The organism is Mesorhizobium sp. Root554 (genome assembly GCF_001427025.1).
Lineage (GTDB): Bacteria > Pseudomonadota > Alphaproteobacteria > Rhizobiales > Rhizobiaceae > Mesorhizobium.
Map to the genome: position 1 here is coordinate 740212 of NZ_LMGA01000001.1, position 54655 is coordinate 794866.

61 protein-coding genes and 1 pseudogene (1 of these 62 cut by a window edge) are annotated in these 54655 nt (G+C 62.1%); 52 read left to right on the top strand and 10 right to left on the bottom strand.

The features are described 5' to 3' along the window. The 30 genes and pseudogenes from tuf to ASD44_RS03715 all read left to right on the top strand — a co-directional run. Positions 1-239, top strand: a pseudogene (tuf, locus tag ASD44_RS18700) (elongation factor Tu); the annotation flags it as partial. A gap of 94 nt (positions 240-333) precedes the next feature. Then, positions 334-642 (top strand): 30S ribosomal protein S10, encoded by a 309-nt coding sequence (gene rpsJ / locus ASD44_RS03575; protein WP_006205468.1) that lies wholly within the window; start codon positions 334-336, stop codon positions 640-642. Positions 643-727: 85 nt separating this feature from the next. Continuing rightward, the gene (rplC, locus tag ASD44_RS03580; protein WP_056115380.1) at positions 728-1465 is read left to right on the top strand and encodes a 50S ribosomal protein L3; all 738 of its coding nucleotides are present in this window, start codon (positions 728-730) and stop codon (positions 1463-1465) included. Next, positions 1465-2085, top strand: a complete 621-nt coding sequence (gene rplD, locus ASD44_RS03585) for a 50S ribosomal protein L4 (protein WP_056108874.1) — start codon at positions 1465-1467, stop codon at positions 2083-2085. The genes rplC and rplD overlap by 1 nt, the downstream gene beginning before the upstream one ends. After that, a complete protein-coding gene (locus ASD44_RS03590; protein WP_056108876.1) occupies positions 2082-2375 on the top strand; it encodes a 50S ribosomal protein L23 in 294 nt (97 codons plus the stop codon). Before rplD ends, ASD44_RS03590 begins: the two co-directional genes overlap by 4 nt. Positions 2376-2398: 23 nt before the next feature. Continuing rightward, entirely contained in the window at positions 2399-3232 is an 834-nt protein-coding gene (gene rplB, locus ASD44_RS03595; RefSeq protein WP_056108879.1) for a 50S ribosomal protein L2, read from the top strand. A gap of 16 nt (positions 3233-3248) precedes the next feature. Next, on the top strand, positions 3249-3527 hold the full coding sequence (rpsS, locus tag ASD44_RS03600) for a 30S ribosomal protein S19 (RefSeq protein WP_056108883.1): 279 nt from the start codon (positions 3249-3251) through the stop codon (positions 3525-3527). Between the two features lie 2 nt (positions 3528-3529). Next, positions 3530-3919 carry a 50S ribosomal protein L22 gene (rplV, locus tag ASD44_RS03605; protein ID WP_056108885.1) on the top strand — a complete coding sequence of 130 codons (390 nt, stop codon included), beginning with the start codon at positions 3530-3532 and terminating at the stop codon, positions 3917-3919. Further along, on the top strand, positions 3919-4632 hold the full coding sequence (gene rpsC / locus ASD44_RS03610) for a 30S ribosomal protein S3 (protein ID WP_056108888.1): 714 nt from the start codon (positions 3919-3921) through the stop codon (positions 4630-4632). The genes rplV and rpsC overlap by 1 nt, the downstream gene beginning before the upstream one ends. A gap of 62 nt (positions 4633-4694) precedes the next feature. Further along, a complete protein-coding gene (rplP, locus tag ASD44_RS03615) occupies positions 4695-5108 on the top strand; it encodes a 50S ribosomal protein L16 (protein ID WP_056108892.1) in 414 nt (137 codons plus the stop codon). A 12-nt stretch (positions 5109-5120) separates the two neighbouring features. Beyond that, entirely contained in the window at positions 5121-5321 is a 201-nt protein-coding gene (gene rpmC, locus ASD44_RS03620; RefSeq protein ID WP_056108894.1) for a 50S ribosomal protein L29, read from the top strand. Positions 5322-5331: 10 nt separating this feature from the next. Further along, positions 5332-5580: a 30S ribosomal protein S17 gene (gene rpsQ / locus ASD44_RS03625; protein WP_056108897.1), complete on the top strand. Its 249-nt coding sequence runs from the start codon at positions 5332-5334 to the stop codon at positions 5578-5580. 152 nt (positions 5581-5732) lie between these two features. Further along, complete coding sequence (gene rplN, locus ASD44_RS03630; RefSeq protein WP_024924768.1) at positions 5733-6101, top strand: 50S ribosomal protein L14; 369 nt, start codon at positions 5733-5735, stop codon at positions 6099-6101. Positions 6102-6113: 12 nt separating this feature from the next. After that, the gene (gene rplX, locus ASD44_RS03635; protein WP_056108900.1) at positions 6114-6428 is read left to right on the top strand and encodes a 50S ribosomal protein L24; all 315 of its coding nucleotides are present in this window, start codon (positions 6114-6116) and stop codon (positions 6426-6428) included. Beyond that, positions 6421-6999, top strand: coding sequence for a 50S ribosomal protein L5 (gene rplE / locus ASD44_RS03640; RefSeq protein ID WP_056108904.1), 579 nt, complete (start codon positions 6421-6423; stop codon positions 6997-6999). The genes rplX and rplE overlap by 8 nt, the downstream gene beginning before the upstream one ends. 26 nt (positions 7000-7025) lie before the next feature. Continuing rightward, complete coding sequence (gene rpsN / locus ASD44_RS03645; protein WP_056108906.1) at positions 7026-7331, top strand: 30S ribosomal protein S14; 306 nt, start codon at positions 7026-7028, stop codon at positions 7329-7331. A gap of 12 nt (positions 7332-7343) precedes the next feature. Continuing rightward, the gene (gene rpsH, locus ASD44_RS03650) at positions 7344-7742 is read left to right on the top strand and encodes a 30S ribosomal protein S8 (RefSeq protein WP_056108908.1); all 399 of its coding nucleotides are present in this window, start codon (positions 7344-7346) and stop codon (positions 7740-7742) included. 41 nt (positions 7743-7783) lie between these two features. Beyond that, the gene (gene rplF, locus ASD44_RS03655) at positions 7784-8317 is read left to right on the top strand and encodes a 50S ribosomal protein L6 (RefSeq protein WP_056108911.1); all 534 of its coding nucleotides are present in this window, start codon (positions 7784-7786) and stop codon (positions 8315-8317) included. 131 nt (positions 8318-8448) lie between these two features. Further along, a complete protein-coding gene (gene rplR / locus ASD44_RS03660) occupies positions 8449-8808 on the top strand; it encodes a 50S ribosomal protein L18 (protein ID WP_056108914.1) in 360 nt (119 codons plus the stop codon). 149 nt (positions 8809-8957) lie between these two features. Then, the gene (gene rpsE / locus ASD44_RS03665; protein ID WP_056115384.1) at positions 8958-9521 is read left to right on the top strand and encodes a 30S ribosomal protein S5; all 564 of its coding nucleotides are present in this window, start codon (positions 8958-8960) and stop codon (positions 9519-9521) included. 23 nt (positions 9522-9544) lie between these two features. Beyond that, positions 9545-9742: a 50S ribosomal protein L30 gene (gene rpmD, locus ASD44_RS03670; protein ID WP_056108917.1), complete on the top strand. Its 198-nt coding sequence runs from the start codon at positions 9545-9547 to the stop codon at positions 9740-9742. A 21-nt stretch (positions 9743-9763) separates the two neighbouring features. Then, positions 9764-10237, top strand: coding sequence for a 50S ribosomal protein L15 (rplO, locus tag ASD44_RS03675; protein WP_056108920.1), 474 nt, complete (start codon positions 9764-9766; stop codon positions 10235-10237). Between the two features lie 168 nt (positions 10238-10405). Next, positions 10406-11746: a preprotein translocase subunit SecY gene (secY, locus tag ASD44_RS03680; RefSeq protein ID WP_056108923.1), complete on the top strand. Its 1341-nt coding sequence runs from the start codon at positions 10406-10408 to the stop codon at positions 11744-11746. Then, entirely contained in the window at positions 11743-12336 is a 594-nt protein-coding gene (locus ASD44_RS03685; protein WP_056108925.1) for an adenylate kinase, read from the top strand. Before secY ends, ASD44_RS03685 begins: the two co-directional genes overlap by 4 nt. Positions 12337-12541: 205 nt before the next feature. Beyond that, positions 12542-12910, top strand: coding sequence for a 30S ribosomal protein S13 (gene rpsM / locus ASD44_RS03690; protein WP_056108929.1), 369 nt, complete (start codon positions 12542-12544; stop codon positions 12908-12910). A gap of 125 nt (positions 12911-13035) precedes the next feature. After that, positions 13036-13425 carry a 30S ribosomal protein S11 gene (gene rpsK / locus ASD44_RS03695; RefSeq protein WP_056108931.1) on the top strand — a complete coding sequence of 130 codons (390 nt, stop codon included), beginning with the start codon at positions 13036-13038 and terminating at the stop codon, positions 13423-13425. A gap of 106 nt (positions 13426-13531) precedes the next feature. Next, positions 13532-14542 (top strand): DNA-directed RNA polymerase subunit alpha, encoded by a 1011-nt coding sequence (locus ASD44_RS03700; protein ID WP_056115389.1) that lies wholly within the window; start codon positions 13532-13534, stop codon positions 14540-14542. A gap of 104 nt (positions 14543-14646) precedes the next feature. Continuing rightward, positions 14647-15078, top strand: coding sequence for a 50S ribosomal protein L17 (gene rplQ, locus ASD44_RS03705; protein WP_056108934.1), 432 nt, complete (start codon positions 14647-14649; stop codon positions 15076-15078). 161 nt (positions 15079-15239) lie between these two features. After that, a complete protein-coding gene (locus ASD44_RS03710; protein WP_156459763.1) occupies positions 15240-16988 on the top strand; it encodes a hypothetical protein in 1749 nt (582 codons plus the stop codon). 15 nt (positions 16989-17003) lie between these two features. Continuing rightward, the gene (locus ASD44_RS03715) at positions 17004-17999 is read left to right on the top strand and encodes a hypothetical protein (RefSeq protein WP_056108939.1); all 996 of its coding nucleotides are present in this window, start codon (positions 17004-17006) and stop codon (positions 17997-17999) included. A 203-nt stretch (positions 18000-18202) separates the two neighbouring features. On the opposite strand, the gene ASD44_RS03720 is transcribed toward ASD44_RS03715, so the two are convergent. Then, positions 18203-18706 carry a hypothetical protein gene (locus ASD44_RS03720; RefSeq protein ID WP_056108942.1) on the bottom strand — a complete coding sequence of 168 codons (504 nt, stop codon included), beginning with the start codon at positions 18704-18706 and terminating at the stop codon, positions 18203-18205. Positions 18707-18921: 215 nt separating this feature from the next. Between ASD44_RS03720 and ASD44_RS03725 the strand changes: the two genes are divergently transcribed. The 11 genes from ASD44_RS03725 (at position 18922) to ASD44_RS03770 (ending at position 30463) form a co-directional block, all read left to right on the top strand. After that, the gene (locus ASD44_RS03725; RefSeq protein ID WP_244478716.1) at positions 18922-19506 is read left to right on the top strand and encodes an ankyrin repeat domain-containing protein; all 585 of its coding nucleotides are present in this window, start codon (positions 18922-18924) and stop codon (positions 19504-19506) included. Between the two features lie 121 nt (positions 19507-19627). Beyond that, positions 19628-21625: a PhoX family phosphatase gene (locus ASD44_RS03730; protein ID WP_056108945.1), complete on the top strand. Its 1998-nt coding sequence runs from the start codon at positions 19628-19630 to the stop codon at positions 21623-21625. A gap of 158 nt (positions 21626-21783) precedes the next feature. Beyond that, complete coding sequence (locus tag ASD44_RS03735; protein WP_056108948.1) at positions 21784-23277, top strand: DegQ family serine endoprotease; 1494 nt, start codon at positions 21784-21786, stop codon at positions 23275-23277. Positions 23278-23327: 50 nt separating this feature from the next. Beyond that, complete coding sequence (locus ASD44_RS18090; protein WP_082542376.1) at positions 23328-23729, top strand: hypothetical protein; 402 nt, start codon at positions 23328-23330, stop codon at positions 23727-23729. 41 nt (positions 23730-23770) lie between these two features. Then, positions 23771-25084, top strand: coding sequence for a replication-associated recombination protein A (locus ASD44_RS03740; RefSeq protein WP_056108949.1), 1314 nt, complete (start codon positions 23771-23773; stop codon positions 25082-25084). A gap of 29 nt (positions 25085-25113) precedes the next feature. Then, positions 25114-25344 carry a hypothetical protein gene (locus ASD44_RS03745; protein WP_056108950.1) on the top strand — a complete coding sequence of 77 codons (231 nt, stop codon included), beginning with the start codon at positions 25114-25116 and terminating at the stop codon, positions 25342-25344. Positions 25345-25536: 192 nt separating this feature from the next. Next, complete coding sequence (locus tag ASD44_RS03750; protein ID WP_244478811.1) at positions 25537-26058, top strand: DUF930 domain-containing protein; 522 nt, start codon at positions 25537-25539, stop codon at positions 26056-26058. 59 nt (positions 26059-26117) lie between these two features. Further along, the gene (gene crcB, locus ASD44_RS03755; protein WP_056108952.1) at positions 26118-26495 is read left to right on the top strand and encodes a fluoride efflux transporter CrcB; all 378 of its coding nucleotides are present in this window, start codon (positions 26118-26120) and stop codon (positions 26493-26495) included. A 37-nt stretch (positions 26496-26532) separates the two neighbouring features. Next, positions 26533-27516 (top strand): RluA family pseudouridine synthase, encoded by a 984-nt coding sequence (locus ASD44_RS03760; protein ID WP_056115398.1) that lies wholly within the window; start codon positions 26533-26535, stop codon positions 27514-27516. Between the two features lie 45 nt (positions 27517-27561). Next, the gene (locus tag ASD44_RS03765) at positions 27562-28353 is read left to right on the top strand and encodes an ATP12 family chaperone protein (RefSeq protein WP_056108955.1); all 792 of its coding nucleotides are present in this window, start codon (positions 27562-27564) and stop codon (positions 28351-28353) included. Between the two features lie 229 nt (positions 28354-28582). Further along, positions 28583-30463, top strand: a complete 1881-nt coding sequence (locus ASD44_RS03770; RefSeq protein WP_056108957.1) for an MFS transporter — start codon at positions 28583-28585, stop codon at positions 30461-30463. A gap of 101 nt (positions 30464-30564) precedes the next feature. Here the strand turns inward: ASD44_RS03770 and ASD44_RS03775 are convergent, their stop codons facing one another. After that, positions 30565-30762, bottom strand: a complete 198-nt coding sequence (locus tag ASD44_RS03775) for a DUF2735 domain-containing protein (RefSeq protein ID WP_056108960.1) — start codon at positions 30760-30762, stop codon at positions 30565-30567. A 314-nt stretch (positions 30763-31076) separates the two neighbouring features. On the opposite strand from ASD44_RS03775, the gene ASD44_RS03785 reads away from it, so the two are divergent. Then, a complete protein-coding gene (locus tag ASD44_RS03785) occupies positions 31077-32117 on the top strand; it encodes a glutamine synthetase beta-grasp domain-containing protein (RefSeq protein ID WP_056108966.1) in 1041 nt (346 codons plus the stop codon). A 159-nt stretch (positions 32118-32276) separates the two neighbouring features. On the opposite strand, the gene ASD44_RS03790 is transcribed toward ASD44_RS03785, so the two are convergent. Further along, positions 32277-34271, bottom strand: coding sequence for an EAL domain-containing protein (locus ASD44_RS03790; protein WP_056108969.1), 1995 nt, complete (start codon positions 34269-34271; stop codon positions 32277-32279). Between the two features lie 289 nt (positions 34272-34560). Here ASD44_RS03790 and ASD44_RS03795 point away from each other — a divergent pair, with 289 nt between their 5' ends. After that, on the top strand, positions 34561-35604 hold the full coding sequence (locus tag ASD44_RS03795) for a class I SAM-dependent methyltransferase (protein ID WP_056108972.1): 1044 nt from the start codon (positions 34561-34563) through the stop codon (positions 35602-35604). 24 nt (positions 35605-35628) lie between these two features. Here the strand turns inward: ASD44_RS03795 and ASD44_RS03800 are convergent, their stop codons facing one another. Then, entirely contained in the window at positions 35629-36510 is an 882-nt protein-coding gene (locus ASD44_RS03800) for a LysR family transcriptional regulator (RefSeq protein WP_056108975.1), read from the bottom strand. A gap of 121 nt (positions 36511-36631) precedes the next feature. Here ASD44_RS03800 and bla point away from each other — a divergent pair, with 121 nt between their 5' ends. Continuing rightward, complete coding sequence (gene bla, locus ASD44_RS03805; RefSeq protein ID WP_056115401.1) at positions 36632-37486, top strand: subclass B3 metallo-beta-lactamase; 855 nt, start codon at positions 36632-36634, stop codon at positions 37484-37486. Between the two features lie 70 nt (positions 37487-37556). On the opposite strand, the gene glnA is transcribed toward bla, so the two are convergent. Both glnA and ASD44_RS03815 read right to left on the bottom strand, forming a co-directional pair. Then, the gene (glnA, locus tag ASD44_RS03810) at positions 37557-38966 is read right to left on the bottom strand and encodes a type I glutamate--ammonia ligase (RefSeq protein ID WP_056108978.1); all 1410 of its coding nucleotides are present in this window, start codon (positions 38964-38966) and stop codon (positions 37557-37559) included. Between the two features lie 47 nt (positions 38967-39013). Next, the gene (locus tag ASD44_RS03815) at positions 39014-39352 is read right to left on the bottom strand and encodes a P-II family nitrogen regulator (protein ID WP_056108980.1); all 339 of its coding nucleotides are present in this window, start codon (positions 39350-39352) and stop codon (positions 39014-39016) included. Between the two features lie 401 nt (positions 39353-39753). Between ASD44_RS03815 and ASD44_RS03820 the strand changes: the two genes are divergently transcribed. The 4 genes from ASD44_RS03820 (at position 39754) to ASD44_RS03835 (ending at position 46973) form a co-directional block, all read left to right on the top strand. Further along, on the top strand, positions 39754-41283 hold the full coding sequence (locus ASD44_RS03820) for an NAD(P)H-hydrate dehydratase (protein WP_156459894.1): 1530 nt from the start codon (positions 39754-39756) through the stop codon (positions 41281-41283). A 155-nt stretch (positions 41284-41438) separates the two neighbouring features. Further along, positions 41439-44222 (top strand): valine--tRNA ligase, encoded by a 2784-nt coding sequence (locus tag ASD44_RS03825; RefSeq protein ID WP_056108983.1) that lies wholly within the window; start codon positions 41439-41441, stop codon positions 44220-44222. Between the two features lie 347 nt (positions 44223-44569). Beyond that, positions 44570-45709: an outer membrane protein transport protein gene (locus ASD44_RS03830; protein ID WP_200946400.1), complete on the top strand. Its 1140-nt coding sequence runs from the start codon at positions 44570-44572 to the stop codon at positions 45707-45709. Positions 45710-46178: 469 nt separating this feature from the next. Then, the gene (locus ASD44_RS03835; protein ID WP_056108989.1) at positions 46179-46973 is read left to right on the top strand and encodes a tetratricopeptide repeat protein; all 795 of its coding nucleotides are present in this window, start codon (positions 46179-46181) and stop codon (positions 46971-46973) included. Between the two features lie 61 nt (positions 46974-47034). Here ASD44_RS03835 and ASD44_RS03840 read toward each other — a convergent pair whose 3' ends face one another. The 4 genes from ASD44_RS03840 to hemB form a co-directional block, all read right to left on the bottom strand. After that, positions 47035-47424, bottom strand: a complete 390-nt coding sequence (locus ASD44_RS03840; RefSeq protein ID WP_244478717.1) for a DUF423 domain-containing protein — start codon at positions 47422-47424, stop codon at positions 47035-47037. A gap of 51 nt (positions 47425-47475) precedes the next feature. Then, a complete protein-coding gene (locus tag ASD44_RS03845; protein ID WP_056108992.1) occupies positions 47476-48738 on the bottom strand; it encodes a multidrug efflux MFS transporter in 1263 nt (420 codons plus the stop codon). A gap of 123 nt (positions 48739-48861) precedes the next feature. Continuing rightward, entirely contained in the window at positions 48862-49950 is a 1089-nt protein-coding gene (locus ASD44_RS03850) for a hypothetical protein (RefSeq protein WP_056108995.1), read from the bottom strand. An 11-nt stretch (positions 49951-49961) separates the two neighbouring features. After that, on the bottom strand, positions 49962-50993 hold the full coding sequence (gene hemB, locus ASD44_RS03855) for a porphobilinogen synthase (RefSeq protein ID WP_056108997.1): 1032 nt from the start codon (positions 50991-50993) through the stop codon (positions 49962-49964). A gap of 190 nt (positions 50994-51183) precedes the next feature. On the opposite strand from hemB, the gene ASD44_RS03860 reads away from it, so the two are divergent. The 4 genes from ASD44_RS03860 to ASD44_RS03875 form a co-directional block, all read left to right on the top strand. After that, positions 51184-52227 (top strand): enoyl-CoA hydratase/isomerase family protein, encoded by a 1044-nt coding sequence (locus ASD44_RS03860; protein WP_056109000.1) that lies wholly within the window; start codon positions 51184-51186, stop codon positions 52225-52227. Further along, the gene (locus ASD44_RS03865; RefSeq protein ID WP_056109002.1) at positions 52224-52649 is read left to right on the top strand and encodes a DUF6163 family protein; all 426 of its coding nucleotides are present in this window, start codon (positions 52224-52226) and stop codon (positions 52647-52649) included. The genes ASD44_RS03860 and ASD44_RS03865 overlap by 4 nt, the downstream gene beginning before the upstream one ends. Before the next feature lie 192 nt (positions 52650-52841). Then, the gene (locus tag ASD44_RS03870; RefSeq protein ID WP_056109005.1) at positions 52842-53357 is read left to right on the top strand and encodes a winged helix DNA-binding protein; all 516 of its coding nucleotides are present in this window, start codon (positions 52842-52844) and stop codon (positions 53355-53357) included. Positions 53358-53682: 325 nt separating this feature from the next. Next, on the top strand, positions 53683-54655 hold the 5' portion of the coding sequence (locus ASD44_RS03875) for a L,D-transpeptidase family protein (protein WP_056109008.1). The gene runs 275 nt beyond the window's last position; 973 of the gene's 1248 nt are visible here — the first part of the coding sequence; its start codon is at positions 53683-53685; its stop codon lies off the right edge, out of view.

A 54655-nucleotide genomic window follows, 5' to 3' on the forward strand; every position in this document is an offset into this window, starting at 1 on the left:
GAAGCCTACATCCTGACGAAGGAGGAGGGTGGCCGTCACACGCCGTTCTTCACCAACTACCGTCCGCAGTTCTACTTCCGCACGACGGACGTGACGGGCATCGTGACGCTGCCTTCGGGCACCGAGATGGTGATGCCCGGCGACAACATCACCGTCGATGTCGAGCTGATCGTGCCGATCGCCATGGAGGAGAAGCTGCGCTTCGCCATCCGTGAAGGCGGCCGCACCGTCGGCGCCGGNNNNCATCGTCGCAAGCATCGTCGAGTAACAAGAAGAAACGATCTGTCGCGGGCGGGGTAACGCCCGCGCCGCGCCAGAACAAGGAATGACGAGATGAACGGTCAGAATATCCGCATCCGCCTGAAAGCGTTCGATCACCGGGTGCTCGATGCTTCGACGCGGGAAATCGTGTCCACGGCCAAGCGCACCGGCGCCAATGTCCGCGGCCCCATTCCGCTGCCGACGCGGATCGAGAAGTTCACGGTTAACCGCTCGCCGCACGTCGACAAGAAGAGCCGCGAGCAGTTCGAGATGCGCACCCACAAGCGTCTTCTCGACATCGTCGACCCGACCCCGCAGACGGTCGATGCGCTGATGAAGCTCGATCTCGCCGCAGGCGTGGACGTCGAAATCAAGCTCTGACGAGAGGCCCCGACAGGCACTCGAGGAAGAGCAAAGACATGAGCCTGAGGGTTTCCCGATGGCTCCTCTGAAGGAAGATGAACCGATGCGTTCAGGTGTAATTGCACAGAAGGTGGGAATGACCCGCATCTATAACGATGCCGGCGAACATGTTCCCGTCACCGTTCTCCGCATGGAGAACTGCCAGGTCGTGGCCCAGCGTACGCAGGAAAAGAATGGCTACACCGCCGTTCAGCTCGGCGTCGGTCTGGCCAAGGTGAAGAACACGTCGAAGGCGATGCGCGGCCATTTCGCCGCTGCCTCCGTCGAGCCGAAGACGAAGCTCGCCGAGTTCCGCGTCTCCGCCGACAACATGCTCGACGTCGGCGCCGAGATCACCGTCGAGCACTTCGTCGCCGGCCAGAAGGTCGACGTGACGGGAACTTCGACCGGCAAGGGCTTCCAGGGCGTCATGAAGCGCCACAATTTCCGTGGTGGCCGTGCCACTCACGGTAACTCGGTCTCGCACCGTACCCACGGCTCGACCGGCCAGCGCCAGGACCCCGGCAAGGTGTTCAAGGGCAAGAAGATGGCCGGCCACATGGGCGATACCCGCGTGACCACGCAGAATGTCGAGGTGGTTTCCACCGACACCGACCGCGGCCTGATCCTGATCCGCGGCGCGGTTCCGGGCACCAAGGGCGCCTGGATCCTGGTTCGCGACGCCGCCAAGATTGCGCTGCCGGCCAATGCGCCGAAGCCTGCCGCCATCCGCGCTGCCCAGAAGGGCGCCGAGAAGGCTGCCGTGCAGAACGAGGCCCCGGCCACAGAGGGAGCTGAATAATGGACCTCAAGATCACAACGCTCGCAGGCAAGGACGCCGGCAAGCTGAAGCTCTCCGAGGAGATCTTCGGACTTGATCCGCGCGAGGACATCCTGCAGCGCGTCGTGCGCTGGCAGCTCGCCAAGAAGCAGCAGGGCACGCATCAGGCCAAGGGCCGCGCCGACATCGCGCGCACCGGCGCCAAGATGTACAAGCAGAAGGGAACGGGCCGCGCCCGTCACCATTCGGCTCGCGCTCCGCAGTTCCGCGGCGGCGGCAAGGCCCATGGCCCGGTCGCTCGCAGCCATGAGCACGATCTGCCGAAGAAGGTCCGTGCGCTCGGCCTCAAGCATGCGCTCTCGGCCAAGGCCAAGTCCGCTTCCATCATCGTCGTCGATGAGCTGAAGCTGGCCGAAGCCAAGACCAAGGCGCTGGTGGCGAACTTCGCCGCGCTCGGCCTGACCAACGCGCTGTTCATCGGCGGCGCCGAACTCGACCAGGGCTTCAAGAAGGCCGCGGCCAACATTCCGAACATCGACGTGCTGCCCATCCAGGGCATCAACGTCTACGACATTCTGCGCCGCGGCACGCTGGTCCTTTCCAAGGCCGCCGTCGAGGCTCTCGAGGAGCGCTTTAAATGACCGACCTTCGTCATTATGACGTGATCGTCTCGCCGGCGATCACCGAGAAGTCGACCATGGCTTCCGAGCAGAACCAGGTGGTCTTCAACGTCGCCAAGAAGGCGTCGAAGCCGGAGATCAAGGCCGCAGTCGAGGCGCTGTTCGGCGTCAAGGTCACGGCTGTCAACACGCTCGTCCGCAAGGGCAAGGTAAAGCGCTTCCGCGGCACCATCGGCCGCCAGAGTGACGTCAAAAGGGCGATCGTGACGCTGGCCGACGGCCAGTCCATCGACGTCGCGACGGGTCTCTGAGCTAGGCCGCGAGGACAACGACAATGGCATTGAAAAAATACAACCCGATAACGCCGAGCACCCGCCAGCTGGTCATCGTCGACCGTTCGGGCCTCTACAAGGGCAAGCCCGTCAAGGGCCTGACCGAAGGTCTGACCAAGTCGGGCGGCCGCAACAACTATGGCCGCATCACCGCCCGCTTTATCGGCGGCGGTCACAAGCGTTCGTACCGCATCATCGACTTCAAGCGTCGCAAGTTCGACGTGGTCGGCACGGTCGAACGGCTCGAGTACGATCCGAACCGCACCGCCTTCATCGCGCTGATCAAGTATGATGACGGCGAGCTGAACTACATCATCGCTCCGCAGCGTCTGGCTGCCGGCGACAAGGTCGTGGCTGGTGAATCGGTCGACGTGAAGCCGGGCAACGCGATGCCGCTGTCGGCCATGCCGGTTGGCACCATTGTCCACAACATCGAACTGAAGCCCGGCAAGGGCGGCCAGGTTGCCCGTTCGGCCGGCGCTTACGCCCAGCTGGTCGGCCGCGATCAGGGCATGGCGATCCTGCGCCTCAATTCGGGCGAGCAGCGCATCGTCCACGGTTCATGCTTCGCCACTGTCGGCGCCGTATCGAACCCCGACCACGGCAACATCAACGACGGCAAGGCAGGCCGCACGGTCTGGCGCGGCAAGCGCCCGCACAACCGCGGCGTGACCATGAACCCGGTCGACCACCCGCATGGCGGTGGTGAAGGACGCACTTCCGGCGGCCGTCACCCGGTCACCCCGTGGGGCAAGCCGACCAAGGGCAAGAAGACGCGGTCCAACAAGGCGACCGATAAGTTCATCGTGCGCTCGCGCCATCAGCGCAAGAGCTAAGAAGAGGTAACGCCAAGTGACTCGTTCGGTTTGGAAAGGCCCTTTCATCGACGGCTACCTTCTCCAGAAGGCAGACAAGGTTCGTGAAGGTGGTCGTAATGAGGTGATCAAGATGTGGAGCCGCCGCTCCACCGTCCTGCCGCAGTTCGTCGGCCTCACCTTCGGTGTCTACAACGGTCAGAAGCATGTTCCGGTCTCGGTGAACGAGGACATGGTCGGCCACAAGTTCGGTGAGTTCGCTCCGACCCGGACCTATTACGGTCACGGCGCGGATAAGAAGGCGAAGAGGAAATAATCATGGGCAAGGCCAAAGCTCCGCGCAGGCTTGCTGATAATGAGGCGCGCGCAGTCCTGCGCACGATCCGTATCAGCCCGCAGAAGCTGAACCTCGTTGCTGCGCTGATCCGCGGCAAGAAGGTCGCCGCTGCGCTGAACGATCTCGAATTCTCGCGCAAGCGGATTTCCGAGACCGTGAAGAAGACGCTGGAATCGGCGATCGCCAACGCGGAAAACAACCACGACCTGGATGTCGATGCGCTGATCGTGGCCGAAGCCTATGTCGGCAAGTCGATCGTCATGAAGCGTTTCCACGCTCGTGGCCGCGGTCGCGCCAGCCGCGTCGAGAAGCCGTTTTCGCACCTCACGATCGTTGTTCGTGAAGTCGAGGAAAAAGGGGAGGCCGCATAATGGGCCAGAAAATCAATCCGATCGGTTTCCGCCTCGGCATTAACCGCACCTGGGACTCGCGCTGGTACGCAAACACCGGCGAGTACGGCAAGCTGCTGCACGAGGACATCAAGATCCGCGAGTACCTTGAAAAGGAACTCAAGCAGGCCGCGATCTCGAAGGTCGTGATCGAGCGTCCCCACAAGAAGTGCCGCGTCACCATCCATGCCGCGCGCCCTGGCCTGATCATCGGCAAGAAGGGCGCCGACATCGAAAAGCTTCGCAAGAAGCTGATGGAGATGACCAAGTCCGAGACGCACCTGAACATCGTCGAAGTCCGCAAGCCGGAAATCGACGCGACGCTGGTCGCCCAGTCGATTGCCCAGCAGCTTGAGCGCCGCATCGCCTTCCGCCGCGCCATGAAGCGCGCGGTCCAGTCGGCCATGCGCCTCGGCGCCGAAGGCATCCGCATCAACTGCTCGGGCCGTCTCGGCGGCGCTGAAATCGCTCGTATGGAGTGGTACCGCGAAGGTCGCGTGCCGCTGCACACCCTGCGCGCCGACGTCGATTACGGCACAGCCGAGGCGCATACCGCTTACGGCATCTGCGGCGTCAAGGTCTGGGTGTTCAAGGGAGAAATCCTCGAACACGATCCGATGGCGTCTGAACGCCGCGCCACCGAAGGCGATGCGCAGGGTGAGCGTTCCGGCGCCCGCCGCCGCGAGAACGCCTGAGACAATGTGCGTGATCCTGAAATTGGGTCACGCTGAGAAAATGAGAATTTGGAGCAAGTAAGATGCTGCAGCCAAAGCGCACTAAGTTCCGCAAGCAGTTCAAGGGCCGCATCCACGGTACTGCCAAGGGCGGCACCAATCTGGATTTCGGTGGCTTCGGACTGAAGGCGCTGGAACCGAACCGCGTCACCGCGCGTGAGATCGAGGCGGCCCGCCGCGCGATCACACGCGAAATGAAGCGCGCCGGTCGTGTCTGGATCCGTGTGTTCCCGGATGTTCCGGTGACCTCGAAGCCGACCGAAGTCCGCATGGGCAAGGGCAAGGGCGCGGTGGATTACTGGGCGTGCCGGGTCAAGCCGGGCCGCGTCATGTTCGAGATCGACGGCGTTTCGGAAGAGACCGCCCGCGAGGCGCTGCGCCTGGGCGCGGCCAAGCTTTCGGTCCGCACGCGCTTCGTTCAGCGCATTGCAGAATAAGGAAGAGCCGAGATGAAAGCCGAAGACATCCGCACCAAGACGCAGGACCAGCTCGCTGACGATCTCGCCGCCTTGAAGAAGGAGCAGTTCAATCTGCGCTTCCAGAAGGCGACCGGGCAGCTTGAGAAGACTGCGCGCGTCAAGCAGGTCCGTCGGGACATTGCGCGCATCAAGACCATCACGGCGGCAAAAACCGCTGGCAAGAAGGCTTAAGGACAAAACCATGCCAAAGCGCATTTTGCAGGGCACCGTCGTCAGCGACAAGAACGAGAAGACGGTCGTCGTCAAGGTCGAGCGTCGCTTCACCCATCCGGTGATGAAGAAGACCGTGCGCTTGTCGAAGAAGTACAAGGCCCACGACGAGAACAACGCCCACAAGGTCGGCGATACCGTGTTCATCCAGGAATCGAAGCCGATTTCCAAGGACAAGCGCTGGATCGTCGTCACCGAGGCGCAGGCCGAACAGGCCTAAAAGCATGTCTCCCGAAAGTGGGAACGGTTTCGGGACAAAGACCTGCGTGGAAGAAAGTTAAAGCGCAAAGCGCTTTAAGGAACCGAATTTTGGACAGACCGGGGAGGGGCCTTGAAAGCCCGTCCCGTTAGAAGAGAAGAAGGCGGCCAGTCATGATTCAGATGCAAACAAACCTCGACGTCGCGGATAATTCCGGCGCCCGTCGTGTCATGTGCATCAAGGTGCTGGGCGGCTCGAAGCGGAAATACGCTTCCGTGGGCGACATCATCGTGGTGTCGATCAAGGAAGCCATTCCGCGCGGCCGCGTGAAGAAGGGCGATGTGATGAAGGCGGTCGTGGTTCGCACGGCCAAGGACATCCGCCGCCCGGACGGCAGCGTGATCCGTTTCGACAAGAACGCAGCCGTTCTCGTCGACAACAAGAAAGAGCCTGTGGGCACGCGTATCTTCGGCCCGGTTCCGCGCGAGCTTCGCGCCAAGAACCACATGAAGATCATCTCGCTCGCGCCTGAAGTGCTGTAAGGAGCAGGACCCATGCAGAAGATCCGTAAGGGCGACAAGGTCGTCGTGCTTTCCGGCAAGGACAAGGGCCGCTCCGGCGAGGTCGTGTCCGTACAGCCGAAGGAAGACACCGCGCTGGTGCGCGGGGTCAACATGATCCGTCGTCACCAGAAGCAATCCCAGTCCCAAGAGGGCGGGATCATCACCAAGGAAGCGCCGATCCACCTTTCGAACATTGCGCTGGCCGACCCCAAGGACGGCAAGCCGACCCGTGTCGGTTTCAAGTTCGAGAAGGATGGCAAGAAGGTGCGTTTTGCCAAGCGCTCGGGAGTAACCATCAATGGCTAAGGCAGCTACGGCCCAAGCAGAGGCCAAGAACACGCCACGCCTGAAGAAGGTCTATCAGGAGACCATCAAGAAGGCGCTGCTGGAGCAGTTCAAGTACGACAACGAGATGCAGGTTCCGCGTCTCGACAAGATCGTGCTGAACATGGGCGTTGGCGAAGCCACGGCCGACTCCAAGAAGCCCACGGTCGCCGCCGAGGACCTCGCGCTCATCGCCGGCCAGAAGCCGGTCGTGACCCGTGCGCGCAAGTCGATCGCCGGCTTCAAGGTTCGCGAGAACATGCCGATCGGCGCGAAGGTTACGCTTCGCAAGGAGAAAATGTACGAGTTCCTCGACCGCCTCGTGAACATCGCGCTGCCGCGCGTTCGCGACTTCCGCGGCCTGAACCCGAAGAGCTTCGATGGCCGTGGCAACTACGCCATGGGCATCAAGGAACACATCGTGTTCCCGGAGATCAACTACGACAAGGTCGATCAGATCTGGGGCATGGACATCATCGTTTGTACGACTGCGAAGACGGACGACGAAGCCAGGGCGCTGCTCAAGGCTTTCAACTTCCCCTTCCGCCAGTAACGGCAGCGAGCAAAGGAAAAATCTGAATGGCAAAGACCAGCTCAGTCGAGAAGAACAACCGGCGCCGCAAGCTCGTGGACCAGTATGCTGCCAAGCGTAAGGCCCTCAAGGACATCGTCATGGATCAGTCCAAGCCGATGGAAGAGCGTTTTCGCGCCCAGTTGAAGCTAGCGGCGCTGCCGCGCAACTCGGCGAAGATCCGCATCCGCAACCGCTGCGAAGTCACCGGCCGTCCGCGCGCCTACTATCGCAAGCTCAAAGTATCGCGTATCGCGCTTCGTGATCTTGGCAACAACGGCCAGATCCCGGGCCTGGTCAAGTCGAGCTGGTAAGGAGGACACGATATGTCATTGAGCGATCCTCTCGGCGATATGCTGACCCGCATCCGCAACGCCTACGGCCGTAAGAAGTCGAGCGTCTCGACGCCGGCCTCGCGCCTGCGCGCCCGCGTTCTCGACGTGCTGAAGTCGGAAGGCTACATCCGCGACTACAGCCAGACCGACTTCGACAACGGCAAGTCCGAAATCGAGATCGAGCTGAAGTATTTCGACGGCAACCCGGTCGTGCGCGAAATCTCGCGCGTGTCGAAGCCTGGCCGCCGCGTCTACGTTTCGGCTCGTTCGATACCGCACGTCGCCAACGGCCTCGGCATCGCCATCCTTTCGACTCCGAAGGGTGTCATGGCGGACCACGAAGCGCGCGAACAGAATGTCGGCGGCGAAGTTCTCTGCCAGATATTCTAATCGGGCCCACTTGAAACAAGAGAAGTAACGAGGACAACAAAATGTCTCGTATCGGAAAGAAACCAGTCTCGGTGCCGCAGGGCGTGACCGCTACGGTCAACGGCCAGACCGTGACGGCGAAGGGCCCCAAGGGCGAGCTGAATTTCGTCGTCAACGACGAGGTTCTGGTCAAGATGGAGAATGGCGAGATCGCTGTTCAGCCAAAGGACCAGTCCAAGAACGCCCGCTCCAAATGGGGCATGTCGCGCACGCAGATCCTGAACATCCTGCAGGGTGTGAAGGACGGCTTCGAGAAGAAGCTCGAGATCACCGGCGTCGGCTATCGCGCCGCCTTGCAGGGCAAGAACCTGCAGCTTGCTCTCGGCTTCAGCCACGACGTCGTTTATGAGACGCCGCAGGGCATCACCATCACCGTGCCGAAGCCCACCGAAATCTCGGTGTCGGGCATCGACAAGCAGCAGGTCGGCCAGGTTGCGGCTGAAATTCGCGAGTATCGCGGCCCCGAGCCCTACAAGGGCAAGGGCGTGCGCTACGCCGGCGAGAAGATCGTCCGCAAGGAAGGCAAGAAGAAGTAAAGCGGCGTCTCGGAAAGCCTCTGGCTTTCCAGGGCAACGCTTGGAGAATGTGCAACGCCACGGGGCGTTGCCGCGGGAGGCCAGGCCTACCGCACATGGCAAACCCCGTTTTTCAAGGCAGGAACCAGACTATGGCAAGCAAAGAAGCCACACAGCGCCGCTCGTCGCGCATCCGCCGTCAGATCAAGGCCGTTTCGAACGGCCGCCCGCGGCTTTCGGTCCACCGTACGTCGAAGAACATCTATGTGCAGGTGATCGACGACGCGAAGGGCCACACGATCGCCGCTGCTTCGACGCTGGAGAAAGATTTCAAGGGATCGAAGAAGACCGGCGCCGACGCGGCTGCTGCCACGGCGGTCGGCAAGCTGATCGCCGAGCGCGCCATCAAGGCCGGTGTCAAGGAAGTCGTTTTCGACCGCGGCGCCTACATCTATCACGGCCGCGTCAAGGCGCTGGCCGAAGCGGCCCGCGAGGGCGGCTTGAGCTTCTAAGGCGTCCCTGGGCGGAGACGTCGGCAGAAAGTTGCTGACATTTTCGCCAGGATCGCTACAGGAGACGCAGATTTCGCCGCCGGCGACCTCGAAACGAGGCGCCGGCATTTCAGCAACCCGTGCTTCCGGAAAAGAATAAGGAACAGGATATGGCACAGGAACGTAGGGATGGCGGCCGCGGCCGCGATCGCGAAGAGCGGGACGACGGCATCGTCGACAAGCTCGTACACATCAACCGCGTCGCCAAGGTGGTCAAGGGTGGCCGTCGCTTCGGCTTCGCCGCTCTCGTCGTCGTCGGCGACCAGAAAGGCCGCGTCGGTTTCGGTCACGGCAAGGCGCGTGAAGTGCCGGAGGCGATCCGCAAGGCGACTGAATCCGCCAAGCGCGAGATGATCTTCGTGCCGCTCCGCTCGGGCCGCACGCTCCACCACGACGTCGAAGGACGCTGGGGTGCGGGCCGCGTTCTCCTTCGCGCCGCCAAGCAGGGTACCGGCATCATCGCCGGCGGCCCGATGCGCGCCGTCTTCGAGACGCTCGGCATGCATGACGTCGTCGCCAAGTCGATGGGGTCGTCGAACCCCTACAACATGGTTCGCGCCACCTTCGATGCGCTCAAGAGCCAGATGCATCCCAAGGATGTGGCTGCGGCGCGCGGCATCAAGTACTCGACCCTTCAGGCCCGCCGCGGCACCGCCGTAGCGGCTGAAGAATAGTCGATAGCCGAAGGACCACGACAATGGCCAAGAAAGCTACCAAGACAGTCACCGTTGAGCAGATCGGTTCGCCGATCCGTCGGCCGAAGGAACAGCGCGCAACGCTGGTCGGTCTCGGCCTCAACAAGATGCACAAGCAGCGCACCCTGGAGGACACTCCTTCCGTGCGCGGCATGATCGCCGCCGTCTCCCATCTCGTCCGCGTCGTCGACGAGAAATAAGACGCACGCTGGAGAACAACCATGAAACTCAACGATCTGCGTGACAACGAAGGCGCGACGCACTCCCGCAAGCGCGTCGGCCGGGGCATCGGCTCCGGCACCGGCAAGACCGGCGGCCGCGGCGTCAAGGGCCAGAGCTCCCGCTCGGGCGTGGCAATCAACGGTTTCGAGGGTGGCCAGATGCCGCTCTATCGCCGTCTGCCCAAGCGCGGCTTCAACAACATCTTCGCCAAGAGCTTCGTCACCGTGTCGCTGGGCCGTATCCAGACCGCTATCGACGCCAAGAAGCTCGACGCCAAGGAAACCGTGACGGCGGAACTGCTTGCCAAGGCCGGCGTGATTCGTCGCGTCAAGGACGGCGTTCGCATCCTTTCGGATGGCGAGCTCAAGGCAAAGGTCTCGTTCGACGTCGCTGGCGCCTCCAAGGCCGCCATCGAGAAGATCGAGAAGGCCGGCGGTTCGATCAAGCTGCCCGAAAAGGCCGCTGCCGAGTAAGCATCGAGAAGTGCGGGCACAGTACCCCGCATCTTTTCCAGTCAAACGAGCGGCCGCGTCATTGCGGCCGCTTGCATCTTTGGGGGGCCGGGACTATCTCGGTGACACGCGCCGCCCGACAGCCGGGACCCATCATGCTCCAGGCGCGACCAAGCGGAGAATTCAGGCATGGCTTCGGCTGCTGAACAACTAGCCTCCAATCTCAATTTCGCGGCCTTCGCCAAGGCCGAGGATCTGAAGAAGCGCATCTGGTTCACCATCGGCGCGCTGCTGGTCTATCGGCTTGGCACCTATATTCCGCTTCCGGGCATCAATCCAGAAGCGTTCGCCCAGGCCTTCAATTCCCAGTCGAAGGGCGTGCTGGGCATGTTCAACATGTTCGCCGGCGGCGCCGTGCAGCGCATGGCGATCTTCGCGCTGGGCATCATGCCCTACATCTCGGCCTCCATCATCATGCAGCTCATGACGTCGGTCATTCCGTCGCTGGAAGCGCTGAAGAAGGAAGGCGAGCAGGGCCGCAAGATCATCAACCAGTACACGCGCTACGGCACCGTATTCCTGGCTCTGGTGCAGGCTTACGGCATTTCCGTCGGGCTGGAAGGCGGCAATGGCATTGTCACCAATCCGGGTGTGTTCTTCCAGGTATCGACCGTCATCACGCTGGTCGGCGGCACCATGTTCCTGATGTGGCTGGGGGAGCAGATCACCGCCCGCGGCATCGGCAACGGCATTTCGCTCATCATCTTCGCCGGCATTGTCGCCGGCCTGCCGACGGCCATTTCCGGCACGCTGGAACTGGGCCGCACCGGCGCGCTATCGACCGGGCTGATCCTCGCCATCATCGTTCTGGCAATCGTCGTCATCGCGCTGATCGTCTTCTTCGAGCGCGCCCAGCGCCGGCTGCTGATCCAGTATCCGAAGCGTCAGGTCGGCAACCGCATGTTCCAGGGCGATACCTCGCACCTGCCGCTGAAGCTCAACACGTCGGGCGTCATTCCGCCGATCTTCGCGTCGTCGCTGCTTCTGCTGCCGGCGACCGTCGCGGGCTTCTCGAACACGACCAACATGCCGGCCTGGGCCAGCACGATCCTCGCCTCGCTCGGCCATGGCCAGCCGCTCTATATGGCTTTCTATGCGGGAATGATCGTGTTCTTCGCTTTCTTTTACACCGCGATTGTCTTCAATCCGAAGGACACCGCCGACCAGCTCAAGAAGCACTCCGGCTTCATTCCCGGATATCGTCCGGGTGAGCGCACAGCCGACTACATCGATTATGTGCTGACGCGCATCACGGTGATCGGCGCTATCTATCTGGTCGCCGTCTGCCTGCTGCCTGAGTTCCTGATTTCGGCGACTGGCGTACCCTTCTACCTTGGTGGCACTTCGCTTCTGATCGTGGTCAGTGTAACGCTCGACACGGTTGCGCAGATCCAGGGGCACCTGATTGCGCACCAGTATGAGGGTCTGATCAAGAAGTCGAAGCTGCGCGGGGGCAAGAGGGGCAGATGAGGTTGATATTGCTTGGCCCGCCGGGAGCGGGCAAGGGGACGCAGGCGCAGCGACTGGTCGAGAAACATGGCATACCGCAGCTCTCCACCGGAGACATGCTGCGTGCGGCGGTGAAGAACGGCACCGAGGTCGGCAAACGCGCCAAGGCGGTCATGGATGCGGGCGAACTCGTCTCCGACGCCATCGTCAACGCCATCGTCGCCGAACGGATCGACGCGCCGGACTGCGCCAAGGGCTTTATTCTGGACGGTTATCCGCGCACGCTGGCGCAGGCCGATGCCGTGCAGGCCATGCTGGAGCAGCGCGGCCAGAAGCTCGATGCCGTGATCGAGCTGGTCGTCGACGACAAGGCGCTGATCGAACGCATCGCCAAGCGCGCCGAGGAAACCCGCGCCGCCGGCCAGCCGGTGCGCAAGGATGACGATCCGGCGGTCGTTCCGGAGCGCCTGCGCGAATACTACAAGAAGACCGCGCCGCTCGTCGGCTACTACTATGCCAAGGGCATGCTGACGAGCCTGGACGGCATGGCTTCCATCGATGAAGTCACGCAGAAGATCGACCGGATCCTCGGCGCGATAAGCAAAAAGTAACGTCTCGGCCTTGACGGATACGCGCTGCAGGAGTATGGCGGCCCGTCTCCCTATCGGCATGAGGCTTGCTTGTCCGCAAGGACAAGGCGGTCGTGTTGAATAAGGAACTCCCGCAAGGGCCGGCCTCCACCGGACGCGGGCATTTGAAACGCGTCGGATGCGCCTTGTTTTTCAAGGTATCCCGACCCACATGGAGAAGAGAAGAATGGCTCGTATAGCCGGCGTCAACATTCCGACCAACAAGCGCGTCGTCATTGCGCTTCAGTACATTCACGGCATTGGCAAGAAGTTCGCCCAGGAGATCGTCGACAAGGTCGGCATCCCGGCCGAGCGTCGCGTCAACCAGCTGACCGACGCCGAAGTTCTGGCGATCCGCGAGGCGATCGACCGCGACTATCAGGTCGAGGGCGACCTGCGCCGCGAAGTTTCGATGAACATCAAGCGCCTGATGGACCTCGGCTGCTATCGCGGCCTGCGTCATCGCCGCTCGCTCCCGGTCCGTGGCCAGCGCACGCACACCAATGCACGCACCCGCAAGGGCCCGGCCAAGGCGATTCAGGGCAAGAAGAAGTAATTTGGCGGCAATCGGCAATCGGCAATGGGCGGTCGTATTCGACTGCCGACTGCCGAAGCCCGACTGCCTCCTCAGGTGGAGCCGCTGGCATTACGGCGGTGTAGAGATCAACTGAAAGGACTATCATGGCCAAGGAAGCCGGTCGTGTTCGCCGTCGCGAACGCAAGAACATCTCGACGGGCGTCGCCCACGTCAATTCGACCTTCAACAACACGATGATCACCGTCACCGACGCACAGGGCAATACGATTGCCTGGTCGTCGGCGGGTGCCCAGGGCTTCAAGGGTTCGCGCAAGTCGACCCCGTTCGCAGCCCAGATGGCAGCCGAGGACGTCGCCAAGAAGGCGCAGGAACACGGCATGCGCATGCTCGAAGTCGAGGTCTGCGGACCCGGCTCCGGTCGTGAATCGGCGCTGCGCGCCCTGCAGGCAGCCGGCTTCACCATCACTTCGATCCGTGACGTGACGCCGATCCCGCACAATGGCTGCCGCCCGCGCAAGAAGCGCCGCGTCTAAGGAATACTGAACCCCGCTGGAGCGTCTGCATAATGCAGGCGCTTTCGCGGTTTTCCAGGTCGCCCGCCACGATTGGATGGTGGTGGGGAAACGGAAGGAAGACAAAATGATCCAGAAAAACTGGCAGGAACTGATCAAGCCGAACAAGATCGAGTTCTCGTCGAAGAAGAAGACCCTGACGACGCTCGTCGCCGAGCCGCTGGAGCGCGGGTTCGGCCTCACCCTCGGCAATGCGCTGCGTCGCGTGCTTTTGTCTTCGCTGCGTGGCGCCGCCGTCACTGCCGTGCAGATCGACGGCGTTCTGCATGAATTCTCGTCTATCGCCGGTGTGCGCGAGGACGTCACCGACATCGTGCTCAACATCAAGGAAATCGCCATCAAGATGGAAGGCGACGGCCCCAAGCGCATGGTTGTGCGCAAGCAGGGACCGGGCGCCGTGCTGGCTGGCGACATCCAGACGGTTGGCGACGTTGAGATCCTGAACCCCGACCATGTCATCTGCACCCTCGACGAGGGCGCCGAGATCCGCATGGAGTTCACCGTCGATACCGGCAAGGGTTATGTGCCGGCTGACCGCAATCGCGCCGAGGACGCGCCGATCGGCCTTATCCCGGTCGACTCGCTGTACTCGCCGGTCAAGAAGGTCTCCTACAAGGTCGAGAACACCCGCGAGGGCCAGGTTCTCGATTACGACAAGCTGACCATGGCCATCGAGACCGACGGTTCGATCTCGGGCGAAGACGCGGTGGCTTTCGCCGCCCGTATCCTGCAGGACCAGCTCGGCCTGTTCGTCAATTTCGACGAGCCGCAGAAGGCGGTGGCCGAAGAGACCGTCACCGAGCTCGCCTTCAATCCGGCGCTGCTCAAGAAGGTCGACGAACTGGAGCTTTCGGTCCGTTCGGCCAACTGCCTGAAGAACGACAATATCGTCTATATCGGCGACCTGATCCAGAAGACCGAGGCGGAGATGCTCCGCACCCCGAACTTCGGGCGCAAGTCGCTGAACGAGATCAAGGAAGTGCTCGCGGCGATGGGCCTGCATCTCGGCATGGAAGTGCCGGACTGGCCGCCGGAGAACATCGAAGACCTCGCCAAGCGTTACGAAGACCAATATTGAGCATGAATTCCAAGGGCAGGCGGCGCGAGCCGTTTGGCCCGACGGTCATGCGGAAAACCATCAGAGGCCGTGGCCTCTTGAACAACTGAAGAAGGAAAAGAGCCATGCGCCACGGTTTCAAAGGCCGCCGCTTCGCCCGCAGTGTTAGCCACCGCAAGTCGATGCTCGCCAATCTGGCGGTGTCGTTGCTCGAGCATGAGCAGATCGTCACCACCCTGCCGAAGGCGAAGGACCTGCGTCCGATCGTCGAGAAGCTGGTGACGCTCGGCAAGCGCGGCGACCTGCACGCCCGCCGCCAGGTCATCGCCCAGATCGGCAATGAAGGCGTCGTCAAGCGTCTGTTCGAAACCATCGCGCCGCGCTACGCCACCCGCAACGGCGGCTATCTGCGCATCATGAAGGCGGGCTTCCGCCACGGCGACAACGCCGCTATGGCCGTCATCGAATTCGTCGACCGCGATATGTCGGCAAAGGGTGCCGGCGACCGTGCCCGCGTCGAGGCCGAAGGCGGCAACGGAGAAGCCGAAGCCGCGTGATCTGATCGCTGCTGAGGATTTGGTTTTAAAGACCGGCAGGCGCAAGCCTGCCGGTCTTTTTTCGTTTGTGCTTCCCTCCACATCTTCCGTTGCGGAAGCGTCACGAATTGGTAGTATATCTCAGGTTCTTCCGTGTTTTTCTTTCAGGGGTGATCGACGAAATGATTGATTATCATTCGCATCTGGCCGTCCTGCAGGAGTTTCTCAAGATAACGGGGGGTACACCGGAAGAAAATTCTGTCCTACAGGCGGGAAAGGACGATCCTGATGCTGCCTTTATCGGCGCCTGGATCGATCATCTGGTCATCCATGCCGATTCTGATGGATTTGAATTAGATCTTCTGGAAAAGGCCGCAGGCATTTGGTCGAACGCCGTTGCGATCTACGGGCAACTTGGCGAGGCCCAAAGCGGCATCGAGCAGGCCCTTGGTTCGCCGCCTCCGGCCAATGCGGCCGACCTTGTGGCGCAGGCGCTGCAGAAGCTGGTCGCGGCCCGCGATTCCGCTCTTGCCTCTCAGGCGGACATCGAGGCGCTGAAGGCATCGATCGAACCGCTTCCCCACATTCGCCCACACCCACGCCAGCAAGACGTCAAGGAACCGTCGTGGGACAATGGCAACCGCTTTCTCGGCAGGCGCACCGTTTCCTTCCTCAACGAGGCTTTCAGCAAGGCGAACAGCAAGCGTGAACGCGCGGTTTGCGCCGGCCTGATCAGTAGCTATGCCGGAAACCTGTGCGGTTCGGCCTATCTTGGCACGGTCGTTGCCGGCCCGCGGCGGCTTCACCGGTTCCGCGATCGCATCGCCCGCAACGCTGTCGGCGCCCATCTTCACAAGACCAAAGCCACGCCGAAGCTTTCCGGCGCGGGCCTGTTCGGTGCAGCGCCCGGCGCGCCGCTGCCGGCCGACATAGCCGCGTTTCTACAATCCGCTTTTGCTGTCGCTTATCCCGGCCGTTCTGTTCCCGATTTCGACGCCGGCTACGGCAAGCTGATCCGGCACCTGCAACTGCTGGAACGCTTCAAACGCGTCGACCTGCCGATGCCGCCAGCCAATGGTTTCGTCCAGAACGTGCCGCCGACCGATGTCGGTGACATATTAGCAGCATCCGGCATAGACAGCGATTTGAGTATCTCGTCGGCGCCGGACTCCGATCCAACGACGCCGAACACGTCGGATTCCAAATCGAGTTCCGGCGCCGGATGCATATTGGGCATCCTGTTGATCTTCGCTTTCCTGATCATGCTGGTCGTCTGCATCGTCCAGGCTATCGACAAGGGCAAATGCACGGTGTTCGACTTCCTCGCGCCCGATCCACCCGATCCGCGCGATCCCACCACGCCGGCGCCTGAAGCCTCGGCAGCGCTGACCGCGCTCCAGAATCCCGATAACGCCGCGCATTTCCTCCAGGAAATATTCAATATGCGCATGGTGATGTGGCAGGGGCTGGATTCGGCCTTGGCCTATCTCGCCGTCACCGGATTGATCTATCCCGACGATCTCTTGATGTCGTCGCCGCTCTACCAGCAATTTCTGCGCACGCCAGGCCGTCCGGAATGGCCGCTCAGGCTCGATCCGCAGGCCGAGCAGACCTATCACCGCGATCCGCTGACAGCGGTCGAGAACCCCGCGGTTGGCGTGCATAGCCAGCCTTTCCCGCCCGAGCTTGCACCCGATGCTTTCGTCGATTCCGGTCAGACGATGCTGTACAACAATGTCGCCTCGAAATTGAGTGGCAGCCAGTTCGCCTACATATTTCTTCGCGATCTGGTCAAAGGAAAGCCTGACAGGCGCAACCGCGACCTCGATGCCGACCGGGGCTTCATGCACGAGTGTTGGGATATCGCCGACGGGACGTCCATCAACGACCCGATCCTATCCGTGAAGATACTGCCGGAAAACGCCCTTTAGGTCAGAGGAAAATTGATGATCAAAGCGCTCGGCAAGACCTCCAAACGAAATTTGCCGTTGAATGAGAGGGGCGGCAAGGAAGGCGAACCTGACAAGCCCGAACCGGTAAGCACCTTTATCGTCATCCCTTATTTTCCAGGAGACCGGGGTAGGCCGGGCAGCGAGCGGCCGTTGCCCGCCGGCGCCATTTCCTGGCTTTGCCCCTCGATCGTCGTCAACGGGCAGGCGGGCGGCGTATTCAAGCGCGGCGAGCCCACGGAGGTGACCGTCGCCGTTGCCAACTGGGGCGCGGGAACCGGCGCCGCTCCGGTTCAGGTATCTGTGTGGTGGGTCGACCCGTCCACCGGTTTCACCGATCCGACATTATTCGGGCAAACGGTCGTTGCCGTTCCGACGGGCGGACAGGTTTTTACCTCGCCGATCATCACCGGCATAGTACCACAGAGCGCACCACAGCACGTCTGCCTGGTGGCGCGCGTATCGAGCCCCTTTGATGTTCCAACGAGAGGCGCGATCCTGCCCGGCATCGAACGGCATTGGGCCCAGCACAATCTGGTCGAGGCGACGAGCGACAGCGATGGCGGCTTTGAATACAAGATCAGGCTGGTTAATCCGTTCGATCGCGCCATGGCCTTCGATGTCAGGGCCGAACCCCTCGACACAAAAGCCTTGCGGACATTGGGCGAAACGCTTCAGCTCAAACTCGTGGATGTAGGCAGGCGAACGGAAAGCCTGTCGCTGCATCTCGCGACCGGCGGGAAACCGCTGCGCCGGCTGCCCCGTGCGTCGGCTGAAAAGCTGGCTGCAAAGATGAAATGGACCACGCTCGACTTGCACCAAGTGAAGCTTGGTCCACGCGAATCCCGCCAGGTGAAGCTCGCCGGCAAGGTTCCCGAAGGCGTTGGCGGAGGCTCGGCTTTCGCAGTGGAAGTGCGCCAGAGCAGCGGCGACCACAAACGCGGCACCTACTATGAAGGCTCGGTCGGACTGATCGTTCGGGTGAAGGGCTGACGGATGAAGAACGAAGAGGCGCAACTGCGTCGGCTTTTCTCGAAACAGTTCAAGGGGCCTGCGCGGCTTCTTTTTCTTTTTCCTGAAGGCAGGAAAGATAGGCCGAGCCCGTGATCGTCTGCCAGCGGAGGTCTATCCTGGGCGCTTCTTCTGCCGAATAGGCATAAGAGTAAACGCTGTTGACTTCCGTTCGCTGGTCGATCTCACAGATCAACTTTGCAATGGGTATGTGCCAGAAATCGATCTATGTCCTCGTTTTCGATGAGGCTTGTATCGACTTCGAAGAACATCTGGACCGTGCCGACGCAAAGATCGAGCATGAACTGGTGGTTGCCAAAATTGGCGTAGTGGATTCTCACGTCTTGCAGGTTCCACAGCGCCGCTTGCAAGAAATCCGAGAGCTTGGCGCTTCCACCCAGCTCTTCCATTGCCAGCGCGAATTGATCGTTTACGCGCTCGGTCGTCTTTCGGATGCTGTTCGGGTGTTCTATCTGAAACCAATGAAGGTCGTGGGGCGGATCGTTGCCGAACGAAACCTCGACCGGCCCATATATCCAATATACCGGAATAGTCTCTACGTGTTCGGTGACCCAGCTATCCGGCGTACCCAGAATCCTGGCGAAGTCGATCATCCTCAATCCCGGCTTGATCGGTCCCAAAGTGCCTGTTTTCAGAAAATCGCGAAATGAAAGGAGTTTCTTTTCCATCACATGCTCGACGCGAACGTTGTTCGATTTTCTTGAAACTGTTCGAAAGGCCCCTGCGGAGTACTTTTCGTTTGCGCTGCCTATATGTCGATGCAGGAGCACGCGAGTAAAGCGGAATGGTGGTGATGGCGAAACCGATGTTCATAACGGCACTGGCGTTTCTTCTGTCAGTGGCGAGTCCGCTGTTGGCTGACGGTCAAATCAAGGAAACGCAGATGGGGATCATAAGTGCGGTCAAGGCCGCGGACGTTGAGCAGGTGGGAAGATTGGTGTCTTCCGGTGCCGATCTCGAAACCCGCGACGGGCAGGGGCGGACCGCGCTGCTGCTTGCGGCCCGGGCCAACGCGGTCGAAGCGGCAAAGCTGCTGATCGCCGCCGGCGCCGATGTCAACGCCAAGGATCCCATGCAGGATACACCGTTCCTCTATGCTGGAGCGGAAGGCCGCGACGAAATACTCACTGCCATTCTCGCCACGGGCCGCGCCAGCCTGCGCGACACCAACCGCTATGGCGGAACGGCGCTGATCCCGGCGGCCCACCACGGTCATCCGAGCACCGTCCGCATTCTTCTCGGCACCGACATTGACGTCGACCATGTCAACGATCTCGGCTGGACGGCGCTGCTGGAAGCGGTGATCCTTGGCGATGGCGGGCCAGTGCATCAGGAAATCGTCGGGCTGCTGGTCGATGCCGGGGCAAAAAACACACCTGACCGCGATGGAAAGACGCCGCTCGATCACGCCCGCGACAGAGGTTTTCGCGCCATGGCGCAGCGGATAGAGGCAGGGCCTGAAAAGTAGTCCTTGCCGAAGGCAATCGGCAGCGGACTGCATTTCCCCTGACTCGTCATCAAACTGTTATCGGCCCGCTTTACGGCGTCGGGGAGCAAGCGATCCAGCCACCCCGAAGCCAGAGGCAGCCATGTCAGACCACGAGACCGCCCAATTCCGCACCAGCATGCTCGAGGAGAATGCCGGTCCCGGCACGAATCCAACCGACAACCGCACCATGGGCGAGATCATCGCCACGCGTTTCTCGCGACGTGGGCTGCTGAAGGGTTCGTTGGCCGTCACCGCGATTGCCGCCACCGTCGGCCAGGTGGCGCTGTTCACCGCCGACAAGGCGCGCGCCGCCGGCGGTTCGGCCTTCTCGTTCGACGAGATCGAAGCGGGCGTCGATGACAAGCATCACGTCGCTGCCGGCTATGACGCCGATGTGCTTCTGCGCTGGGGCGATCCGCTGTTCGCCGATTCGCCCGACTTCGACCCGACCAGGCAGTCGGCGGAGGCTCAGGCAAAGCAATTCGGCTACAACAACGACTATGTCGGCTACATCCCGATCGACGGTTCGGCCGAGCATGGCCTGCTCGTCGTCAACCACGAATACACCAACCCGCACCTGATGTTCCCGGGAATTGTGAAGGTGGTGGAAAAGGACGGCAAGAAGAAGCTCGATGTCGCGCCGCTCAGCAAGGAGCAGGTCGATGTCGAGATGGCCGCGCATGGCGGCACCATCGTCGAAATCCGCAAGCAGGACGGCAAATGGCAGGTGGTGCGCGACGGCAAGCTGAACCGCCGCATCACCTCTATGACCGAAATGGAACTGACCGGCCCGGCCGCCGGCAGCGACCGCCTCAAGACCAACGCCGATGCAACCGGCGCGAAGGTGTTCGGCACGGTCAACAACTGCGCCGGCGGCGTCACGCCATGGGGCACCTATGTGATGGCCGAGGAGAACATCCACGGCTACTTCTCCGGCGAACTGCCGGCGGATCACAAGGAAGCAGCGAACTACAAGCGCCTCGGCATTCCGGAAGGCGCCTACGAATGGGCCACTCACTACGACCGCTTCGACCTCGCCAAGGAGCCGAACGAACCCAACCGCTTCGGCTGGATCGTCGAAGTGGACGTGCAGGACCCGGCCTCGAAGCCGAAGAAGCGCACCGCTCTCGGCCGTTTCAAGCATGAAGGCGCGGAGTCCATCGTCGCCAAGGACGGCAAGGTTGTCTTCTATCTCGGCGACGACGAGCGCTTCGACTATGTCTACAAATTCGTCACCGCCGGCACGTTCAATCCGAGCGATCGCGCCGCCAACATGAACCTGCTCGACGAGGGCACGCTGCATACGGCGAAGTTCGGAGAGGACGGTACCGTAGAGTGGATGCCGCTGGTGTTCGGCCAGGGCCCGCTGACGGCGGAAAACGGCTTCACCTCGCAGGCCGATGTGCTGATCGAGACGCGGCGCGCCGCCGACCTGCTGGGCGCCACCAAGATGGACCGTCCGGAGGACATCCAGCCGAACGCCACCAACGGCAAGGTGTATGTCATGCTGACGAACAACACCAAGCGCAAGGACGACCAGGTCGACGCGGCCAACCCGCGCGCCGCGAACGCCTTCGGCCATATCATCGAGATCACCGAGGACGGCGGCGATTTCGCCGCCGCCAAGGGCAAATGGGAAGTGCTGCTGAAGTGCGGCGATCCTTCGGTAGCCGAGGTCGGCTCGTCCTTCTCCACCGCGACGACGGCCAATGGCTGGTTCGGCATGCCTGACAACTGCGCGGTCGATTCCGCCGGCCGTCTCTGGGTTTCCACCGACGGCAACAACGTCAAGGAAACCGGCCGCACGGACGGCCTGTGGGCGGTCGATACCGAAGGCGAGGCGCGTGCGACGTCCAAGCTGTTCTTCCGGGTGCCGGTCGGCGCCGAAATGTGCGGCCCGCTGTTCGCGCCGGACGACCAGACGGCATTCGTGGCCGTGCAGCATCCGGGCGACGGCGGCGAGGAATGGGAAGGTTTTGGCCGCCCGTCCTACTACGAAGACCTGTCGACCCGCTGGCCCGACTTCAAGCCGGACATGCCGGTTCGCCCGTCCGTCATCGCCATCACCAAGCAGGGTGGCGGCAAGATCGCCGTCTGACCGCCTTCGCCTGCCAACCGACTCGCTTTCGGAAATCCCGGCCGTCGTGCCGGGATTTTCTTTTTTGCCTGCGGCCGGAGCCTTAAATCGCTGATTTCGCCTTTCATTTTGCACAATCCTCACGACAATGGCGCCGAACTCGTTTCGGAGGATTCGGAATGTTCGCCAACCGGCTGTCCAATGCCCTGGTCTCTGTCTTTGTCGCGGCGTCCCTGGCGTTCGGCGCGGGGATGGCTACCGCGCAGGAGAAGCCTGCCCCCGAAAGCCCCGGCCTGTCGGACGTCCTGACCGATCTCCTGCACGGCGCGGAAGGCGACGCCGCCACGGCGGGTCCCGATCAGCGGGTTCCGTTCGGACGCGAGGAGATGCAGCTTTCCTTCGCGCCGCTGGTCAGGCAGACCGCGCCGGCAGTGGTGAATGTTTACGCCTCGCAAACGGCCAAGGTCCGTTCGCCCTTCGACGGCGATCCGTTCTTCGAGGAGTTCTTCGGCAGGGCGCAGCCGCGCGCGCAGTCCTCGCTCGGTTCCGGCGTGCTGGTCGACCCGACCGGCATCGTCGTCACCAATTTCCACGTCATCAAGGACGCCGACGAGGTGAAGGTGGCGACCTCCGACGGCCGCGAGTTCGCCAGCAAGATCCTGCTCAAGGACGAGACGCTCGACCTCGCCGTGCTGAAGATCGAATCCGACAAGCCGTTCCCGGTCGTCGCCATCGGCGATTCCGACGCCCTGCAGGTCGGTGATCTGGTTCTCGCCATCGGCAATCCGTTCGGCGTTGGCCAGACCACCACAAGCGGCATCGTCTCGGCGCTGGCGCGCAGCCATATCGGCGTGTCGGACTCCGGCTTCTTCATCCAGACCGACGCCGCGATCAACCCCGGCAATTCGGGCGGCGCGCTCATCAACATGGCCGGCCAGCTCGTCGGCATCAACACCGCCATCTACAGCCGCAGCGGCGGCTCCATCGGCATCGGCTTCGCCATTCCGTCTAACATGGTGCGCGCCTTTGCCGATGCGGCCAAGGCCGGCAGCGACTTTTTCGAGCGGCCCTATGTCGGCGCCGAGTTCGAGCCGGTGACGCCGCAGATCGCCGAATCCCTCGGCATGGAAGCGCCCGCCGGCGCGCTTGTCTCGTCGGTTGAGCCGAACGGTCCCGCTGGCAAGGCGGGGTTGAAGCCGGGCGACGCGGTGCTGACACTGAATGGCACCGCGCTCGAAGGTATCGAGGCGCTGGACTACCGCATGGCGACGCTGTCCATCGGCAGCAAGGCGACGTTCGGCGTGCTGAGCAAGGGCCAGAAGGAAACCATCGAAGTGGCGCTGGAGCGCGCGCCGGAAGGTGTCCGAACCTCGCAGGTGACGCTTCGCGGGCGCAGCCCGTTCTCCGGCGCCAAGGTGGCGGAACTTTCGCCGCGGCTGGCGCAGCGGCTGGGCCTGCGCACAGACATCAAGGGCGTAACCGTGGTCGATGTCACCCGCGATTCCCCCGCCGCCGATTTCGGTTTCCAGCCGGGCGACATCGTGCGCGAAGTCAACGGCCAAACCATAGATACCGCCGACAAGCTGGGGCAGGCTTCGCAGCAAAGCACCCGCTGGTGGCGGTTTACCGTCGAGCGCAACGGGCAGATGATGCGGCAGGTTCTGCGGTATTAACAGGTAGCGTCAGGATAGACGACCTCGGTTGGCGCGCGTAGCCTAGTGTGATGGACGCCGATGAAAAGCACTTTGCAAAGTTGATTGACTACCTTTCGCGGGTACCGTCAATCCAGACGAACTCCAGTCCGCAGCGAGGCTTCGGTATGGGGTATGCGCCATCTATCTGGTGGGTCAAATTTTCTATCGATATTGGTCACCCACTTGCTTGGAACGTTGTCCAAGAATTGGGTTTCGTTCTGAATTACCTATCTATTCAAGATAAACTACCAACGGCATTCATGCCGGTCTCACCGCCACCCTATGCAAATGGTGGTCCCAAAGCGTTTTTGAGTTGGGTCATCGAATGTCCTCTTGATGCCATGACACCGGATACCGTCGCAGAAGTGCTTGAAGGGCGCCTACCGCGACCGGTGGAAGATCAGTCGGAATGGCATCAGGATGATGCATAAGGTGCCATTTTTGATGTTTGTTGTGTCCCGAAGACAAGATAATGGCCGATCTTTTCAGCGTCGATGAACCACCCCGCAAAGCCCCGCCCGGCCAACCGCTGGCGGATCGGCTGCGGCCGACGTCGCTCGCGGAAGTGGTGGGACAGGATCATCTCACCGGCGCGGACGGCGCGCTGACGCGGCTGATTGCCTCCGGCTCACTCGGCTCGATGATTTTCTGGGGTCCGCCCGGGACCGGAAAGACCACGGTGGCGCGCCTGCTGGCCGGCGAGACCAGCCTGGCCTTCGAGCAGATTTCCGCCGTCTTCTCAGGCGTTGCCGATCTGAAAAAGGTGTTCGAGGCGGCGCGCCTGCGCCGCGCCAACGGCCGCCAGACGCTGCTGTTCGTCGATGAGATCCATCGCTTCAATCGCGCCCAGCAGGATTCCTTCCTGCCGGTCATGGAGGACGGCACCGTCGTGCTGGTCGGGGCGACGACCGAGAACCCGTCATTCGAACTGAACGCCGCTCTGCTTTCCCGCGCCCGCGTGCTGGTCTTCCAGTCGCTGGACGAGGAGAGCATAGAAAATCTGCTGTCGCGGGCGGAAGAGATGCAGGGCGGTCCGCTGCCGCTGGATGCCGATGCGAGGGCGATGCTGGTGCGCATGGCCGATGGCGATGGACGTGCTTCACTGACCCTCGCCGAGGAAGTCTGGCGGGCGGCCAAGCCGGGCGAAGTGTTTGACGGGGAAGGGCTGCAGCGCATCGTCCAGCGTCGTGCGCCGATCTACGACAAGGGCCAGGACGGGCACTACAATCTGATTTCGGCGCTGCACAAATCGGTGCGCGGCTCGGACCCCGACGCGGCGCTCTACTATCTGGCCCGCATGTTCGACGCCGGCGAGGACCCGCTCTATCTCGGCCGGCGGCTGGTGCGCATGGCGGTCGAGGACATCGGCCTTGCCGACCCGCAGGCGCTGGTCGTCGCCAACGCCGCCAAGGACGCCTACGACTTTCTCGGTTCGCCCGAAGGCGAACTGGCGTTTGCCGAGGCCTGCGTCTATCTGGCGACCGCGCCGAAATCCAACGCCGTCTATATGGCCTTCAGCGCCGCCAAGCGGGCTGCCAAGGAGCATGGCTCGCTGCTGCCGCCAAAGCACATCCTCAACGCGCCAACCAAGCTGATGAAGGAAGAGAGTTACGGCGCTGGCTACCGCTACGACCATGACGAGGCTGAGGGATTTTCCGGCCAGGACTATTTCCCGGAGAAAATGGGTCGGCAGACATTCTACGATCCGCCCGAACGTGGCTTCGAACGCGATATTCGCAAAAGGCTGGAATATTGGGCTAAGCTGCGAAAAGAGCGGCAGGGTTAGCCTGGCGTTTCTTCAGGGGGGAGGGTGAAATGCAGAAGAACAAGGTGCTTGGCTGGATATTTATCGTCATAGGGGCATGGTATCTGCTGTCCGGCGTGGTCACCAACGACATGAGCGGCCTGGCCAGCCTCGGCTACAATCCCGACGCGCCGATGAGCTTCCAGCTCGCGCCGTTTCGCTTTGTCCTCGGCATCGCGATCAACGCGCTGATCATCTATTGCGGCATTCGCATGGTGCGGCAGGCGCGCGCGGCCAATTGAACGCCTGAGCCTTTCATGGTGGCACGAAAGGCTCAAAGGCAGCTTTCATTTGGACATTTCGCAACGCCGCAGTTGCGGCGATGGAGCGTTTGCGCCTCGCTGGCGCTGCACAGTGTTGTGCTGGCTTTCCTCGCTCTGTCGCCTTCGGCTCGCACGCAATTGCCGCCGCGGGAGGATAGCATTTCGGTGGATATGATTTCGCCACAGCAGTTTGAAGCCATGGCGATGCCGAAACCTATCCCGCCGGTGCTTCAGGCGCCAGAAATCGAACCTGAAGACCGGCAGGACGGGGCCAACCCGCAGCCGGCGGCTCCCGCACCGCAGCCCGGCATGATCCAGGCCACGCAAATGCTTTCGGCAAAGACGCTGGCCGATCCGCGCAGCCGCGATGTCCGCGCCGATCTGGCCAGCATGGCTGGCGGCGAGCGGCAGCTACAGCTATGCGCGGTCGAGGCGATGGACCAGATACGTCATTGGCGGAGGGACTTTGCGCCCGATCGGGTCGTGCCTTACGCCACCGCGCGCGAAAGGATTTCAGGCCCGCACGTCCAGGCCGATGGCGCTGCTTTTCGCAGCAAGGGCAATTGGTATGGCCTGAAGTTCAAATGCGATTTCGCCGCGGGTGGCGAAGCCGTAACCGGTTTCGCCTTTCTCGTCGGCGATCCGGTCCCGCGCGCACGCTGGGACGAACTGGGGCTGGCTGCGGTCCATTGAGGGCAGGGGGCGTCGGAAGTGCGGTTGACCCGCTGTGCAAGCTGAGTCACATCAATCCTATGATCAATGTGCTCCTCGTCGCCCTCGGCGGCGCCATCGGCGCCAGCATCCGCCATCTTGCCAATCTGGGCGCCCTGCGCCTTGTGGGGCCGAATTATCCGTGGGGAACCATGGCGATCAACATCGCAGGCTCCTTTCTCATGGGCGTTTTCGTCGAGATACTGGCGCGCCGCTACGGTGGATCGAGCGCGCTCAAGCTGTTCGTCGCCACCGGCATACTGGGCGGCTTCACCACCTTTTCCGCCTTCTCGCTCGATTTCGCCGTGCTGTGGGAGCGTGGTGACGCGCTGCCTGCCCTCGGCTATGCGCTCGCCAGCGTCATCGGCGCGATCTTTGCCCTGTTTCTCGGACTTTGGCTCGTCAGAAGCGTTCTGTAGTGCTATTGCCGCCCCTCGAAGGATGGCTGAAGGCAAGATGGCAGGTGTAGAACAGATCGCGGTTGAGGCGGGCGAGGCGGGCATGCGGCTCGATCGCTGGTTCAAGACCCACTATCCGGGGCTCGGCTTCGTCCAGTTGCAGAAGCTGCTGCGGTCGGGGCAGGTGCGCGTCGACGGCGGCCGCGCCAAGACTGACACGCGCGTCGAGCCAGGTCAGATGATCCGCATCCCGCCGCTGGACGCCGACAGGAAGGGCGAGGGCAATCTCACCGGTCACTCGATCCGCAATCAGGACGATGCGGATGTTCTGGCCAAGATGCTCTTGCACGAGGACGACAAGGTGTTTGTCTTCAACAAGCCGGCCGGGCTTGCGGTGCAGGGCGGCTCGGGCGTCACCCGCAATGTCGACGACATGCTGGAGGCATGGCGCAGCAAGAAGGGCGAGAAGCCGCGCCTGGTTCATCGCCTCGACCGCGACACGTCCGGGGTGCTCGTCATCGCCCGGACCCGGCTCGCGGCGATGAAGCTGTCCGAGGCGTTTCGCGCCCGCGAGACCAAGAAGACCTATTGGGCGCTGGTCAAGGGCGTGCCGCCGAAGCGCGAGGACAAGATATCGACCTGGCTGGTCAAGGAGCCGACGCCGGACGGCGACCGCGTTCGCGTCGCCAAGCATGGCGAGAAGGGGGCTGACCATTCCGTCTCCTACTACCGCGTGGTGGAACAGGCGGCGCAGACGTTGTCGTGGCTGGAGATGGAGCCATACACCGGCCGCACACATCAGCTTCGCGTCCATGCTGCCCATATCGGCTGCCCAATCATTGGCGATCCGAAATACTTTGAAGCCGACACCAACTGGGATTTTCCCGGCGGCATGCAGAACCGGCTGCATCTCCACGCACGGCGCATTCGCATCCCGCACCCTGACAAGGGCGTCATCGATGTTAGCGCGCCGATGCCGCAGCACATGCGCCAGAGCTGGAACCTGCTCGGCTTCGACGAGCGGAACGCCGAAGACAATTGACGCCGACTGGCTGCCGCCGCCCCGGCTCCCTATCTTGGAAAAACCATGCGCGACATCCTGAACGACCTCGAGGCCGGCAAGTATCTGTCCGATCCGGACCCGGTGCGCCGCGCCCAGATCCAGATGAAGACACCGCAGCCGAAGCGCTTCTACAAAGTCGCTTCCGTTGCTCCGGTCGAGGGCGGCTTTGCCGTCCATCTTGATGGCAAGCCCGTCCGCACGCCGGGCAGGGCCTTGCTCGCCATGCCGAACGGACAGGCTGCCGCGCTCGTCGCAGCGGAGTTCGAAGCACAGCGGGAAATCATCGATCCCGTGACCATGCCGGTGCTGCGGCTGGCCAACACCGCCATTGACGGCGTCGCCAGCGATCCGCAGGCGGTGCTGGAAGACATTCTGCGCTTTGCCTCGTCCGATCTGCTCTGCTACCGCGCCGATGGCCCGCAAGGCCTCGTCGACCGCCAGAACCAGCATTGGGACCCGGTGATCGATTGGGCGCGCGCCGGCCTTGGCGCCCGCTTCAACCTGGCCGAAGGCGTCATCCATGTCGACCAGCCGCGCGAGACGATTGCCGTCCTTGGCGCTCACCTTGCCCAGCGTGCCGAACCGCTGCGCCTGGCGGCCCTTCACGTCATGACTTCGCTGACCGGATCGGCCCTGCTGGCGCTGGCCGTCGATTTTGGCGAACTGGACGGCGAGGCCGCCTGGCTGGCAGCCCATGTCGACGAGGACTGGCAGATCGATCATTGGGGCCAGGACGCCGAGGCCGTCGCCCGCCGCGCCCACCGAAAGCGCGATTTCCTTGCGTCGATCCGTCTGCTCGAAGCATTGCGAAGCTGACAGCCTGTAGCGGATATTCCGGACTTTGAAGTCACCGTTCCGCGACGCCGGCAAACCGGAATCTGTCACCCGGCGTCATTTTCTTAGACCAAAGTCATAATCCCAAAGGCGCTCTGCCGTTGGGCCAAGCTTTCTGTAATCTCCGCCCAATGCCCGAGCCGGGTCCCGTTCGGAGGACTTGGGCCGATACCCCGGCATCAGGCAGATGGACATTATGGGAGGACAACCTATGGCAATGGCATCCACCGCTGGCGGGGCGACCCGCAGCATGACGCGCGAGGAGAAGAAGGTCATCTTCGCATCCTCGCTCGGCACGGTTTTCGAGTGGTATGATTTCTATCTTTACGGCGCGTTGGCTGCAGCCATCGGCGCGACATTCTTCAATTCGTATCCGGAAGCCACGCGCAACATCTTCACGCTGCTGGTGTTCGCAGCCGGCTTCCTCGTGCGGCCGTTCGGCGCGCTCGTGTTCGGCCGTATCGGCGACCTCGTCGGCCGCAAATACACCTTCCTCGTCACCATCATGATCATGGGCATGTCGACCTTCCTGGTCGGTATCCTGCCAGGATCGGCAAGCTGGGGCATCGCCGCGCCTATCATCCTGATCGGTCTGCGCATGCTGCAGGGCCTTGCGCTCGGCGGTGAATATGGCGGTGCGGCGACCTACGTTGCCGAACACGCGCCGGATGGACGCCGCGGCTTCTACACGTCATGGATCCAGACGACGGCGACGCTCGGCCTGTTCCTGTCCCTCGTCGTCATCCTGATCGTTCAGAACTCGATGAGCGCGGCGGACTTCCTGGCCTGGGGCTGGCGCATACCGTTCATCGTCTCGGTCGTTCTGCTCGCCATTTCGGTCTGGATTCGTCTGACGCTGAGTGAATCGCCGACCTTCCAGCGCATGAAGGAAGAGGGCAAGGGCTCCAAGGCGCCGTTGTCGGAAGCATTCGGCCAGTGGAAGAATGCCAAGATCGCGCTGCTGGCGCTGTTCGGCCTCACCGCCGGTCAGGCCGTGGTCTGGTACAATGGCCAGTTCTACGCCCTGTTCTTCCTGTCCAACGTGCTCAAGGTCAATCCGGTCACCGTCAACATCATGATCGCGATCGCGCTCGCACTCGGCTCGATCTTCTTCGTGGTCTTCGGCTGGCTTTCCGACAAGGTTGGCCGCAAGCCGATCATCATGGCCGGCCTTGCACTGGCGATCCTCACGACCTTCCCCCTGTTCAAGGCCCTGACATGGGCTGCCAATCCGGACCTGGCGGCGGCTCGCGAGAACGTCCGTGCCACCGTGACCGCGGCCCCCGGGGATTGCAGCTTCCAGTTCAAGCTGACGGGCACCGAAAAGTACACGTCGTCCTGCGATATCGCGACCAACTTCCTGGCCTCGAACTCGGTTCCCTACGACGTTGTGCAGACTGGAGCCGCCGGCACGCCGGCTTCGGTGAAGGTGGGCGACAAGACCATCGAATCCTATGACGGCACCGCGGCGGACGCGGCAGCCAAGGCGGCGGCTTTCAGCAAGGCGACGTTCCTTGCGCTGCATGATGGCGGCTATCCGCTGAATCGCGGCGTGGCCACGGTTGCCGACCAGAAGCTCGACGCCTTCGTGACAAGCAATCCGGAACTCACTTTGGACGCAGCCGCGATCCGCGGCGGTGAAAAGAAGACGGTTCCGGTTGCGCAGGCGATCAAGGACAAGCTGGTAACCGCCGAAGAGGCGGCAGGGGCGACCGAGATCACCACCTACAGCATTGCCGGCGGCGGTGCCTACGCGATGAAGGCTGACCCGGCCAAGATCAACTGGCCGCTCACTATCGGCATCCTATTCATCCTGGTGCTCTACGTCACCATGGTCTACGGCCCGATCGCAGCCATCCTGGTCGAAATGTTCCCGACCCGTATCCGCTACACCGGCATGTCGTTGCCCTATCACATCGGCAATGGCTGGTTCGGCGGCCTTCTCCCGGCAACGGTGTTCGCGCTGAGCGCCGCAAGGGGCGATATCTACTACGGTCTCTGGTATCCGGTGGTGATCGCCGCGATGTCGCTGATCATCGGTACGATCTTCGTGCGGGACACATTGGGAACCAATCTGGAAACCAAGCAATAGTAGAGCTTCGCATCCACTGAATGAAAAGCCCGGCGCATGCGCCGGGCTTTTTTTGTGCCTTCAGAGACGTTCAGGCGGACAACTGGCCGAGCCAGAGCCTCTCAGACGGGCCGCTTGCGCTGGGCGTCCCGGATGGCTTCGTCGTGATACCATGCGCTGCCGAAATCCGTCAGCTCACCGCGCAACGAAGCAAGCTCTGCCTCAAACTTGGCCGAGCTGCTCAAAATTTTGGCAGGACCGCGCGATGCGAGGGGAAAGGTCAGAATTTTCGCCGACTGACGATGAGGAGTCGCTTCCATGGGCCGGTCTCCTTTTGCTTCTGCCGGAACCGTTCATTGGGTTGACCTGAACGTAATGGTTGCGATCTGTTTAGGCAATATGCCTAGAAAAATAACAGTAAATGCACATTAATTATGCAGATAGCCCGTTTTGAGCCATCGCGATGCAGCTTTTACCGCTGTGGCCAGAGGTCGCCTGGAAAATGGACTTTGTCGGCCAAAGCAGGGTTTGAAATTGGCACGCTCGTTGCATCGCAAGCGCCAGCAGGTCGGTCGTTGGGACCGAACGCATGGGAGCCTTTGCGGTTCCGCCCACTATCGACGAGAGGTCAAACATGACGAAGTACAAGCTGGAGTACATTTGGCTCGACGGCTACACCCCGGTTCCCGGTCTGCGCGGCAAGACGCAGGTCAAGGAATTCGAAGCGTTTCCGACGCTGGACCAGCTTCCGCTGTGGGGGTTCGACGGCTCGTCCACCATGCAGGCCGAAGGTCACTCGTCCGATTGCGTGCTGAAGCCGGTGGCCCTTTATCCGGATCCGGCCCGCACCAACGGCGTGCTGGTCATGTGCGAAGTCATGATGCCCGACGGCGTCACCCCCCATGCCTCGAACAGCCGCGCCACCATCCTTGACGATGACGGCGCCTGGTTCGGCTTCGAGCAGGAGTATTTCTTCTACAAGGACGGCCGCCCGCTCGGCTTCCCGGAAAGCGGCTATCCGGCGCCGCAGGGCCCGTACTACACCGGCGTCGGCTACAAGAATGTCGGCGATATCGCCCGCCAGTTGACCGAGGAGCATCTCGACCAGTGCCTCGCCGCCGGCATCAACCACGAAGGCATCAACGCCGAAGTGGCCAAGGGCCAGTGGGAATTCCAGATTTTCGGCAAGGGCTCGAGGAGCGCTGCCGACCAGATGTGGATCGCGCGTTATTTGCTGCTGCGCCTGACCGAGAAGTACGGCATCGACATCGAGTTCCACTGCAAGCCGCTCGGCGACACCGACTGGAACGGCTCGGGCATGCATTGCAACTTCTCGACCGCCTACATGCGCGAAGTCGGCGGCAAGGCCTATTTCGAGGCGCTGATGGCTGCCTTCGACAAGAACCTGATGGACCACATCGCCGTCTACGGCCCTGACAATGACAAGCGCCTGACCGGCAAGCACGAGACCGCGCCGTGGAACAAGTTCAGCTACGGCATCGCTGATCGCGGCGCCTCGATCCGCGTCCCGCATTCCTTCGTCAGGAACGACTACAAGGGTTATCTGGAAGACCGCCGGCCGAACTCGCAGGGCTGCCCCTACCAGATCGCCTCGCAGGTGCTGAAGACGATCGCGGAAGTGCCGACCAGTGCAGCCGCCAAGGCCGCCGCGTAAGCATCGCCGGCCCAAACCTTCAAAGCCCGGTCACCATGCGTGGCCGGGCTTTTTGTTGGTGGATCGGATCGGGTCGGTTTCGCAAGCGTTGTCAACTGCTGCGCGAGGCTTCCGCAGATTGCGTGCGCATCCGAGATTGCCGCCGGGCTTGGTGAGCGATTATGCCGACTGGCGCTTCGCTGTCCGCCGCTGCCCGCGGGGCAGATCCTTCATGAAGCTGTCTATGTGCGCAGGGCGGCCGATATAGAACCCCTGGATCTGATCGATGCCGAGATGCTTGAGCAAGGTCATCTGCTCGGCGCTTTCGACGCCTTCGACAAGGATTTTCGGTCCCCTGTTGCGGATCAGCCGGACGATATCCTGGAACATATCGATGCCGCGCGGCGTCGTGCAATCATGCAGGAAGGAGCGGTCCACCTTCACCGTGTCGAACTCGATCAGCCGCAGCCATGACAGGCCGGCAAAGCCGGTGCCGAAATCGTCGAGCCAGATTTTTATGCCGAGCAGCTTGAGGTCGGAGATGCAGCGCAGGACGTCGGAGTGCATCTCCATCTCCAGCCCTTCGGTGATCTCGAACGCCAGACGGTTTCCGGTGACGCCCGTCTCGCCGAGTATCGTGGCGACCGAGGCCGCGAAGCCGGGCGTCTTGAGCTGAATTGGCGACACGTTGATGCTTGCCACCGGGGCGAGGTTGGTCGCCAGGACATCGGTGCAGGCCGTGCGCACCGCCCAGCGGCCGAGTTCCTGTATCGCACCGGTGCGCTCGGCCACGGGAATGAAAAGGCTGGGCGGCACCGATGTGCCATCCGGCATCCTCAGGCGCATCAAGGCCTCGAGCGCTTCGAGACGGTGCGAGTTGACGTCGTGAATCGGCTGATAGACGAGCGAGACGAGCTGCTTTTCGATGGCGATGCGAAGCAGCGCGGCGATGTTCTCGCTCTCGTCGCTGCTTTGCGGGTCTTCCGGATCGAACAGCTTGACGCAATTGCGGCCGCTGGCCTTGGCGAGATACAAAGCGCGGTCCGCTTCATGGATGATCTTTTCGAGTTTCGCCCCGCTCTGCTGCCGCGTGACGGCGGCGCCGATACTGACCGTGACGATCTGGATGCCGTCCCGGCGCTGCTGATGCCGGATCGTCAAGTCCTCAACCGCCTGGCGAAGTTCTTCGGCGAGTTCCATCACCTCGCCACGGTCTTGCACCGACGCCAGGACGATGAATTCCTCGCCGCCGTACCGGCCGATCGAAACGCCCGGCCTCATCATGTTGCGCAGACCCTCGGCAACGAGGATCAGGCATTGGTCGCCGTCCTGGTGGCCATAGCAGTCGTTGAAGCGTTTGAAGAAATCGACGTCGATCAACAGCGCCGCGAAATTCTCGCCCTGCTGCTGCCACAGCGCCCACAAATCGTGCAGCCGGTCATCGATCGCCCGGCGGTTCTCGAGCCCGGTGAGCGGATCGGTCCGGGAAAGCCGGAGCAGGGCCCTGCCGCGTTCCGTCGCCTCGGCATGCTGTATTTTCGCTTCCAGCGCGTTCAGGAAAACACTGTACCGCTCCTTGTTCAGCCGCCAGTTCACATAGGAGGTGAAGATGAAGCAGGAGACGTGGAACACGCCGAAAGAGAGCTGATAGATGTGATTGTTGGGAAAAAGATAGAAAAGAACGAACAGCGACGCCAGCAGCATGACCCCTGAAACAAGCAGGGAGAAGTGAAACCTGAAGGTGAAAAACAGGTTGGCGCTCATCATGAATATGGCGCCGAACACGAGATAATACGAAATCGTTTCGGTGTATTGGGTGGTTATGGCCGCGAACAGCCAGCCGCCATAGGCGAGAACCAGCGCCACCGCGCAGGTGAGGTCCATCCGGCTCGCAGACACGTTATGGCGAAATTGCCATTCCACCATGATCAACGTGCCGAGGCCGACGGCAAAGCGCGCCGCGATCGTCAGCGCGGCGGCGTCGGGAATAAGCAGAACATCCGTGACCGAGAAGACAAGATAGACCAGCACCGCGGCCCACAGGCCCTGGCGGATCGCCACGCGCCGGATTTCATCGACATCGCTGCGGTAGAGTGCCTGCAAATGCGCGGGGGACGGACGTTCCATCCGTTCATGCAGATCGCTGTCGATCGAATCGGCCATCGTTTGCGTCATGCGTGTTCCGTCGAAATGCGATGACTCAACGTCGGCCGGCTGGATTGCCTGTTGAACAACGCCTTCGCTGTCTCGAAACCACCCATAATGTGGACGCCTTCAGACTGCGGGAAATTCTCGCCCCAGGAATGAAAGTTTCCGTTAAACGCACAGCCATTCCAGCGTGAGCGTTAGCAAATTCTCAAAAAAACAATTCCAATATTAACCAAATGCCTATGAAAGGCTTGAGTTGGGATGCCTCGCGGCTATCATAGGGTTAACAATTCGTGAACGGCAGGCGGACAATTTTATGAATGAGTTGCAACCTGTGCTGGATGGCGAAAGCCTCATCACCCCGGCTGCCGTCGAAGCCGACATCGCCGCACTCCATCCGTCTCACGATGGTGATCAACTCGCGATTGCGACGGCGGAGCTCGGCCTTGTGCTCCATACGGCCCGGCAGGGGTTCGAAAGCGGCCGCGATCCGGTCCAGACGATGCGCTGGACCGTCGAGGCGCTGCACAAGACACGGCGCAAGGTCAATCCGAGCGTCTGGCGGGCGCTGATACCGCTGGCGCAGGAGCATCCCGTTGCCGAATATTTCCACCGCGATCCCTTCACGCGCTGGTCGTTCCGCAAGCCGCGCGGCTATTCCGGCGACGCCCGGTTGCTGGACTTCATCTATCAGCATGAAAGCGTGCAGGGGGACGTCGCCGACGCCTTGCCGGTCGGGCAATCGCTCTACGCCTACAGCAAGTATTATCCGTCATGCGTGGCGGTTCGGGAGCGCCGCGATCTGCTGACGCGGCAGGTCGACGAGATAGCCGATGAGCGGGGGCAGGGCACCGAGGTGCTGACCATAGCCGCCGGCCATCTGCGCGAGGCCGACAATTCGGTGGCTCTCAAGGATGGCCGGATATCGCGCTGGGTGGCGCTCGATCAGGATCCGATGAGCGTGGGCTCGGTCGCGCGCGATTTTGCCGGCAGCCGAGTCGAAGCCATTGACGGTTCGGTTCGCGGCCTGCTGACGGATGCCTACAAGCTTGGCACGTTCGATTTCGTCTATTCGGCCGGGCTCTACGACTATTTGACCGACGCCGTCGCCATTCGCCTCACCAAGCGCTGCATGAAGATGCTGAAGCCGGGCGGCACGCTCCTGTTTGCCAATTTCTCGCCGGAACTGACCGACGACGGTTACATGGAAACCTTCATGGACTGGACGCTGCTGCTGCGCTCCGAGGCGGACATGTGGTCCATCGTCAACGCCAGCGTCGACCGCAACACCGTCGACGCCAGCGTGTTCTTCGGCGAGAACCGCAACATCGTCTACGCCGTCATCCGCAAGCGGGACTGACTTTCCGGTCATGCCGGATTGCACTCAGGCTGGTAGACCGGCCTGCCGCAGCAGCCAGCCTTTGAAAACATCCATGGCCCGCGACGGGCTCCTGCTTTGCAGCTTCGTCAGCCAGTAGCTGCCCGTCGAAATCGAGACGGCGAAGGGCTGGACGATTTCGCCCGTCGCAAGCTGCCGCTCGAACATCAATGGCGGGGCGAGCGCGACGCCGGCTCCCTGTGCGGCGGCCTCGATCATGGCGAGAGACGAATCGAACACCATGCCGCGAACCGGCGATAGCGGGTTTCCCAGCCCCGCCGCCGACAGCCAGCGCGGCCATTCGTCGTTCCGGTAGGATCTGAGCATGGTATGGCGCGTGATATCCTGTGGGCCGGAAAGCTCCGCCGCCATAGAGGGACTGCACAGAACGGAGAGCGGCGCCTCGAACAACTCGACCGCGTCCAGCCCGTGCCAGGCGCCGGACCCGAACCGGATCGAATGATCCAGGCCTTCCGCCGCCATATCGACCCGGTTGTTGTTGGTCGACAGCCTGAGATCGACGAAGGGAGCATGAGACTTGAAAGCAGCCAGGCGCGGCAGCAGCCAGCCGACCGCGAAGGTTCCGACCGCGCCGACATTCAGCACCTCACGGATATGCCCGTTCTCGAAGCGGTCGAGCGCCTCACCCATCCGGTCGAAGGAATCGCGGACCACCGGCAGCAGCGCCTGGCCTTCCTCCGTCACCATCAGCCCACGCGGCAGGCGCCGGAAAAGCGACAGACCGAGCATCTCTTCCAGATGCCGCACCTGATGGCTGACGGCGGCTTGCGTCACGCACAGCTCAATCGCCGCGCGGGTGAAGCTGAGATGCCGAGCCGAGGCTTCGAAGGCGCGCAGCGCGTTGAGCGGGAGGCGAGGTCGATCCATTGAAAGTCCAAATTTTTCTAATGCCGGTAGCGAGATATCATCGTTTGTCACCGCAGCTCATGGCGAATACGTGTCGATGCCGGGCGTTCAGGCGGGCATTATCCAGAAAGAAGGTTTCGACATGAGAAAAATATGGGCATGCGCAATCGGGACGGTCTTTGCGCTGACCACTTCGGCGTTCGCTCTACTCGGGCAGCCCGCGGCCTGGAGCGAGCCGACCAAGCCGTTCAAGATTCTCGACAACATCTATTATGTCGGCACCAAGGGCCTGGCTACCTACCTGATCGTCTCCGACGGCAAGGCGATCCTGCTCGATGGGACGTTGGCCGAGAATGTCGGGCCGATCGAGAACAACATCCGCGCGCTCGGTTTCAAACTCGAGGATGTGAAGATCATCCTGAACAGCCACGCGCATTTCGACCATGCCGCCGGCATAGCCGGGCTGAAGCGGGACACCGGCGCGCAGGTCATGGCCATGGAGCAGGACAAGTCCGCGCTCGAACATGGCAGGCAGGAAGGCGACACCAATTACGGCGGCGCCCGTTTTCCGGCGGTGAAGCTGGACCGGTCGTTGCGCGATGGCGACGTGGTCACGCTCGGCGACGTGAAGATGACGGCGCTTCTGACGCCGGGACACACCAAGGGCTGCACCACCTGGACAACCACCGCCACAAACAATGGGATGGCGCGGCGCGTCGTGTTCCCCTGCAGCATAACCGTCGCCGGCAACATACTGGTCGGCAACAAGGGCTACCCTGGGCTCGTCGAGGACTTCCGCAAAAGCTTCGACCGGCTGGGCGCGATGGAAGCCGATGTCGTTTTGCCGGCGCATCCCGAGTTCGGCGATGTCTTTGAGCGCAAGGAACGACGCGATGCCGGCGACAAGGAGGCCTTCGTCGACACCGCCCTGTTGTCCCGCATGGTCGAGCAGGCAAAGGCTTCCTTCGAGAAGGAGCTCAAGAAGGCGCGGAAGTGACTGCCGATGCTGCCAAATGAAAAAACCCCGGCATTGCTGCCGGGGTTTTTGATTTCGGGAAACTGCCGATCTAGACCGAATAATACATGTCGTACTCGACAGGATGCGGCGTCATCTCGAAGCGCATCACCTCGGCCATCTTCAGTTCGATATAGGAGTCGATCTGGTCGTCGTCGAACACGCCGCCGGCCTTGAGGAAGCCGCGGTCCTTGTCGAGGCTCTGCAGCGCTTCGCGCAGCGAACCGCACACGGTCGGGATCTTCTTCAGTTCCTTCGGCGGCAGGTCGTAAAGGTCCTTGTCCATCGGCTGGCCGGGATGGATCTTGTTCTTGATGCCGTCCAGGCCGGCCATCAGCAGCGCCGAGAAAGCGAGGTAGGGGTTCGCGCCCGGATCGGGGAAGCGGACCTCGACGCGCTTCGACTTCGGCGACGAGCCGAAGGGGATGCGGCATGAGGCGGAACGGTTGCGCGCCGAATAGGCGAGCAGAACCGGCGCTTCATAGCCCGGCACCAGACGCTTGTAGGAATTGGTCAGCGGATTGGTGAAGGCGTTGACCGCCTTGGCGTGCTTAATGACGCCGCCGATGAAGAACAGGCAGTTCTCCGACAGGCCGGCATATTCGTTGCCTGCGAAGGTCGGCTTGCCGCCCTTCCAGATCGACATGTGGACATGCATGCCCGAGCCATTGTCGCCGAAGATCGGCTTCGGCATGAAGGTCGCCGTCTTGCCATAGGCGTTGGCGACCTGATGCACGACGTATTTGTAGATCAGCATCTTGTCGGCGTTGCGCACCAGCGCGTCGAACTTGATGCCGAGCTCATGCTGGGCCGCCGCCACCTCATGGTGATGCTTCTCGACGCGCACGCCCATCTCGGTGAGCACGGTGAGCATTTCAGAGCGCATGTCCTGGCAGGAATCGATCGGCGGCACCGGGAAATAGCCGCCCTTGACGCGCGGCCGGTGGCCGAGATTGCCGGTCTCGTAGTCGGTGTCGTCGTTCGACGGCAGTTCGGTCGAATCGAGCTTGAAGCCGGTGTTGTACGGATCGGCCTTGTACTTGACGTCGTCGAACACGAAGAACTCGGCTTCCGGACCGACATAGATGGTGTCGCCAATGCCTTCCGCCTTCATGTAGGCTTCGGCCTTCTTGGCGGTTCCGCGCGGATCGCGGTTGTAGGCCTCGCCAGAGACCGGATCGAGGATGTCGCACAGGATGACCATGGTCGACTGCGCGAAGAACGGGTCCATGTGGACGGTGTCGGCATCCGGCATCAACACCATGTCGGATTCGTTGATGGCCTTCCATCCGGCGATCGACGAGCCGTCGAACATGACGCCGTCGGCGAACATGTCCTCCTCGACTTCCGCGATATCCATCGTCACGTGCTGAAGCTTGCCCTTCGGGTCGGTGAAGCGCAGGTCGACGAATTTCACGTCGTTGTCCTTGATCTGCTTCATGATGTCTTTGGCTGTCGTCATGTCATGTTTCCCTGGAATATCGTTGAATTGAACTTCGGCCGTCGCCGTCAGATCGCGTCGATGCCGGTCTCGCCGGTGCGGATGCGAACGACTTCCTCGATGTTGGAGACGAAGATCTTGCCGTCGCCGATACGGCCGGTCTGCGCCGCCTTGCGGATCGCTTCGATGGCGGCGTCGACGGCCTCGTCTCCGAGAACGACCTCGATCTTCACCTTGGGCAGAAAGTCGACGACATATTCGGCGCCGCGATAGAGCTCCGTGTGGCCCTTCTGCCTGCCGAAACCCTTGGCCTCGGTAACGGTGATGCCTTGCAGTCCCGCCTCCTGAAGCGCTTCCTTTACTTCGTCGAGCTTGAACGGCTTGATGATCGCTTCGATCTTTTTCATAAGATTGGTGGCCTCCACTGCCAGGTAACGGGTTGCGGCTCCGCTTGCGCTACATGAAGCACGAACTGTGCCAGTTGGATAGAGTTGAGCGAGGTGGCGCGATTTCACCGGCGAGGCCGCCCGGACTGCAAATTCCAACCGTTTGTCGCGGTCTTTTAGGCAAGCTACTGTCCGGCACTCATGCTGAGGAAAACCTGGTCTGCATGTTATTTGGGCATGAAGCCTAATTTGCAGGCAGAGTGGCAAGCAGTGTCCTGGTATCGAACGATGGGTCTCCTACACCGCGTATCCGGCACCCACACTGGCGGGATTGGTGGCCTGAACGTTGAACGATAAACCGCGGCGGCGAGCCACTTTGCTTCGGTATGAAAAGCGGCCATGTTCACGCCATGCGCACTCTCATCGGCACAGAACTTATAACACCGGCGGAAATGGCCGAGGTCGATCGGCAGGCCATCGCCGAAGGGCCGCTCGATGGCATGGATTTGATGCGGAATGCCGGCCGCGCCGTCGCGTCGCTGGTTCTTGCTCGCTACCCGATGGCGTCCCGCGTTCATGTCCTGTGCGGACCCGGCAACAATGGCGGCGACGGCTATGTCGTCGCGCGGGTGCTGGCGGAAAGCGGCGTCAGCATCTCGCTGTGGGTGTCGGCTGCTCCGAAGCCGGGAAGCGATGCAGAAATCGCCGCGTCCGAATGTCCCTTGCCGCCCCGTCCTCTCCCGGATTTCGACGCCGCGCCGGGCGACATTGTGATCGATGCAATCTACGGCGCCGGTCTGTCCAAGCCGCTTGAGGGCGATGCGGCCCGCGCAGTCGAGACGGCGACGAAGCTGGGTCTGACGGTCGTCGCAATCGACCTGCCATCCGGCGTCTCCGGCGAAAGCGGCAAGGTGCTCGGCAGCGCCTTTCACGCCGAGGTGACAGTCGCCTTCGCCCGCAGGAAGCCGGGCCATCTGCTGCAGCCGGGCAGGGACCATTGCGGTGAGCTTGTGCTTGCCGACATCGGCATTGCCGATCCGATCATCCGTTCGCTGGCGATCCGGACCTTCGAGAACACGCCGCATCTGTGGCGCGATACGTTTCCGACACCGGCGGTCGACGCCCATAAATACAAGCGCGGCCATGTCGGCCTTTTCTCCGGCGGTCCGGCATCCACCGGCGCCGCCCGCCTGTCCGCGCTGGCCGCTGCCCGCAGCGGGGCAGGGGCGGTGACGGTGCTGTCTCCGGCCAGTGCCATGCAGGTGAACGCCATGCACCTGACCTCGATCATGCTGCGCAAGGTTGATGACGGCCGGGATCTGGCCGGATTTATCGCCGAACGCGCGCCGTCAGCCTTCGTGCTGGGGCCGGGCTTCGGCGTTGGTGAAAAGGCGCGCACGTTTGTGGAGGCGGTTCTGGCAAGCAGGGTGACTGGCGTCGGCAGGGATGTTCCGGTCAAGGGGCTGGTGCTGGACGCCGACGGCATCACCGCTTTTCGCGAGCAGCCGAATGCCTTGTTCGAGGCAGCGCATGCTGACAGAGCGCCCGCCCTGGTGCTGACTCCCCATGAAGGCGAGTTCGCGCGTCTGTTCCCGGATATCGCCGCCGATACCAGCCTGTCCAAACTGGCGAAGGCCCGCGCCGCCGCGGAACGTTCCTGCGCCGTCATTGTCTATAAGGGGCCGGACACGGTGATCGCCGCTCCCGACGGCATGGCCGCCATCAACGCCAATGGCGCACCCTGGCTTGCCACGGCAGGGTCGGGAGACGTCCTGGCGGGTGTGATCGCCGGGCTGCTGGCGCAAGGGATGCCGCCCTTCGACGCCGCCTGCGCCGCCGTCTGGCTTCATGCCGAAGCCGGCACTCGCTTCGGACCGGGCCTCATTGCGGAGGATTTGCCGCTGGCGCTGGTTCCAGTGCTCAAAGAGTTGATCGCGACGCCGTTTTCCTGAGCGCCAACAGGCATAGTGCAGCATTGTTCAGGGCAAATATGCCGCCTATCTGTTCATGCAGCGGCCATTCGGCGGGATAGCCGTGGTTGACTTGCCTAAAACCTTTCGGTTTACACCGTCACTGACAACTCCCCGAAAAGCGGACGCTTTTTCCCATGCTTGAGAAGACCTACGACGCCAAGGCGGTCGAGCCGAAGATCGCCAAAATCTGGGAAGAGGCGGATGCCTTCCGCGCGGGCGCCGGGGCTGAAGAGGGCGCCGAGCCCTTCACGATCGTCATCCCGCCGCCAAACGTCACCGGCTCGCTCCACATGGGCCATGCGCTGAACAACACGCTGCAGGACATTCTGGTGCGTTTCGAACGAATGCGCGGCAAGAATGTGCTGTGGCAGCCGGGCATGGACCATGCCGGCATCGCCACCCAGATGGTGGTCGAGCGGCAGCTGATGGAAAAGCAGATCCATCGCCGCGACCTGACGCGGGCCGAATTCGTCGATAAGATATGGGAGTGGAAGGCCGAATCCGGCGGCATCATCTTCAACCAGCTCAAGCGCCTCGGTGCATCGTGCGACTGGTCGCGCGAGCGGTTCACCATGGACGAGGGCCTGTCGAAGGCCGTGCTCGAGGTTTTTGTCACGCTCTACAAGCAGGGGCTGATCTACAAGGACAAGCGCCTCGTCAACTGGGACCCGAAGCTGCTCACTGCCATCTCCGACCTCGAGGTCGAGCAGGTCGAGCTGAACGGCAACCTCTGGCACTTCCGCTATCCCGTCGAAGGCAAGACATTCGACCCTGAAAACTCGGAAACATTCATCACCGTGGCCACCACGCGCCCCGAAACCATGCTTGGAGACACCGGCGTCGCCGTGCATCCGGAGGATGAGCGCTACCGCAAGCTCGTCGGCAAGAACGTCGTCCTGCCGATCGTCGGACGCAAAATTCCGATTGTCGCGGACGAGTATTCCGATCCCGAGAAGGGCACCGGCGCGGTCAAGATCACCCCGGCGCACGACTTCAACGACTTCGAAGTCGGCAAGCGCCACAAGCTGCCGGCGATCAATATCCTGACCGTCGACGCAGCCGTAAACATCAACGAAAACGAAGACTTCCTCGCAGATGTTGATTCAAACCCGGAGCGGCAGGCTATCTGGAACAGCCTGCACGGCCTCGACCGTTTCGAGGCGCGCAAGCGGATCGTCGAACTCATGGAGGAAGGCGGGTACCTCGCCAAGGTCGATCCGCACCATCATGCCGTGCCCCACAGCCAGCGCGGCGGCACGCCGGTCGAACCGTTCCTGACCGACCAGTGGTATGTCAACGCCGCCGAACTGGCGAAGCCCGCCATTGCGTCCGTGCGCGAGGGCCGCACCAAGATCATCCCTAGCAGCTGGGAAAAGACCTATTTCCAGTGGATGGAGAACATCCAGCCCTGGTGCGTCTCGCGCCAGCTCTGGTGGGGCCACCAGATCCCGGCCTGGTACGGGCCGGACGGCGCAATCTTCGTCGAGAAGGATGAGGAAGCGGCGCTGGAAGCGGCCATCCAGCACTACATCGCCCATGAAGGCCCGTGGAAGGCCTGGGTCGAGGACAGGCTGGAGAACTTCGAGCCCGGCGCCATCCTGACCCGCGACGAGGATGTGCTCGATACCTGGTTCTCTTCGGCGCTGTGGCCGTTCTCGACGCTTGGCTGGCCGGACAACACGCCGGAGCTGAAAACCTACTACCAGACCGACGTGCTGGTGACCGGCTTCGATCTCATTTTCTTCTGGGTCGCCCGCATGATGATGATGGGCCTGCATTTCATGGACGAGGAGCCGTTCCACACGGTCTACATGCATGCGCTGGTGCGCGACAAGAACGGGCAGAAGATGTCGAAGTCGAAAGGCAACGTCGTCGATCCGCTCGAATTGATCGACGAATACGGCGCCGACGCGCTGCGCTTCACGCTCGCCATCATGGCCGCGCAGGGCCGCGACGTAAAACTCGACCCGGCCCGCATCGCCGGCTACCGCAACTTCGGCACCAAGCTGTGGAACGCCACGCGCTTCGCCGAGATGAACGACGTGGCGCGCGACGACGGTTTCTGGCTGAACGACGCCAAGCTGACGGTGAACCGCTGGATCCTGACCGAACTGACACGTGTTTCGCGCGAAGTGACTGACAGCATCGTTGCCTATCGCTTCAACGATGCGGCAAGCGCCGCCTACCGCTTCGTATGGAACCAGTTCTGCGACTGGTATCTGGAACTGCTGAAGCCGGTGTTCATGGGAACCGACGAGGCGCCCAAGGCTGAAAGCCGCGCCTGCGTCGCCTTCGTGCTGGACGAGATCTACAAGCTGCTGCATCCGATGATGCCGTTCATGACCGAGGAATTGTGGGCCGCCACCGCGGGCGAGGGCAAGCAGCGCGAGTCGCTTCTGTGCCATGCCGCCTGGCCCTCGCCGGAATTCGAGGATGTGGCGGCCGCCGACGAGACGAACTGGCTGATCGATCTGGTTTCCGGCATTCGTTCGGTGCGCTCGGAGATGAACGTGCCGCCGGCGGCGATCGCGCCGCTGGTCGTCATCGACGCCAACGACACGACGCGCGAGCGCCTTGCCCGGCATGACGGCGCGATCAAGCGGCTGGCGCGCGTCGGCGATATTTCCCATGCCAAGGCGACCCCCAAGGGTGCCGCGCAGATCGTCCTCAACGAGGCGACCGTCTGCCTGCCGCTCGGCGCGCTGATCGACCTTGCCGCCGAGGCTGCCCGCCTGCAGAAGGAACTGGCCAAGGTTACCGAGGAAATCGCCCGCCTGCACAAGAAGCTGTCGAACGAAAAATTCGTCGCCAATGCGCCGGAGGACGTCGTCGCCGCGGAACGTGAGAAGCTGGCTGAATATGTCGAATCGCAGTCGAGTCTTGCCACGGCCCTCAAGCGAGTCCGCGACGCCGGTTAAGGCGTCGGGAACAGCCAAAACCGAAGAGTACCTGCTTGCGAGACAGGCATTCCGCAACGTCACATTGACGTAAACGGAATGTTTTCGCCCCAATGTTGCCGTAATGTAACAATTGGGCCGCTGCCACTCGAAAATGCAGTGTTTTGGCGGCTTGAGCGAGGCTTTTCAGCCCGTTTCACTATGGTTGCCGTCCAAATCTCTGTGTTTTCGAGGTCTGCCCGAGGGTGACTGGCCGCCGGTTTGCCATATCTCCTGTTGCCGTACTTGTACGCCCGGAAATTCGTTATTGCGTGCTTAACTTGAATTGGTTCTAGCATAGGCAACTTGATTTCCTGGGGAGAGGATTAATGAGCAATTTGCGTATGAAAGCACTGCTGGGGGCAGGCTGCTTTTCGCTGGCGCTGGCAAGCGTCGCCCATGCTGGCGGTTTTTCGCGCGGCAATGCCGACACGGACATCCTGTTCGAGGACGGCAACTTCAACATGCGCGCCGGTGTGACCTACGTGTCGCCAAAACGCGAGTTCACCAAGAATCCGAACCCGGCGCTCGTTGGAACGTCCTACACCGATGACTACGTCATCCCGTCGGCCGCGATAAAGCTCAACCTTACAGATAACATCCGTTGCGCCGCGACCATGGTCGACAACAATGGCGGCTCGGCCACCTACGCTTACCCGAAGCTGAGCGGAAAGCTTGAAGAAGAATTCACCACCAACGAAAAGGCGCTGACTTGCGGCGTGAAGTTCAATGTCGGGCAGGGTCAGCTTTGGCTGCTCGGTGGCGGCTACATGGAGAATTTTGACTACGATCGTCTCAACGCGCTTCCGATACCGGGCGCCTTCGCGCGCCTGACGCTCGACGGCGAGGAGTTCGGCTACCGCGCGGGTATTGCCTACGCCATTCCGGAAATCGCCTTGCGCGCCCAGTTGATGTATCGCTCCGGCACATCCTATGGCGCCAGCGGCTCACTGACGGTTCCTGGTGCCCTCATCGGGTCACCAGCGGCAAGCGTCGCGTTGCCGGCTATCGGCACGGGCAATCTTCCCCAGACCGTCGAATTGAAGCTCCAGAGCGGCATCGCGCCGGGCTGGCTGGCTTTCGGTTCGGTCAAATGGTCCGATTGGAGTGTACAGAAGGAACTGCTGGTTACGACCAGCGTCCCCGGCATCGGCAGCCAGGACGTCTACAACTGGAAAGACGGCTGGACCGTCACCGGCGGCGTCGGTCATGCGTTCAACGAAAAGGTTTCAGGCCTTGTCAGTTTGACGTGGGACCAAGGTGTCCTGACCGGCTATGATTTGTCCAGCGACACCTACACGCTGGCGGTCGGTGGTTCGTTCAAGGACGCCATGGGCGGCGAATTGCGGGCAGGTGTCGGCGTCAGCTACCTGACCTCGGCTGACATTACGAAAGGGTCCGATGCAGGAACGTCGGTCGACTCCGGCTACGCCATCGCTGGCAGCGTGGGCTACGCCGTCAAGTGGTAAGCAACTGAAATAACTTTAAAAAAGCCGGGCGCATTGCCCGGCTTTTTTGTTTCTTCTTGCCGTTCAGGGCGAGTCGTCTGTCAGTCCACAAAACGCTGCCATCAGCGCAATATCCGGGTAACCAAGCGCTCACAAAATCGTGACATTTCTGCAACGGTTCCCTTAGTTCGCCGCTTTGCGCCGACTCCGGCGAAGACATCGCCCACTTCCCGCCATAAACCCGGAGCACTTCGAGAGGGTGCCCGGGACACGTGCCATGAAGGCATAGCGAAGGGCAGGCCGCATGATCGCGGCGAGGACGAGTATGCACGGCAGGGTCTTTTCCAAGGCGGGATTTCCGAGCGTCGGTGTTGCCAAGGGGCACAGCCAGACCGCCGAGGAAACGATTCCAGCCGCCGCCGCACCCAGTTCCTCCGTATTTCGGGGCCGAAGCCGGTGGGTCGTTCCAGCGCGCAGCCGCGTCAGGGCCATGGCGATATCTGCGCTTGTCGCGGTCGCTACCCTGGGGGCAGCCGGCCAGGCTATGGCCTTCGACGAAAAGATTTTTGACGACAAGACCGGAGTCAAACCGGAATCCAGCCCTTGGGCCGTGTTCCAGTTCGGCTTCTCCGCCTACAAGAACGGCCATAAGGACCAGGCGGTCGAAGCCTACAAGTACGCGGCAGAGAACGGTCAGATCGGTGCGACCTGGAAGCTTGCCCGCATGTATGCGGAAGGCGATGGTGTCGCCCGCAACGACTACGAGGCCTATAAATTCTACAGCGAGATCGCCGATCAGGATGTGGAGCCCGGCTCGCCGGAAGAAAGCTACGTGTCCGACGCGCTCGTCGCGCTCGGCAATTACTCGAAAGTCGGTATTCCGGGCAGCCCGGTCGAAGCGAATGAAGTGCAGGCGCAGGAATATTACATGCGCGCCGCCGCCAACTACCGCAATCCGAACGCCCAGTATGAAATGGGCAAGATATTCCTCCACGGCGAGGGTGGCGTTAAGGCCAGCGTGAAGCAGGCCGGGCGCTGGTTGCAGCTTGCCGCCGAAAAGGGCCATGCGGGTGCGCAGGCAACACTCGGCAATCTCTTGTTCCAGAGCGGCCGTGTCGTGCGCGGTCTGGCGATGATGACGGCGGCGCTCGAACGCGCCGCGCCCGTGGATCAGCCGTGGATACGCTCCATGCAGGAAGAGGCTTTCGCGCTGGCGCCGGAAGCAGACCGCCGCACGGCGATTTCCCTGGCCGACGACATCCTGACCAAGGGCAGCGACCAGTAGACCGCGCGGCAAACGCCTGCGGGCGTTCGGCTCGTTTCGGCAGTTTGGCTTTCAGAAAAATCTAGCGGGATTTCGACTTCGCGAAAGCTGATGCCGCAAGCACCAGCCATCCGACGATGAGCAGCGTGCCGCCGGTGGGAGCCGCCATCGCCATGAGGCGCGTTCCGCCGAAGTCGCGCATCAGAAGATCGCCACAGAACAGCACCAGCCCGACCGCCAGCACGAGGCAGGCGATCTTTGCGATCCGGTTAGCGCCGGTCAGACCGACGGCGACCAACACCGGCGCGTGCGCCAGCAGAAACGAGGCGACCGTGCCGGTGAAGGCGCCGCCAAGATGCGCGGCCGCGGCCGAAAGCCCGACGCCAGCGGCGCCACAGAGGCCGCCGGCAAAGACGAGGGCGCGGCTCGATGTCCTCGACGGGCTTTCCCGATATCCAGCTTGCATGTCCATCGTTCGGGCCTTTCCGCATATCGCATCAATGTTTGACCATCCATGCCGAGATCACGTCCGGGCTGCCTCGGCAAGCCTGCGCTGGTGCCGCGCATGGATCAGCCAGTTATAGGCGGCGCCGGCCGCCATCAGCAGGCATGTGCCCAGAAACACCGAGCGCATGCCGAAATGTCCTCCGACAAAACCGCCCAGAACAGGTCCCAGCACCTGGCCGACATATTGCGCAGAGATCGACAGGCCGAGCACATTGCCGCCGACGCCGTCGGGCACGTTGTGGCGGATGACGCTGGTGACGGAAGGCAGCAGGCCGCCGAGCGCCAGCCCCATCAGGAAGCGCAGGCCGATGAGTTGCCAGCTGGCGGTGACAAAGGCCTGTGGGATCAACAGCAGCGACGACACGACCAGCGCGCCGATGATGACGTTCCAGTGGCCGACGCGGTCCGCCAGCTTGCCAAGCCGTGACGCCGACAGGATGCTGCCCAGCGCGGCGACCGACATGACAATGCCGGACACCAGCGTGACGCGGCTCTGGTCTTCCACCAGCTGCGCCACATAGACGGTGATGATCGGCTCGATCGACATTGTCGCGAACATCAGCAGCGTGCCCGTGACCAGCATGGCCACGACCGGACGCTTGTCGGGGATCTGCGACCAGCCGCCCTTGCGCTTTTGCCCGGCCTGCTTGTCGGCTTTGGCAGCAGGGAGCTTGTCTTCCTTGATGAGAAAGGTGGTGGCGAGGAAGGACAGGAAGATGACACCGCCGGCCAGCAGGAAGGTGGTGCGGATGCCGATCAGCGGCGGCAGCGCGCCGCCGATCAGCGGTCCGACGAGGTTTCCGGCCATGATGCCGGCCGACAGCGTGCCGAGCGCCCAGCCGGAGCGGTCCTTGGGCGTCTGCATGGCGACAAGGATCATCGATCCGGAGGAATAGCCCCCTGCAAAGCCGATCAGCAGGCGCAGCAGAACCAGTTGCCAGACCGTCTCCACCATGCCGGTGAGCGACATGCAGACGGCCATGCCGAGCGAGGCGCGCACCAGCATCAGCTTGCGGCCGTAGCGGTCGCCGAGCCTGCCCCACAGGGGCGCGACCAGCGCGGCGGCGAAGAAGGTAGCGCCATAGGCGATGCCGGACCATTGCACGATCTCGGCATGGCTCTTTGCCCCGAGTTCCTCGACATAGAGCGGCAGGAACGGCAGCAGCAGCGTCATCGCCACGAGCGTCGTGAACGAGCCGAGCAGGCAGACGACGAGATTACGGCGCCAGTGGACGTTGTAGCCGCTTTCGGTGCCGGGATGGGATGGGGTGGCAGGCATGTCTTTTCAGGCGATTACGTCGGTGACTTTGTCAGCGACGTAGAGATGCGCTTCGCCGATGAAGGTCAAGGCGCATTCGCCCTATGGGAATGTTTCCAGCCGGACTGGCCCATCTGGCAGAATTCAGGACGCTGCGCGACCCGGCACGTCGATCGTCTTCAGCAGCGCCACCAGCTGGCTTTGGCTATGGGTCGAGGTTTTCATGAAAATGCGCTCGAGATAGGTCCTGCCGGTCTTCAGGGTGATTTTCGCCGCCGTCGTGGCTTCCTTCAGCGACTGGCCGCCCGCCAGCGCCGCTGCCAGCCGGGCCTCCGTGGGCGACAGGTCGAACAGCCCGGTCAGCATCGTCGGCGCCGGCACCAGCTTGCTGGCATTCACCATGGTGGCGACCAGCAGCATGTCGGCGCCGGAAAAAATGTCGTAGGCGGATCGCCGCAGGGGCAGCACATGCAGCACGGTCGGTGGGCGGTGCGGCGTCTGCTGAATGGCGATCGAGCGAACCTCTGGCTCGGCTCCCGCATTTTCCGCTTCCAGCGCGCGCCGGAAAAGACTATCCGCCGCCGCATCGGTGAGTGCCACGCCGTCGAAGGCAGTCGGCGTGAAAACCCCGGCCAGCATATCGAACAAGGGATTGGTGGCCGTCACCCTCCCGGATTTGGAGAGCACCGCGGCAGGCAGGCCCAGTATCTCGAGGGCCGATACCGTCGATCTTGCGCGTTCGAGCCCCAGCCGCGCGGCAATCAGGCCGGAGCGCGCCAGATGCGGGCACAGCACATTGACGCGGTCGAGTTTGGCACGGTCGTGCGCACCGTCCTGGAGCAGGCGATCGAGCGAATAGACGACAACCTCCCCCGTCGGCATCGGGACCAGCGTGCCGGCCTGCCAGCCCAGCCCGAACCGCTCCAGATAGGCTCGCATGGGATCGGTGCTGATTTCCTCCGGCGACATCATGTCGACCTCGCGCAGGAACTTCCCTTGCGCCTCGGCAAACCGGGCCGGCCGGCGATTGTCCCGCCAGGTTCCGTCATCGACGAAATTCTTCACAAGCTCGTAGGTGCCTTTGGAGGCGGCGAACCGCGGCGGCTGGTTTTCGCTGATGCACAGGATGGTCGAACCGTGCGAACCGGTTTCCACGGAAAGCTGTTCAAGGACGTTGGGCCAAAGATCAGGAACGAAGGCCGCTTCATAAATCGAATCGGTCAGTTCCTTCATTCGACACTCCGCTAGCCGTTGAGCATCTCCGCCACCGTCGGCGCGAAGTAGGTCAATATGCCATCGCAGCCGGCGCGCTTGAAGGCAAGAAGCGATTCCAGCATCGCCTTCTCGCCGTCGATCCAGCCATTGGCGCTTGCCGCCTTGATCATCGAATACTCGCCCGACACCTGATAGGCGAAGGTCGGCACGGCGAATTCGTCCTTCAGCCGGCGGATGATGTCGAGATAGGGGAGGCCGGGCTTGACCATGAGCATGTCCGCCCCTTCGGCGAGATCCTGCTCTGCCTCGCGCACGGCTTCGTCGGAATTGGCGTGGTCGATGTAATAGGTCTTCTTGTCGCCCTGGAGCAGGCCCGCCGTGCCGACAGCCTCGCGGTACGGGCCGTAGAAGGCGGAATGGAATTTTGTCGCATAGGACATGATCGCCACGTCCTGGAAGCCGTTGGCGTCAAGCGCGTCGCGGATCGCGCCGATACGGCCGTCCATCATGTCGGAAGGGGCGATGATGTCGGCGCCGCTGGCCGCCTGGATGACGGCGGCGGCGGTGACCTGCTCGACCGTCTCGTCATTGACGATCAGCCCGTCGCGCAGGATGCCGTCATGGCCGTGGCTGGTGAACGGGTCGAGCGCCGCGTCGGTGATGATGCCGATTTCCGGAACCGCGTCCTTGATGGCGCGGGTCGCGCGGTTGATGACATTGTCCGGGTCGAGAATGTGCGAGCCGGTCTGGTCCCTCAGCGCCATGTCGACATTCGGGAACGTCGCCAGCGCCGGGATGCCGAGGCTCGCCGCATGCTTCGCCTCCTTGACCGCGAGGTCGATGGAAAGCCTGAAGACGCCCGGCATGGCTTCGATCGGCTCGCGTACGTTCTTGCCGTCAACGACGAAGATCGGCCAGATCAGATCGTCTACCGTAAGGCGGTTTTCCTGCACCAGCCGTCTCGACCAGTCGGCCTTGCGCATGCGCCGCAGGCGGCGGGAGCCGGTGATCTCATCGACGCTGCGCGAGCCGGCGGCCTTGGTACGGGAAAATTTGTTCATCGCTCAACTCCAGATGCGCGGGTTTTATCATGATGCCGCCCGCAAGACCAATGCGCCACGATGATGCAACCGGTTGTCGCGAACGCGCACACCCTGTGTGCATGGGCCTGTCAAAAGGCCGCGACAATTGACGCCGCTGTCCCTGCCGCTTAGCACTTCAATCACCCTTGGGTTGGAGGAATCGCGGACGATGGATTTTGACGGCGGCGACGAAATCCGCTTTGAGCGAACCGGCAAGGCCGGCATCGTCACGCTGACACGTCCCCAGGCTCTGAATGCGCTGACGCATCGCATGGTCAGGGCGCTGGCCCGCGCCCTGACGGCGTGGGAGCAGGATCCCTCCGTCGCTGTCCTGCTGGTCAAGGCCGAAGGCAGGGCGTTCTGCGCCGGCGGCGACATCATGCAGGTCTACCACGCCGGCCGCGCCGGCAGCCCACCGGTCGACTTCTTCGCGGACGAGTACCGGCTGAACGCGCAGATCGCCCGGTTCAGGAAACCCTATGTTTCGCTCATCGACGGCATTGTCATGGGCGGCGGGGTGGGCGTTTCCTGCCACGGATCGCACCGCGTGATGACGGAAAACGCGCAATTCGCCATGCCCGAGGTCGGCATCGGCTTCTTCCCCGATGTCGGCGGCAGCCATATCCTGCCTCGGCTGAGCGGCAGCTTCGGCATGTATCTGGCGCTCACAGGCAACCGTATTGCTTGTGGCGATGCACTGGGGTCGGGCCTCGCTACTCATGCGATCAAGACATTGGACCAGTCCGCGTTCATCGAACGGCTGGCGCAATCGGGCGAACCGGAAAACGCCCTGGCTCCTCTTTCCGTTTCCGTGGAACGTGAAACCGCCGCTTCCGTACTGGAAGGCATCACCAGGCATTTCTCGCAGCCCTCGCTGGAGGACATCCTTGCCAGCCTCGAGAACGCGGGTGCGAACGATGCATTCGCGGCCAAAACCCTGGCCGTGATGCTGGACCGTTCTCCGACCAGCGTTCGCGTCGCCTGGCGGCAGATCACGGCCGGGCAGGGCCTTTCCATGGACGATTGCATGCGCATGGAATTCCGCATCCTGAACCGGATGCTCCACGGTCATGATTTCTATGAAGGCATCAGGGCGGCGCTTGTCGACAAGGACCGGCAGCCGAAATGGCGTCCGGCCACGCTCGATGCCGTCAGCGCCGCCGATATCGATGCCTATTTCGCATCGCTCGGAGACAGGGAATTGCAACTGTGAGCGAGACGACGTCGAGGCGCATTCTTTTCGAACCCTCGACGGTCGAGATCATCTTCGCCTGGTTCCAGCGCATCGTCGCTGCTTACTGCCTGCTGTTCGGCCTGCTGTATTGGGTGCGCCTCATCGGCTTTTATCCGGGAACGCTCTGGCGCTTCGACCTGATGCCGGTGCACTGGCAGGTCACCTCTGTCGTGCTGGCGGTGCTTTTCCCCTTTGCCGCGGCCGGCCTGTGGATGCTCGCCTCGTGGGGGCCGGTCATATGGTTCATCTGTGCTGCGACCGAGATCGTCATGTATGCCGGGCTGCCGCGGCTTTTCGGCGAACGTCCGTCGATCGTGCTTTCCCATGCGCTGGTGGCGTTGCTCTACATAGTCTTCCGGATTGTGCTTCACCTTCAGGGCCGCCGCGCGCGCGAACTCTGAATCCGGCTGCTAAACATTTACCTTAATTCTTTGCCCTCGCGTGACGCTTCGTTAAGCGTCTTTCGAAACCCGTTACCGGTAAGCTCTTGTTAGCCTTGGCGTTTAAGTCGAATTTTATGAGTATTCGATAGTGTCGCGATCAAGGTGAGAAAAACAAAAAATCACCAAGGCGACAAACAAGAGGCAAAGACAATGATCAACTCCCGCCCTGTGGCAAAGACCGCCAACGTATCCGACGACCGCCGTGAAGCAATCCGTTCGCTGTACATGGAATCGCTGCAACTGGTCGAAAGATTGCACCGCCGTCTGCTTGACGTGATCAAGGACGAATTCGACCGCAACGCCCGTTCCGACATCAACGCGATCCAGGCGCTGCTGCTCTTCAATATCGGCAATTCGGAGCTGACCGCCGGCGAACTGCGTTCGCGTGGCTACTATCTCGGGTCCAACGTGTCCTACAATCTCAAGAAGCTGGTCGATCTCGGCTTCATCAACCACCAGCGTTCGCGCATCGACCGCCGCTCGGTCCGTGTCAGCCTGACGCCGAAGGGCCAGGAAGTTGCCGAGGTGGTGGCTGGTCTCTACGAGCGCCATGTCGGTTCGATCGAGCAGGTCGGTGGCATCAATACCGACGAGTTCAAGCAGATGAACCGCGCCCTGCAGCGTCTCGACCGCTTCTGGAACGACACCATCGCCTATCGCATGTAGTCGATGCGGGCATCATCGCGGCACCGCGCCGAAGCAGCGCGGGCGGCGCAATCTCTCAGTCACGGGCCAGTGCGGGAAAAGCACGGGCCCGTCTTTCTTTTGGCGTGAGAGGGGCCGCGCCGATGGCGACGCCACGTTGCCGCCATATTCCAATGAAACCGAGGGTGCTGTAGGCTTTGTCGCATGTGCAACTCGGCCGGAACCCGTTTCATGATTGCGCGTTTCACGCCGACGTGATGCGCGGTATGGTTGGCTAATTGTTAAGACTGGCCGCCCTAGAGTGAGGACAACAATGTCCGTTTTTCGAGGAATGTCTGGAACGTCCATGAAGACCAGCCGCCGTTTTTTCCTTTCCGGTGCCAGCGCACTCGCCGCAACCATGGTTGCAGGCGGCGCCAGGGCGCAGGATGTCATTGGTGATATCCTGAAATCCTCGGGCAATTGGGACGATACGTTCGACGCCCGCGTCAGCGACAATGGCCGGGTGGCTTCGACCCTTCCGATCTTCAGCCCGCAGACGACCTCCTTCACCGAACAGGCGATCGGCCTTTATCAGGGCATCGTTTCGCAGGGTGGCTGGAGCCCGGTCCCTGCTACCAAGAAGCTGAAACTCGGCGTCGTCGATCCAGACGTCGTGCCGCTGCGCAAGCGCCTGATGGTCTCGGGCGACCTGCCGCAGAACGCCGGCCTTTCCGATGCTTTCGACTCCTATGTGGATTCGGCGGTCAAGCGCTTCCAGTTGCGCCATGGCCTGCCTTCGGACGGCGTGCTTGGCCAGTACAGCTATGCCGCCATGAACGTTTCGGCGCAGGTTCGCCTGGGCCAGCTTGAAACCAATCTCGTCCGTCTCCGCTCGATGGGCGGTTTCCTCGGCGACCGCTATGTGCTGGTCAACATTCCGGCGCAGCAGGTCGAGGCGGTGGAAAATGGCCGCGTCGTGCTGCGTCATGCCGCCATCGTCGGCAAGATCGACCGACAGACGCCGATCGTGAACTCCAAGATCAACGAGATCATCGTCAATCCGTACTGGAATGCACCGGTCTCGATCGTGCGCAAGGACATCATTCCGCTGATGCGGAAGAATCCGAACTATCTCAAGGACAGCCATATCCGCCTGCTCGCGCCCGATGGCAGCGAGGTCGATCCGGTGACCATCGACTGGTCGACGGAGGAGGCGGCCAAGTATCGCTTCCGTCAGGATCCTGGCGCCAACAACGCCATGGCTTCGGTGAAGATCAACTTCCCGAGCCCGGATGGCGTCTACATGCACGACACCCCGCAGCAGAGCCTGTTCGGCA

What these genes read in the sequence shown, in the direction of transcription:
- rplN (WP_024924768.1), top strand. Translation starts at nt 5,733, where the DNA reads ATGATTCAGATGCAAACAAACCTCGACGTCGCGGATAATTCCGGCGCC.
- ASD44_RS03845 (WP_056108992.1), bottom strand. Translation starts at nt 48,738, where the DNA reads ATGCCTGCCACCCCATCCCATCCCGGCACCGAAAGCGGCTACAACGTC.
- rplE (WP_056108904.1), top strand. Translation starts at nt 6,421, where the DNA reads ATGGCTAAGGCAGCTACGGCCCAAGCAGAGGCCAAGAACACGCCACGC.
- ASD44_RS03760 (WP_056115398.1), top strand. Translation starts at nt 26,533, where the DNA reads ATGGCAGGTGTAGAACAGATCGCGGTTGAGGCGGGCGAGGCGGGCATG.
- rplQ (WP_056108934.1), top strand. Translation starts at nt 14,647, where the DNA reads ATGCGCCACGGTTTCAAAGGCCGCCGCTTCGCCCGCAGTGTTAGCCAC.
- ASD44_RS03775 (WP_056108960.1), bottom strand. Translation starts at nt 30,762, where the DNA reads ATGGAAGCGACTCCTCATCGTCAGTCGGCGAAAATTCTGACCTTTCCC.
- rplV (WP_056108885.1), top strand. Translation starts at nt 3,530, where the DNA reads ATGGGCAAGGCCAAAGCTCCGCGCAGGCTTGCTGATAATGAGGCGCGC.
- rplP (WP_056108892.1), top strand. Translation starts at nt 4,695, where the DNA reads ATGCTGCAGCCAAAGCGCACTAAGTTCCGCAAGCAGTTCAAGGGCCGC.
- ASD44_RS03785 (WP_056108966.1), top strand. Translation starts at nt 31,077, where the DNA reads ATGACGAAGTACAAGCTGGAGTACATTTGGCTCGACGGCTACACCCCG.
- ASD44_RS03700 (WP_056115389.1), top strand. Translation starts at nt 13,532, where the DNA reads ATGATCCAGAAAAACTGGCAGGAACTGATCAAGCCGAACAAGATCGAG.
- ASD44_RS03730 (WP_056108945.1), top strand. Translation starts at nt 19,628, where the DNA reads ATGTCAGACCACGAGACCGCCCAATTCCGCACCAGCATGCTCGAGGAG.
- ASD44_RS03850 (WP_056108995.1), bottom strand. Translation starts at nt 49,950, where the DNA reads ATGAAGGAACTGACCGATTCGATTTATGAAGCGGCCTTCGTTCCTGAT.
- rplF (WP_056108911.1), top strand. Translation starts at nt 7,784, where the DNA reads ATGTCTCGTATCGGAAAGAAACCAGTCTCGGTGCCGCAGGGCGTGACC.
- glnA (WP_056108978.1), bottom strand. Translation starts at nt 38,966, where the DNA reads ATGACGACAGCCAAAGACATCATGAAGCAGATCAAGGACAACGACGTG.
- rplD (WP_056108874.1), top strand. Translation starts at nt 1,465, where the DNA reads ATGGACCTCAAGATCACAACGCTCGCAGGCAAGGACGCCGGCAAGCTG.
- ASD44_RS03795 (WP_056108972.1), top strand. Translation starts at nt 34,561, where the DNA reads ATGAATGAGTTGCAACCTGTGCTGGATGGCGAAAGCCTCATCACCCCG.
- rplX (WP_056108900.1), top strand. Translation starts at nt 6,114, where the DNA reads ATGCAGAAGATCCGTAAGGGCGACAAGGTCGTCGTGCTTTCCGGCAAG.
- ASD44_RS03715 (WP_056108939.1), top strand. Translation starts at nt 17,004, where the DNA reads ATGATCAAAGCGCTCGGCAAGACCTCCAAACGAAATTTGCCGTTGAAT.
- secY (WP_056108923.1), top strand. Translation starts at nt 10,406, where the DNA reads ATGGCTTCGGCTGCTGAACAACTAGCCTCCAATCTCAATTTCGCGGCC.
- rpsH (WP_056108908.1), top strand. Translation starts at nt 7,344, where the DNA reads ATGTCATTGAGCGATCCTCTCGGCGATATGCTGACCCGCATCCGCAAC.
- ASD44_RS03685 (WP_056108925.1), top strand. Translation starts at nt 11,743, where the DNA reads ATGAGGTTGATATTGCTTGGCCCGCCGGGAGCGGGCAAGGGGACGCAG.
- rplO (WP_056108920.1), top strand. Translation starts at nt 9,764, where the DNA reads ATGAAACTCAACGATCTGCGTGACAACGAAGGCGCGACGCACTCCCGC.
- rplB (WP_056108879.1), top strand. Translation starts at nt 2,399, where the DNA reads ATGGCATTGAAAAAATACAACCCGATAACGCCGAGCACCCGCCAGCTG.
- ASD44_RS03830 (WP_200946400.1), top strand. Translation starts at nt 44,570, where the DNA reads ATGAGCAATTTGCGTATGAAAGCACTGCTGGGGGCAGGCTGCTTTTCG.
- rpsN (WP_056108906.1), top strand. Translation starts at nt 7,026, where the DNA reads ATGGCAAAGACCAGCTCAGTCGAGAAGAACAACCGGCGCCGCAAGCTC.
- hemB (WP_056108997.1), bottom strand. Translation starts at nt 50,993, where the DNA reads ATGAACAAATTTTCCCGTACCAAGGCCGCCGGCTCGCGCAGCGTCGAT.
- ASD44_RS03835 (WP_056108989.1), top strand. Translation starts at nt 46,179, where the DNA reads ATGGCGATATCTGCGCTTGTCGCGGTCGCTACCCTGGGGGCAGCCGGC.
- ASD44_RS03800 (WP_056108975.1), bottom strand. Translation starts at nt 36,510, where the DNA reads ATGGATCGACCTCGCCTCCCGCTCAACGCGCTGCGCGCCTTCGAAGCC.
- rpsK (WP_056108931.1), top strand. Translation starts at nt 13,036, where the DNA reads ATGGCCAAGGAAGCCGGTCGTGTTCGCCGTCGCGAACGCAAGAACATC.
- rpsC (WP_056108888.1), top strand. Translation starts at nt 3,919, where the DNA reads ATGGGCCAGAAAATCAATCCGATCGGTTTCCGCCTCGGCATTAACCGC.
- rpsQ (WP_056108897.1), top strand. Translation starts at nt 5,332, where the DNA reads ATGCCAAAGCGCATTTTGCAGGGCACCGTCGTCAGCGACAAGAACGAG.
- ASD44_RS03735 (WP_056108948.1), top strand. Translation starts at nt 21,784, where the DNA reads ATGTTCGCCAACCGGCTGTCCAATGCCCTGGTCTCTGTCTTTGTCGCG.
- rpsE (WP_056115384.1), top strand. Translation starts at nt 8,958, where the DNA reads ATGGCACAGGAACGTAGGGATGGCGGCCGCGGCCGCGATCGCGAAGAG.
- rpsJ (WP_006205468.1), top strand. Translation starts at nt 334, where the DNA reads ATGAACGGTCAGAATATCCGCATCCGCCTGAAAGCGTTCGATCACCGG.
- ASD44_RS03710 (WP_156459763.1), top strand. Translation starts at nt 15,240, where the DNA reads ATGATTGATTATCATTCGCATCTGGCCGTCCTGCAGGAGTTTCTCAAG.
- ASD44_RS03765 (WP_056108955.1), top strand. Translation starts at nt 27,562, where the DNA reads ATGCGCGACATCCTGAACGACCTCGAGGCCGGCAAGTATCTGTCCGAT.
- ASD44_RS03745 (WP_056108950.1), top strand. Translation starts at nt 25,114, where the DNA reads ATGCAGAAGAACAAGGTGCTTGGCTGGATATTTATCGTCATAGGGGCA.
- ASD44_RS18090 (WP_082542376.1), top strand. Translation starts at nt 23,328, where the DNA reads ATGGACGCCGATGAAAAGCACTTTGCAAAGTTGATTGACTACCTTTCG.
- ASD44_RS03870 (WP_056109005.1), top strand. Translation starts at nt 52,842, where the DNA reads ATGATCAACTCCCGCCCTGTGGCAAAGACCGCCAACGTATCCGACGAC.
- ASD44_RS03740 (WP_056108949.1), top strand. Translation starts at nt 23,771, where the DNA reads ATGGCCGATCTTTTCAGCGTCGATGAACCACCCCGCAAAGCCCCGCCC.
- ASD44_RS03750 (WP_244478811.1), top strand. Translation starts at nt 25,537, where the DNA reads ATGATTTCGCCACAGCAGTTTGAAGCCATGGCGATGCCGAAACCTATC.
- ASD44_RS03790 (WP_056108969.1), bottom strand. Translation starts at nt 34,271, where the DNA reads ATGACGCAAACGATGGCCGATTCGATCGACAGCGATCTGCATGAACGG.
- ASD44_RS03860 (WP_056109000.1), top strand. Translation starts at nt 51,184, where the DNA reads ATGGATTTTGACGGCGGCGACGAAATCCGCTTTGAGCGAACCGGCAAG.
- rplR (WP_056108914.1), top strand. Translation starts at nt 8,449, where the DNA reads ATGGCAAGCAAAGAAGCCACACAGCGCCGCTCGTCGCGCATCCGCCGT.
- ASD44_RS03720 (WP_056108942.1), bottom strand. Translation starts at nt 18,706, where the DNA reads ATGGAAAAGAAACTCCTTTCATTTCGCGATTTTCTGAAAACAGGCACT.
- rpsM (WP_056108929.1), top strand. Translation starts at nt 12,542, where the DNA reads ATGGCTCGTATAGCCGGCGTCAACATTCCGACCAACAAGCGCGTCGTC.
- rplC (WP_056115380.1), top strand. Translation starts at nt 728, where the DNA reads ATGCGTTCAGGTGTAATTGCACAGAAGGTGGGAATGACCCGCATCTAT.
- bla (WP_056115401.1), top strand. Translation starts at nt 36,632, where the DNA reads ATGAGAAAAATATGGGCATGCGCAATCGGGACGGTCTTTGCGCTGACC.
- rpmD (WP_056108917.1), top strand. Translation starts at nt 9,545, where the DNA reads ATGGCCAAGAAAGCTACCAAGACAGTCACCGTTGAGCAGATCGGTTCG.
- rpmC (WP_056108894.1), top strand. Translation starts at nt 5,121, where the DNA reads ATGAAAGCCGAAGACATCCGCACCAAGACGCAGGACCAGCTCGCTGAC.
- ASD44_RS03725 (WP_244478716.1), top strand. Translation starts at nt 18,922, where the DNA reads ATGGGGATCATAAGTGCGGTCAAGGCCGCGGACGTTGAGCAGGTGGGA.
- ASD44_RS03590 (WP_056108876.1), top strand. Translation starts at nt 2,082, where the DNA reads ATGACCGACCTTCGTCATTATGACGTGATCGTCTCGCCGGCGATCACC.
- crcB (WP_056108952.1), top strand. Translation starts at nt 26,118, where the DNA reads ATGATCAATGTGCTCCTCGTCGCCCTCGGCGGCGCCATCGGCGCCAGC.
- ASD44_RS03815 (WP_056108980.1), bottom strand. Translation starts at nt 39,352, where the DNA reads ATGAAAAAGATCGAAGCGATCATCAAGCCGTTCAAGCTCGACGAAGTA.
- ASD44_RS03825 (WP_056108983.1), top strand. Translation starts at nt 41,439, where the DNA reads ATGCTTGAGAAGACCTACGACGCCAAGGCGGTCGAGCCGAAGATCGCC.
- ASD44_RS03840 (WP_244478717.1), bottom strand. Translation starts at nt 47,424, where the DNA reads ATGGACATGCAAGCTGGATATCGGGAAAGCCCGTCGAGGACATCGAGC.
- ASD44_RS03770 (WP_056108957.1), top strand. Translation starts at nt 28,583, where the DNA reads ATGGCAATGGCATCCACCGCTGGCGGGGCGACCCGCAGCATGACGCGC.